This window comes from Bacillus mexicanus, from assembly GCF_050445615.1.
Taxonomy (GTDB): Bacteria; Bacillota; Bacilli; order Bacillales; family Bacillaceae; genus Bacillus; species Bacillus mexicanus.
Genome location: NZ_JBCEYV010000003.1, coordinates 163,576 through 220,750, shown reverse-complemented (window position 1 = coordinate 220,750; position 57,175 = coordinate 163,576). Strand labels below are relative to the sequence as shown.

Annotated in this window: 63 protein-coding genes, 16 tRNA genes and 3 pseudogenes (1 of these 82 cut by a window edge); 62 read left to right on the top strand and 20 right to left on the bottom strand. The window is 32.9% G+C overall.

Going from position 1 to position 57,175, the window contains the following annotated elements; all coding sequences use genetic code 11:
* Nucleotides 1-199, top strand: the 3' end of a protein-coding gene (locus AAGG74_RS15990) for a DUF4262 domain-containing protein (RefSeq protein WP_429676198.1). It extends 221 nt beyond the left edge of the window; only the last 199 of its 420 coding nucleotides appear in the window; its start codon lies beyond the left edge, outside the window; its stop codon occupies nt 197-199.
* 88 nt (nt 200-287) lie between these two features.
* Here the strand turns inward: AAGG74_RS15990 and AAGG74_RS15985 are convergent, their stop codons facing one another.
* Nucleotides 288-710 (bottom strand): carboxymuconolactone decarboxylase family protein, encoded by a 423-nt coding sequence (locus AAGG74_RS15985; RefSeq protein ID WP_429676197.1) that lies wholly within the window; start codon nt 708-710, stop codon nt 288-290.
* A 108-nt stretch (nt 711-818) separates the two neighbouring features.
* Nucleotides 819-1,997 (bottom strand): ATP-dependent DNA helicase, encoded by a 1,179-nt coding sequence (locus AAGG74_RS15980; RefSeq protein WP_429676196.1) that lies wholly within the window; start codon nt 1,995-1,997, stop codon nt 819-821.
* Between the two features lie 276 nt (nt 1,998-2,273).
* Between AAGG74_RS15980 and AAGG74_RS15975 the strand changes: the two genes are divergently transcribed.
* Both AAGG74_RS15975 and AAGG74_RS15970 read left to right on the top strand, forming a co-directional pair.
* Nucleotides 2,274-2,918, top strand: coding sequence for a hypothetical protein (locus tag AAGG74_RS15975; protein WP_429676195.1), 645 nt, complete (start codon nt 2,274-2,276; stop codon nt 2,916-2,918).
* Nucleotides 2,919-3,095: 177 nt separating this feature from the next.
* Entirely contained in the window at nt 3,096-4,508 is a 1,413-nt protein-coding gene (locus AAGG74_RS15970) for an ATP-binding protein (protein ID WP_429676194.1), read from the top strand.
* 556 nt (nt 4,509-5,064) lie between these two features.
* Here AAGG74_RS15970 and AAGG74_RS15965 read toward each other — a convergent pair.
* Nucleotides 5,065-5,316: a hypothetical protein gene (locus AAGG74_RS15965; RefSeq protein ID WP_429676193.1), complete on the bottom strand. Its 252-nt coding sequence runs from the start codon at nt 5,314-5,316 to the stop codon at nt 5,065-5,067.
* 648 nt (nt 5,317-5,964) lie between these two features.
* Between AAGG74_RS15965 and AAGG74_RS15960 the strand changes: the two genes are divergently transcribed.
* From AAGG74_RS15960 to floT, 9 genes and pseudogenes are all read left to right on the top strand, one after another.
* Nucleotides 5,965-6,456, top strand: a complete 492-nt coding sequence (locus AAGG74_RS15960) for a hypothetical protein (protein ID WP_429676192.1) — start codon at nt 5,965-5,967, stop codon at nt 6,454-6,456.
* A gap of 307 nt (nt 6,457-6,763) precedes the next feature.
* Nucleotides 6,764-8,557 (top strand): oligoendopeptidase F, encoded by a 1,794-nt coding sequence (gene pepF, locus AAGG74_RS15955; RefSeq protein ID WP_429676191.1) that lies wholly within the window; start codon nt 6,764-6,766, stop codon nt 8,555-8,557.
* A 64-nt stretch (nt 8,558-8,621) separates the two neighbouring features.
* Nucleotides 8,622-9,041, top strand: coding sequence for an aminoacyl-tRNA hydrolase (locus tag AAGG74_RS15950; RefSeq protein ID WP_429676190.1), 420 nt, complete (start codon nt 8,622-8,624; stop codon nt 9,039-9,041).
* 121 nt (nt 9,042-9,162) lie between these two features.
* Nucleotides 9,163-9,447 carry a hypothetical protein gene (locus tag AAGG74_RS15945; RefSeq protein ID WP_429676189.1) on the top strand — a complete coding sequence of 95 codons (285 nt, stop codon included), beginning with the start codon at nt 9,163-9,165 and terminating at the stop codon, nt 9,445-9,447.
* A 234-nt stretch (nt 9,448-9,681) separates the two neighbouring features.
* A complete protein-coding gene (locus tag AAGG74_RS15940) occupies nt 9,682-10,155 on the top strand; it encodes a CYTH domain-containing protein (RefSeq protein ID WP_429676188.1) in 474 nt (157 codons plus the stop codon).
* Between the two features lie 93 nt (nt 10,156-10,248).
* The gene (locus AAGG74_RS15935) at nt 10,249-10,452 is read left to right on the top strand and encodes a hypothetical protein (protein ID WP_429676187.1); all 204 of its coding nucleotides are present in this window, start codon (nt 10,249-10,251) and stop codon (nt 10,450-10,452) included.
* A 73-nt stretch (nt 10,453-10,525) separates the two neighbouring features.
* Nucleotides 10,526-11,314 (top strand): hypothetical protein, encoded by a 789-nt coding sequence (locus AAGG74_RS15930; protein WP_429676186.1) that lies wholly within the window; start codon nt 10,526-10,528, stop codon nt 11,312-11,314.
* Between the two features lie 201 nt (nt 11,315-11,515).
* A complete protein-coding gene (locus AAGG74_RS15925) occupies nt 11,516-12,040 on the top strand; it encodes an NfeD family membrane protein (protein WP_488167952.1) in 525 nt (174 codons plus the stop codon).
* Between the two features lie 17 nt (nt 12,041-12,057).
* Nucleotides 12,058-13,506 (top strand): annotated as a pseudogene (gene floT, locus AAGG74_RS15920) (flotillin lipid rafts scaffold protein FloT); the annotation flags it as partial.
* Nucleotides 13,507-13,562: 56 nt separating this feature from the next.
* Here floT and AAGG74_RS15915 read toward each other — a convergent pair.
* From AAGG74_RS15915 to AAGG74_RS15900, 4 genes are all read right to left on the bottom strand, one after another.
* On the bottom strand, nt 13,563-14,750 hold the full coding sequence (locus tag AAGG74_RS15915; protein ID WP_429676184.1) for an NAD(P)/FAD-dependent oxidoreductase: 1,188 nt from the start codon (nt 14,748-14,750) through the stop codon (nt 13,563-13,565).
* Nucleotides 14,751-14,871: 121 nt separating this feature from the next.
* Nucleotides 14,872-15,408: a hypothetical protein gene (locus AAGG74_RS15910; protein ID WP_429676183.1), complete on the bottom strand. Its 537-nt coding sequence runs from the start codon at nt 15,406-15,408 to the stop codon at nt 14,872-14,874.
* Between the two features lie 197 nt (nt 15,409-15,605).
* On the bottom strand, nt 15,606-15,851 hold the full coding sequence (locus tag AAGG74_RS15905; protein ID WP_429676182.1) for a hypothetical protein: 246 nt from the start codon (nt 15,849-15,851) through the stop codon (nt 15,606-15,608).
* 343 nt (nt 15,852-16,194) lie between these two features.
* The gene (locus AAGG74_RS15900; protein WP_429676181.1) at nt 16,195-16,848 is read right to left on the bottom strand and encodes an HAD family hydrolase; all 654 of its coding nucleotides are present in this window, start codon (nt 16,846-16,848) and stop codon (nt 16,195-16,197) included.
* Nucleotides 16,849-17,019: 171 nt separating this feature from the next.
* On the opposite strand from AAGG74_RS15900, the gene AAGG74_RS15895 reads away from it, so the two are divergent.
* The 3 genes from AAGG74_RS15895 (at nt 17,020) to AAGG74_RS15885 (ending at nt 19,453) form a co-directional block, all read left to right on the top strand.
* Nucleotides 17,020-17,802, top strand: coding sequence for a sugar phosphate nucleotidyltransferase (locus AAGG74_RS15895; RefSeq protein ID WP_429676180.1), 783 nt, complete (start codon nt 17,020-17,022; stop codon nt 17,800-17,802).
* Between the two features lie 153 nt (nt 17,803-17,955).
* A complete protein-coding gene (locus tag AAGG74_RS15890) occupies nt 17,956-18,234 on the top strand; it encodes a hypothetical protein (RefSeq protein WP_429676179.1) in 279 nt (92 codons plus the stop codon).
* 559 nt (nt 18,235-18,793) lie between these two features.
* Nucleotides 18,794-19,453: a hypothetical protein gene (locus tag AAGG74_RS15885; RefSeq protein ID WP_429676178.1), complete on the top strand. Its 660-nt coding sequence runs from the start codon at nt 18,794-18,796 to the stop codon at nt 19,451-19,453.
* A gap of 120 nt (nt 19,454-19,573) precedes the next feature.
* Here AAGG74_RS15885 and AAGG74_RS15880 read toward each other — a convergent pair whose 3' ends face one another.
* Nucleotides 19,574-20,107 carry a metallophosphoesterase family protein gene (locus AAGG74_RS15880; protein WP_429676177.1) on the bottom strand — a complete coding sequence of 178 codons (534 nt, stop codon included), beginning with the start codon at nt 20,105-20,107 and terminating at the stop codon, nt 19,574-19,576.
* A gap of 128 nt (nt 20,108-20,235) precedes the next feature.
* Here AAGG74_RS15880 and AAGG74_RS15875 point away from each other — a divergent pair, with 128 nt between their 5' ends.
* From AAGG74_RS15875 to AAGG74_RS15845, 7 genes are all read left to right on the top strand, one after another.
* Entirely contained in the window at nt 20,236-20,469 is a 234-nt protein-coding gene (locus tag AAGG74_RS15875; protein ID WP_429676176.1) for a hypothetical protein, read from the top strand.
* Nucleotides 20,470-20,493: 24 nt separating this feature from the next.
* The gene (locus tag AAGG74_RS15870; RefSeq protein ID WP_429676175.1) at nt 20,494-21,318 is read left to right on the top strand and encodes a metallophosphoesterase; all 825 of its coding nucleotides are present in this window, start codon (nt 20,494-20,496) and stop codon (nt 21,316-21,318) included.
* Nucleotides 21,319-21,547: 229 nt separating this feature from the next.
* Nucleotides 21,548-22,600 (top strand): nucleotidyltransferase domain-containing protein, encoded by a 1,053-nt coding sequence (locus AAGG74_RS15865; RefSeq protein ID WP_429676174.1) that lies wholly within the window; start codon nt 21,548-21,550, stop codon nt 22,598-22,600.
* Nucleotides 22,600-24,444, top strand: a complete 1,845-nt coding sequence (locus AAGG74_RS15860) for a ThiF family adenylyltransferase (protein WP_429676173.1) — start codon at nt 22,600-22,602, stop codon at nt 24,442-24,444. The genes AAGG74_RS15865 and AAGG74_RS15860 overlap by 1 nt, the downstream gene beginning before the upstream one ends.
* Entirely contained in the window at nt 24,419-24,973 is a 555-nt protein-coding gene (locus tag AAGG74_RS15855; protein ID WP_429676172.1) for a Mov34/MPN/PAD-1 family protein, read from the top strand. The genes AAGG74_RS15860 and AAGG74_RS15855 overlap by 26 nt, the downstream gene beginning before the upstream one ends.
* Nucleotides 24,924-26,045: an SAVED domain-containing protein gene (locus AAGG74_RS15850; protein WP_429676171.1), complete on the top strand. Its 1,122-nt coding sequence runs from the start codon at nt 24,924-24,926 to the stop codon at nt 26,043-26,045. The genes AAGG74_RS15855 and AAGG74_RS15850 overlap by 50 nt, the downstream gene beginning before the upstream one ends.
* Nucleotides 26,046-26,375: 330 nt before the next feature.
* On the top strand, nt 26,376-26,777 hold the full coding sequence (locus AAGG74_RS15845; RefSeq protein WP_429676170.1) for a YopX family protein: 402 nt from the start codon (nt 26,376-26,378) through the stop codon (nt 26,775-26,777).
* A 626-nt stretch (nt 26,778-27,403) separates the two neighbouring features.
* On the opposite strand, the gene tnpB is transcribed toward AAGG74_RS15845, so the two are convergent.
* Complete coding sequence (gene tnpB, locus AAGG74_RS15840; RefSeq protein ID WP_429676169.1) at nt 27,404-28,564, bottom strand: IS200/IS605 family element RNA-guided endonuclease TnpB; 1,161 nt, start codon at nt 28,562-28,564, stop codon at nt 27,404-27,406.
* A gap of 349 nt (nt 28,565-28,913) precedes the next feature.
* Nucleotides 28,914-29,414: a hypothetical protein gene (locus tag AAGG74_RS15835; RefSeq protein ID WP_429676168.1), complete on the bottom strand. Its 501-nt coding sequence runs from the start codon at nt 29,412-29,414 to the stop codon at nt 28,914-28,916.
* Nucleotides 29,415-30,060: 646 nt separating this feature from the next.
* Here AAGG74_RS15835 and AAGG74_RS15830 point away from each other — a divergent pair.
* On the top strand, nt 30,061-31,140 hold the full coding sequence (locus AAGG74_RS15830) for a hypothetical protein (RefSeq protein WP_429676167.1): 1,080 nt from the start codon (nt 30,061-30,063) through the stop codon (nt 31,138-31,140).
* Nucleotides 31,141-31,276: 136 nt separating this feature from the next.
* Nucleotides 31,277-31,588 (top strand): hypothetical protein, encoded by a 312-nt coding sequence (locus tag AAGG74_RS15825; RefSeq protein WP_429676166.1) that lies wholly within the window; start codon nt 31,277-31,279, stop codon nt 31,586-31,588.
* Nucleotides 31,589-31,802: 214 nt separating this feature from the next.
* Here AAGG74_RS15825 and AAGG74_RS15820 read toward each other — a convergent pair whose 3' ends face one another.
* Nucleotides 31,803-32,216, bottom strand: a complete 414-nt coding sequence (locus AAGG74_RS15820; RefSeq protein ID WP_429676165.1) for a helix-turn-helix domain-containing protein — start codon at nt 32,214-32,216, stop codon at nt 31,803-31,805.
* A 356-nt stretch (nt 32,217-32,572) separates the two neighbouring features.
* Here AAGG74_RS15820 and AAGG74_RS15815 point away from each other — a divergent pair, with 356 nt between their 5' ends.
* From AAGG74_RS15815 to AAGG74_RS15805, 3 genes and pseudogenes are all read left to right on the top strand, one after another.
* Nucleotides 32,573-32,866, top strand: coding sequence for a hypothetical protein (locus AAGG74_RS15815; protein WP_429676164.1), 294 nt, complete (start codon nt 32,573-32,575; stop codon nt 32,864-32,866).
* Between the two features lie 219 nt (nt 32,867-33,085).
* Complete coding sequence (locus tag AAGG74_RS15810) at nt 33,086-33,385, top strand: hypothetical protein (RefSeq protein ID WP_429676163.1); 300 nt, start codon at nt 33,086-33,088, stop codon at nt 33,383-33,385.
* A gap of 142 nt (nt 33,386-33,527) precedes the next feature.
* Nucleotides 33,528-33,656 (top strand): annotated as a pseudogene (locus AAGG74_RS15805) (IS1595 family transposase); the annotation flags it as partial.
* Between the two features lie 124 nt (nt 33,657-33,780).
* On the opposite strand, the gene AAGG74_RS15800 reads toward AAGG74_RS15805, so the two are convergent.
* Entirely contained in the window at nt 33,781-34,002 is a 222-nt protein-coding gene (locus AAGG74_RS15800; RefSeq protein ID WP_429676162.1) for a helix-turn-helix transcriptional regulator, read from the bottom strand.
* On the bottom strand, nt 34,003-34,305 hold the full coding sequence (locus AAGG74_RS15795) for a hypothetical protein (RefSeq protein WP_429676161.1): 303 nt from the start codon (nt 34,303-34,305) through the stop codon (nt 34,003-34,005).
* A gap of 609 nt (nt 34,306-34,914) precedes the next feature.
* Between AAGG74_RS15795 and AAGG74_RS15790 the strand changes: the two genes are divergently transcribed.
* Nucleotides 34,915-35,151: a hypothetical protein gene (locus AAGG74_RS15790; protein ID WP_429676160.1), complete on the top strand. Its 237-nt coding sequence runs from the start codon at nt 34,915-34,917 to the stop codon at nt 35,149-35,151.
* Between the two features lie 139 nt (nt 35,152-35,290).
* Here the strand turns inward: AAGG74_RS15790 and AAGG74_RS15785 are convergent, their stop codons facing one another.
* Nucleotides 35,291-36,457, bottom strand: a complete 1,167-nt coding sequence (locus AAGG74_RS15785; RefSeq protein WP_429676159.1) for a homing endonuclease associated repeat-containing protein — start codon at nt 36,455-36,457, stop codon at nt 35,291-35,293.
* A gap of 183 nt (nt 36,458-36,640) precedes the next feature.
* On the opposite strand from AAGG74_RS15785, the gene AAGG74_RS15780 reads away from it, so the two are divergent.
* The 9 genes from AAGG74_RS15780 (at nt 36,641) to AAGG74_RS15740 (ending at nt 42,120) form a co-directional block, all read left to right on the top strand.
* The gene (locus tag AAGG74_RS15780; RefSeq protein ID WP_429676158.1) at nt 36,641-37,213 is read left to right on the top strand and encodes a hypothetical protein; all 573 of its coding nucleotides are present in this window, start codon (nt 36,641-36,643) and stop codon (nt 37,211-37,213) included.
* A 72-nt stretch (nt 37,214-37,285) separates the two neighbouring features.
* Nucleotides 37,286-37,879, top strand: coding sequence for a hypothetical protein (locus AAGG74_RS15775; protein WP_429676157.1), 594 nt, complete (start codon nt 37,286-37,288; stop codon nt 37,877-37,879).
* Nucleotides 37,880-37,985: 106 nt separating this feature from the next.
* Nucleotides 37,986-38,522 (top strand): hypothetical protein, encoded by a 537-nt coding sequence (locus tag AAGG74_RS15770; protein ID WP_429676156.1) that lies wholly within the window; start codon nt 37,986-37,988, stop codon nt 38,520-38,522.
* Between the two features lie 54 nt (nt 38,523-38,576).
* Nucleotides 38,577-39,146, top strand: coding sequence for a DUF6434 domain-containing protein (locus AAGG74_RS15765; protein WP_429676852.1), 570 nt, complete (start codon nt 38,577-38,579; stop codon nt 39,144-39,146).
* A gap of 120 nt (nt 39,147-39,266) precedes the next feature.
* Complete coding sequence (locus AAGG74_RS15760) at nt 39,267-39,848, top strand: hypothetical protein (protein ID WP_429676155.1); 582 nt, start codon at nt 39,267-39,269, stop codon at nt 39,846-39,848.
* A 47-nt stretch (nt 39,849-39,895) separates the two neighbouring features.
* On the top strand, nt 39,896-40,537 hold the full coding sequence (locus AAGG74_RS15755; protein WP_429676154.1) for a hypothetical protein: 642 nt from the start codon (nt 39,896-39,898) through the stop codon (nt 40,535-40,537).
* Between the two features lie 87 nt (nt 40,538-40,624).
* Nucleotides 40,625-41,197, top strand: a complete 573-nt coding sequence (locus AAGG74_RS15750) for a hypothetical protein (RefSeq protein WP_429676153.1) — start codon at nt 40,625-40,627, stop codon at nt 41,195-41,197.
* Between the two features lie 90 nt (nt 41,198-41,287).
* Nucleotides 41,288-41,881 (top strand): hypothetical protein, encoded by a 594-nt coding sequence (locus AAGG74_RS15745; RefSeq protein WP_429676152.1) that lies wholly within the window; start codon nt 41,288-41,290, stop codon nt 41,879-41,881.
* A gap of 47 nt (nt 41,882-41,928) precedes the next feature.
* Nucleotides 41,929-42,120, top strand: coding sequence for a hypothetical protein (locus AAGG74_RS15740; RefSeq protein ID WP_429676151.1), 192 nt, complete (start codon nt 41,929-41,931; stop codon nt 42,118-42,120).
* Between the two features lie 35 nt (nt 42,121-42,155).
* On the opposite strand, the gene AAGG74_RS15735 is transcribed toward AAGG74_RS15740, so the two are convergent.
* Nucleotides 42,156-42,581 carry a hypothetical protein gene (locus AAGG74_RS15735; protein WP_429676150.1) on the bottom strand — a complete coding sequence of 142 codons (426 nt, stop codon included), beginning with the start codon at nt 42,579-42,581 and terminating at the stop codon, nt 42,156-42,158.
* Nucleotides 42,582-42,585: 4 nt separating this feature from the next.
* On the bottom strand, nt 42,586-42,975 hold the full coding sequence (locus tag AAGG74_RS15730) for a hypothetical protein (protein WP_429676149.1): 390 nt from the start codon (nt 42,973-42,975) through the stop codon (nt 42,586-42,588).
* A gap of 241 nt (nt 42,976-43,216) precedes the next feature.
* On the opposite strand from AAGG74_RS15730, the gene AAGG74_RS15725 reads away from it, so the two are divergent.
* Nucleotides 43,217-43,636, top strand: coding sequence for a hypothetical protein (locus tag AAGG74_RS15725; protein ID WP_429676148.1), 420 nt, complete (start codon nt 43,217-43,219; stop codon nt 43,634-43,636).
* A gap of 266 nt (nt 43,637-43,902) precedes the next feature.
* Here AAGG74_RS15725 and AAGG74_RS15720 read toward each other — a convergent pair whose 3' ends face one another.
* The 3 genes from AAGG74_RS15720 to AAGG74_RS15710 form a co-directional block, all read right to left on the bottom strand.
* Nucleotides 43,903-44,970, bottom strand: a complete 1,068-nt coding sequence (locus tag AAGG74_RS15720; protein ID WP_429676147.1) for a phosphoadenosine phosphosulfate reductase domain-containing protein — start codon at nt 44,968-44,970, stop codon at nt 43,903-43,905.
* A 288-nt stretch (nt 44,971-45,258) separates the two neighbouring features.
* Entirely contained in the window at nt 45,259-45,708 is a 450-nt protein-coding gene (locus tag AAGG74_RS15715) for an anti-sigma factor domain-containing protein (protein WP_429676146.1), read from the bottom strand.
* Between the two features lie 2 nt (nt 45,709-45,710).
* The gene (locus AAGG74_RS15710) at nt 45,711-46,118 is read right to left on the bottom strand and encodes a hypothetical protein (protein WP_429676145.1); all 408 of its coding nucleotides are present in this window, start codon (nt 46,116-46,118) and stop codon (nt 45,711-45,713) included.
* A 363-nt stretch (nt 46,119-46,481) separates the two neighbouring features.
* Between AAGG74_RS15710 and AAGG74_RS15705 the strand changes: the two genes are divergently transcribed.
* From AAGG74_RS15705 to AAGG74_RS15695, 3 genes and pseudogenes are all read left to right on the top strand, one after another.
* Nucleotides 46,482-46,766 (top strand): hypothetical protein, encoded by a 285-nt coding sequence (locus AAGG74_RS15705; RefSeq protein WP_429676144.1) that lies wholly within the window; start codon nt 46,482-46,484, stop codon nt 46,764-46,766.
* A gap of 416 nt (nt 46,767-47,182) precedes the next feature.
* A complete protein-coding gene (locus tag AAGG74_RS15700; RefSeq protein ID WP_429676143.1) occupies nt 47,183-48,880 on the top strand; it encodes a DUF3981 domain-containing protein in 1,698 nt (565 codons plus the stop codon).
* Nucleotides 48,881-49,074: 194 nt separating this feature from the next.
* Nucleotides 49,075-49,850: pseudogene (locus tag AAGG74_RS15695) on the top strand (RNA-guided endonuclease TnpB family protein).
* Between the two features lie 162 nt (nt 49,851-50,012).
* On the opposite strand, the gene AAGG74_RS15690 reads toward AAGG74_RS15695, so the two are convergent.
* Nucleotides 50,013-51,011 (bottom strand): ParB/RepB/Spo0J family partition protein, encoded by a 999-nt coding sequence (locus AAGG74_RS15690; protein ID WP_429676142.1) that lies wholly within the window; start codon nt 51,009-51,011, stop codon nt 50,013-50,015.
* Nucleotides 51,012-51,491: 480 nt separating this feature from the next.
* Between AAGG74_RS15690 and AAGG74_RS15685 the strand changes: the two genes are divergently transcribed.
* From AAGG74_RS15685 to AAGG74_RS15585, 21 genes are all read left to right on the top strand, one after another.
* Nucleotides 51,492-51,568: transfer RNA gene (locus AAGG74_RS15685), tRNA-Ile, on the top strand.
* A 72-nt stretch (nt 51,569-51,640) separates the two neighbouring features.
* Nucleotides 51,641-51,726 (top strand) — tRNA-Leu (locus tag AAGG74_RS15680).
* Nucleotides 51,727-51,788: 62 nt separating this feature from the next.
* Nucleotides 51,789-51,865: transfer RNA gene (locus AAGG74_RS15675), tRNA-Ile, on the top strand.
* A gap of 7 nt (nt 51,866-51,872) precedes the next feature.
* Nucleotides 51,873-51,967 (top strand) — tRNA-OTHER (locus AAGG74_RS15670).
* Nucleotides 51,968-52,012: 45 nt separating this feature from the next.
* Nucleotides 52,013-52,088 (top strand) — tRNA-Thr (locus AAGG74_RS15665).
* A 10-nt stretch (nt 52,089-52,098) separates the two neighbouring features.
* Nucleotides 52,099-52,172: transfer RNA gene (locus tag AAGG74_RS15660), tRNA-Gly, on the top strand.
* Nucleotides 52,173-52,268: 96 nt separating this feature from the next.
* Nucleotides 52,269-52,358 (top strand) — tRNA-Ser (locus AAGG74_RS15655).
* Between the two features lie 253 nt (nt 52,359-52,611).
* Nucleotides 52,612-52,703, top strand: a tRNA-Ser gene (locus tag AAGG74_RS15650).
* Between the two features lie 67 nt (nt 52,704-52,770).
* Nucleotides 52,771-52,842, top strand: a tRNA-Glu gene (locus tag AAGG74_RS15645).
* 266 nt (nt 52,843-53,108) lie between these two features.
* Nucleotides 53,109-53,183 (top strand) — tRNA-Asn (locus AAGG74_RS15640).
* Between the two features lie 3 nt (nt 53,184-53,186).
* A tRNA-Asp gene (locus AAGG74_RS15635) sits at nt 53,187-53,262 on the top strand.
* Between the two features lie 10 nt (nt 53,263-53,272).
* Nucleotides 53,273-53,347 (top strand) — tRNA-Trp (locus tag AAGG74_RS15630).
* Between the two features lie 4 nt (nt 53,348-53,351).
* Nucleotides 53,352-53,423: transfer RNA gene (locus AAGG74_RS15625), tRNA-Asn, on the top strand.
* A gap of 170 nt (nt 53,424-53,593) precedes the next feature.
* Nucleotides 53,594-54,115 carry a hypothetical protein gene (locus AAGG74_RS15620; protein WP_429676141.1) on the top strand — a complete coding sequence of 174 codons (522 nt, stop codon included), beginning with the start codon at nt 53,594-53,596 and terminating at the stop codon, nt 54,113-54,115.
* 597 nt (nt 54,116-54,712) lie between these two features.
* Nucleotides 54,713-54,788 (top strand) — tRNA-Arg (locus AAGG74_RS15615).
* Nucleotides 54,789-55,025: 237 nt separating this feature from the next.
* Nucleotides 55,026-55,100: transfer RNA gene (locus AAGG74_RS15610), tRNA-Met, on the top strand.
* A gap of 226 nt (nt 55,101-55,326) precedes the next feature.
* Nucleotides 55,327-55,399, top strand: a tRNA-Arg gene (locus AAGG74_RS15605).
* A gap of 187 nt (nt 55,400-55,586) precedes the next feature.
* Nucleotides 55,587-55,805: a hypothetical protein gene (locus tag AAGG74_RS15600; RefSeq protein WP_429676140.1), complete on the top strand. Its 219-nt coding sequence runs from the start codon at nt 55,587-55,589 to the stop codon at nt 55,803-55,805.
* Nucleotides 55,806-55,853: 48 nt separating this feature from the next.
* Nucleotides 55,854-56,090, top strand: a complete 237-nt coding sequence (locus AAGG74_RS15595) for a hypothetical protein (protein WP_429676139.1) — start codon at nt 55,854-55,856, stop codon at nt 56,088-56,090.
* 124 nt (nt 56,091-56,214) lie between these two features.
* Nucleotides 56,215-56,424 (top strand): hypothetical protein, encoded by a 210-nt coding sequence (locus tag AAGG74_RS15590; protein ID WP_429676138.1) that lies wholly within the window; start codon nt 56,215-56,217, stop codon nt 56,422-56,424.
* Nucleotides 56,425-56,494: 70 nt separating this feature from the next.
* Complete coding sequence (locus AAGG74_RS15585; protein ID WP_429676137.1) at nt 56,495-56,860, top strand: hypothetical protein; 366 nt, start codon at nt 56,495-56,497, stop codon at nt 56,858-56,860.
* Nucleotides 56,861-57,175 lie beyond the last annotated feature (315 nt).

Below are 57,175 nucleotides of genomic sequence, written 5' to 3'. Positions count from 1 at the left end.
TAAAAATGGAGAACAGATTGTCACTGAAAAGCGTTATGATGACATAATTGAGAATTTTGATGTTTATTTTGTTAAACAAAAGGAAGGTAATCGATCTGTTCTGAGAATGATACTTCCGGATGATCAAGGTAAATTTCCTGATGAAAAAAATTGTAAACCTTATTATGATAAACAGTTGATTTGGGATACTATATATTAATAAAAATAAAGACCTTATCTATAAACTAGGATAAGGTCTTCTTTTATGTTTTGTTAATTAGCAATAAATAAAATTGAAGAGGAGATATTTATTCATTACTAACAGCAGGTTTTAATTCCATTAACGCTCCGAAATATTGCGAAGCTGTAGTAAATGTTATAAAGGCGCATAATTCACTGATTTCAGCTTCAGTCAGACTATCCTTTAAAATATTGAATTGAGCATCTGAAATATTTCCTTTTTGAGTTAAAAATGCTTCTGCGAAGCCTACAGATATAGATGTTTTCTCATCAAATAAATTAGGATCAGGTTTTCCTTTAGCTCTGCAATATTCGCAGCCATTTTTTTGAGCCAAAGTTCTACGCACTTGTTCTTTTAAACGAGCGCTAAGGTATCCGTCTTTTTCTAATGCATCACCCAGTTGATTCCATCCGGTTAGTATGTCCCTGTTATGGCCCAAAAGCTTCTGAAAGGGTGTATCTCCAAATTTGGATTCTTTTATTCTTGTCAAAGCAGTCACTCCTTATAGTTTATTTACTTTTAATCAAGTGAAAATAAGGAAAACCTTCTTGGTGTTTTAAAAAGAAAAAGCAAGATATAAATATCTCGCTTTGTTTTTTTACGCTATTAATTTAGAAGGGAAAAGATCTAAGATTAAATTGATTTCAGCTCTTGTGATTGCTGTATAAAGCCATTGATTGTGTGTCTTGCTGTCCAAAATCTCATTACGAACAAACAGATTTGGATACTGGCTGCCTTGGCTCTTGTGTGTGGTGATGCAATAACCATAATCCGCTCTCTCATATAAGCTAAATTCCTCTCTTGATAGTTTGAGCGGATCCTTTGAAGTGAAATCGGATTTGGGAATAATCAATCCTCTGAAAGATTGGTCTTCTAAGAAGTCAGGCATAAAATCAAGTTTAATAGAATCAATATTAATATCCTTTTCGTTTACTTCGTAACTTACCTTTTCGACAAACCCTGTCATTCCATTTATTAAAGGGAAACCATCAATAACATTATCCCAACTATTTTTCAAAGTGATGAGTTTATCACCAATTTGCGGAAGTGGGTTTGAATATCCTTTTAATTCTCTAACCCGATCATTAATTTTTTTTCTAGAAGAATTATACCCACAAAGGATTTGATCAGAGCGTAAGTACAATTTATCGATCAATTCTTTTTTCGCTTCTCCTCGTCCTAAAACATATACATTTTTTCCGTACTTACCAGGGTTTATTGTTTTTCCTTCTCTGGCTAACATAGATAGCCAGATTATTGGATTCCCTTCAGCTTGTCTATGGATTTGAGTAAGTCTAAAGTTTGGGTTTTCTAAAACATTGAATATTTCGCTACCGATAGGAGGGAGCTGACCTTCATCGCCAATAAATAGGATTTGAATGCCTAGCGATATTAAATCTTCAAATATATTTTTGGGAACCATAGAAGCTTCATCAACAATTATAAGTTTCAATTTTTTTAAAGTGTTATGGTCTTTGTTTTTCGAAACAAAGACGGGGCCATTAGGACCTTCTTCTGTGTCATATATAAGCCGATGAATAGTTGAACAATTGTATTTTTTATTGCGAGTTTTTAAGACTAAAGAGGCTTTTCCCGTAAAAGCGGCAAATGCGACCTCGTTTGGTTTGAGATTGCTTTCTTGAATAATGTAGTTCACTAGAAATGTTTTACCTGTTCCGGCATAGCCTACAAGTTTGCAGTATTGCTGGTCCGCTTTCTTAATCCATTCATTTATGCCTTTTGAGGCAAAACTTTGTTCCTGGGATAAGAGTGTCATAGTTGCTCCTTTTAATAAGTATTTATGTGAATAGCAAATTACCAAAAAATAAATCTTTTCACTTTAGTTATTTTAAAATAAAATAAGTTGCATTAGAAAAAAATATAGATATTATTTTTTAAAAAAAAGAGAAAATATAAAAGATCAAAGGAATAAAATAGAAAACGAAAACTAACCCCATTTAATTTATCTTGAATTCGAAGTATATGGAGTTGTATGCAATGTTTTTTCGCCAAGTGGTTCTGATTTGAAAAAACAGTTAAGGAATGATTACTTTTGAGGCAAATACCACACGCAATTTTTTATAGCAGCTTTAGTGTTAAAGAACGGGATGAGTATTTGGAGTATATAGAGAAAAAAATTAAAAGAGATAAAAAGAAAAGGCCTCTTTTTTTTAAAATGTATGAAATTGTGAAAGAATTTGTTAAAGCAGATAAAGAAGATTTTTATTTACACGATTATAATCGGTTGACCATAGAAACAGAAGGATCAAGAAAGTTTATTTGGGTGGTCAAAGATACTGGAACATATATGATAAGTCTTGATAATAACTTCCTTGATGGAATGGAAGAAGAATTTATGTTATTTAAAAACATAAGAAAACAAAGCTATTTCGGGAAAAAAACTTGGAGAATATTCGTCGTAAACCTTGATAACAACTCATTGAAACAAATTGATTTTAATGATGTCCATAAAGATATGTTTAGCAACAAATACGGATCGATCACTGAGTATTTCGAAAAACGCACAAAAGGAATGAACAATGAAAGGTATTTAAAAACAAAATACTTGTTTCAACTCTTGATGGAGAAATACAGAAATCACGTTCCTAAAAGAATGGTTGATTCACTCATATCTAATCCGCCAAAACGCGTATTTGAATTTTACGTTGATACTGGTTCGCAGCGTAGCTTTATTTAAAAAATAAAAAGGCACTTAAGAATAAAAGTGTCTTTTTTAATAAAATGTGTCTTGAAAAAATATATTGATTTTTAAATTCTGTTTTTATATACTTAGTTCAATATTTGAAGAAAATTAAATTTATCGAAAAACATATCTTTTCAAAATGGTAACATACATAAAGGAGATACAATACATATGAACAGTGAGTATAGAAATAATTTAGTAGACATTACTCCGGATGTAAGACTTTTACGCGTATTGAGAAATTCCGGATTTAATATGCAGACGGCAATGGGAGAACTATTAGATAATTCAGTAGATGCCGGTGCAAGGGATATTGAAGTATATACATATATCAATAATCTCCAAAAGAAAAATATTTTGGTTATTGATAACGGTAAGGGTATGAGTGAAAGTACCTTGCACCATTCATTGACTTTGGCCAAAGAATTAAAAGTTGGAATCGATCAATTAGGCAAATATGGAATGGGGATGAAAACTGCTGCACTCTGTATTACCCCTCAATTTGAAATCTTAACAAAAACAATATCCGGAGATATTTTATTCGGAGAATTTAATATCAATAAAATGGAGAGTTTAGGGGAGTTTAAAACAAACGTTAGGAAAGCTAATGATGAAGAAGTTATCTTTTTCAAAAGTAAACTAGGGAAAAGAACACGCTCTGGGACAATTTTGATTTTAAAAAACTGTGATAACTATGATATTTCTTTTACGACATTCGTTAAACAAATGGAACAGTTTATCGGACTAACTTACAAAAATTTTATTTCAAAAGGTATCTCTTTTTCTGTTAATGATATGCCGGTTAAAGGAAAGATAATTGAAGGAATAGATCCTTTGATGCTAGATTTAGAGGAAACTTATGTTGTAGCTCAAAGAGAAGCGGTTCCTGTTGAATACCAAGATGCCGCTGGACACAAAAAAACAACTTTTATTGAAGTCTCAGCTTCTGTTGTTCCAAAGCCTGACCCTAATGGGAAAGGGAAAATATTCAACGGAAAAAACTTGAAGTTGCCAATTAACCAAACAAATCAAGGTGTGTACTTTTATCGAGAAGGACGGATGGTTGGAAAAGCGCTGACTTGGAATGATGTTTATGGAGAACGTCACAATGCTAAAAATAGATTCAGAATTGAAATCAATTGCAAAAGTGATTTAGATAATGAAATCAGAATGAATTTTCAAAAAGGTAACGTTGCGCCAACAAAGTTTTTAAAAAGTCAGATCTCTGAAATTATTCAACCTATGATGGTAGAAATGAGAAATAGATTGAAACTTGAAGGCGGGATTCCTGTTTTTGAAGAAAGAAAAAAAGCAACGAAAAACAGAAAAACTGATAAAGCTAACATAAACCAAGTGAAGCCTAAAACATATAAAATGATTGTTAACAATAAACATCGGAAATTGGCTAGATTGAATGAAATTCAGCAACAGGTGAGTCATACTGGATTTAATATGAATGAACTGTTGTCTGCTGCTTTTACAATAAATAAACTTTTGCAAGACAGCTCAGTTCCGGAAGAAGTAAAAGAAAGATTGCAGGAAGCTTTAGGATTCGAAAAGGAAGCTTTAATTGCATCGATATAAATAGAGAAAGTGCAAAGGTTATGCTTTGCACTTTTTTGTTTTCTGAATTCATCAATGAGTATAGAATAATTAAAACTATCTTCGATGGATGAAATTGATGCTGCGATAAAAACGAGAAGATGGGAGTGCGTGATGTTCAGATAGGGTTAGGTTGTTAACCTTCTAATTTTTCTTATCAGTTTATAAAGAAGATCACTAATGAGCCTGAATATCGCCTCTGTTTTTGTATTTGTCTATTACTCTTGAGCAAAACCTCATTAGATTCTGTGAATAAATTTAATTATGTTTTTTAAAATAATGTGAGCTGTTATCAAGTATTTGAAGCAAAGGGTTCATTTAACACCCTTCGGGTTCTTTTGTATGAAAAAATTATAATTCATCTAAAAAGGACGCAAGGGGTGTCGATAGTTCATAAATAGGCTAAAAACACGGAAGTAAAGATAAAAAAAGACAAAAGTAAGCAATTATAAGATTATTTCTTACATTAAGCATTTGGTCTGCAATTAAAAAAAGACTCCGAACGCCGCTAGGGGAGTCTTTTTTTTGAATTTTCAACTTATATAAGTGAATTATATGTAAAACGATTTTCGGGAAACTTTAAATATTTTTCTTCTCCTAAATCTAGAAGAATCTCTGTTAGTGGTAGGAGAAATTTACTCAATATCCATTCATATTTCAACTTTTCAATGTTAGATAAATGTTGTCCTGATTCCTCTTTTTTCCGAAGTGGCAAAAACCAGTCTAAAGCTCGTTCGTAATCCATCTTAAAATCCTTTGTTGGTGTATTGTTGTCGAAGTATAAGTCCATTCTTGCGCCTCCATATCTCTAATTCATTTCTATTATATATTCTTTGTTTAAAAGCTAGGAAAAACACGGAAAAATTAAGGGTTTAGAATGATGATTAAACACCTCATTAATGTAGCAAAAGGGAAGCAGCAGAAAGGTGTAGGGGAAAATTTTTTCTTATCGGTTCGAGAGTTTGAGTATGTGGTGTGTCCGAGGAGATTTTGCAGAAGTGTGCTGTTTAAATATATTTTGTTTGCTTGTGTTCCCCTGCGTTGAACTGTTTGGGTGTCTCCTGTTTGCTTGTCCCACTAACGAAAACCGCTACTCTCAAAAAAACGAAACGAATTGCGTAGATGTTTTTTCGTTATTTGAAATTCTAGAATATAAGAAACAAAAACAACCTCTAACATTTGGGTGAGTTCGAAAAATAAGAGGGATTCCTAGGTATATCGTGTTTTCTTTTTCAGATCAATGTAAATTGGACTTGAATTACCGATATGAAGCCAATATGCGATTTTAACTTTAGGAAAAGACTAAAACAATTGCAAATAGCAGATGATTTTGTTGCGAAAATAAAAGTTACGGAAACGTTTGTAGTAATAAACAAGTTTTTTCTCTGTTGTTTGAATTACGTGCTATAATTTCTAAAAGTTTTAAGGGGGAAATGAAATGGCAATGACACTAGAAGAGAAAGTAGAGAAAAAAGCAAAAGGTATTGAAAAATTAAATTATAAGAAAGGTGTAGCTTGTTTATTATTAGCAATTAATGAACGTTCTTCAGAATATGATTGCGAAACTAAATACAAAGTTCGTTTACATTTTAAAAGTAAGGCGGCAATCAAACGAGTAGGGGAATTATTGAGGTTGAACAGAAAGAATATGTTGAATCGATTCGAAAGGGAGATAAAATCAATCGAATTAACTTTGAATTCTTACGAGATGTTTAAGCTTGAAGCTGGAAGAAATATCAACAAAGAAGTTACCTACAAATATCGCAATGATTATACAGGTGTTAGCTATGAAGTCATACTAAATCCTACAAAAGATACTAATTATGATGGATATCATACTGGATCTGTTGCTGATGGTGAACCTCTGTCAGCTTATTTTCAATTACTTAAGGAAGCAATCGTCACAGGGGAAGAGACATATATTTGTTAATCTCTTATAAGAAAAAGTTCAAATAAAATTATAAAGCCCTCATTCTAATTGAGGGTTTTTTAGGAGGAGATCAGGATTAAAATTAAAGTTATTAATAAAGTGTTTGAAAAGATGGGGTTGTTAACAAAGGAGCAACGAGATAAGTTCTCTTTTGACTTCTTTAAAGTTGAAAAGGAACAAAAGAAAAAATACATACCAATAAAATTAAGTCATAATACAAAAAATAAGGGCAACTCTTGGTAAAACTTATTTTTATACAATATAATCAGTTTATAAATTTAAAAATTAAGTCATCGGAGGAATTACTTTGTCTAAAGTACTAAAAAGAGAAGAAATTGATGATATACACAAATGGAAATTAGAACATATTTATCAAAATGAGAAAGATTGGATAAATGCTCAACAAGAAGCACAGTCTATTTTAAAAGAAATGGAAACTAAAATTGAGAGTTCTGTAAAATCAGCGAAAAATTTATTAGAGTTCATTGAACTTTCAAATCGATTGGATTTTATTATAGAAAAAGTCTTTGTTTATGCTTATTTAAAAGGCGATGAAGACACCAAAGATCCAAAACGTCAAGAGCTAAGTCAAAGGCTAACTTCTCTTGAATTATTTGTTTCCAAAATAGAGTCAGCTTTCCATAGTGAGTTTTTAACGTTAAATGAAAAAACTTTGGAAAATTTCTATGATGAAGAACCACAACTTCTTTTTTATAAAAAATCTTTTGAAAAAACATTGAGATATAAACCGCATACCCTTACAAAAGACCAAGAGTATATTATGTCGCAAACTTCCTTATTAAATTCTTCGTCTCAAATTTTCAAAAAATTAAACAACGCTGATCTTACTTTCTCTAAGATCATTGATGAAAAAGGTGAAGAAGTCGAGTTAACACAAAGCAATTTCATTCAATATATGGAGAGTAAAGACCGTTCAGTCAGGAAACAAGCTTTTAAAGCAATTTATGCAAAGTTTAAAGAATTCAAAAATACGTTCGCAGAGACTCTATATGGATCTCATCAGGCTAAACTTTTTTATTCTAAAATGAGAAAACATTCTTCATCGTTAGAAGCATCACTGTTTAGTGATAATGTCTCGTTGGATGTATACGACAACCTTATCGATACTGTTCATTCGAATATTAAGCCGATGGAGGATTACTTAAATCTAAGAAAAAAAATGTTAAACGTCGATGAACTACATATGTATGATTTGTTTGCGCCTCTGGTTAAAGACTTAGATGTAAAAATCACATATGAAGAAGCATACGATACAATGAAACGAGCGTTGTCTGTTTTAGGAGAAGAATATATAGATAAACTTAACGAAGCATATGATGGCGGTTGGATAGATGTATATGAGAACGAAGGGAAAAGAAGTGGCGCGTATCAATCGGGTCCTTATGGAGTTCACCCGTATGTCCTTCTTAACCATAAAGATAATTTGAACTCGATGTTTACCCTAGTGCACGAAATGGGGCACGCTATGCATAGTTATTTCAGTGACAAGCATAATTCTCAAACTTACGCTGGGTATACAATCTTTGTGGCAGAAGTTGCTTCTACGGTTAACGAAGTGTTACTGATGAAACATCTATTAAAAAACACTGATGATAAAAAAATGAAGATTTATTTAATCAATTATTTCCTTGATCAATTCCGTACTACATTATACCGACAAACGATGTTTGCTGAGTTTGAAAAAATTACACATCAACGTGTCGCTGATAACGAACCGCTTACAGCTGAAGTGTTATCAAACATTTATTATGATCTTAATAAGAAATACTATGGAACAGGAATTGTTCTGGACAAAGAAATTGCAATGGAGTGGGCACGAATTCCACACTTCTATACTGCGTTTTATGTTTACAAATATGCTACTGGTTTCTCTGCTGCAATTTCATTAGCCGCGCAAATTTTAGAAGAAGGGGAGCCAGCAGTAAAACGTTATTTAGATTTTCTTAAAAGTGGGGGAACAGATTATCCGATCGAGTTGTTAAAAAGAGCGGGTGTTGATATGTCTACTCCGAAGCCAATTCAAGATGCTCTTACAGTTTTTCAAGAGTTGGTTAAAGAATTAGAAGAACTAACAAAATAAATTAGAATAAAACTGGATGTTGGGTGTTGCTCAACTCCAGTTTTGCATATAGGGAGAAGATGTTATGGCTAAACAAGTACTAGTAATGAGAAAAGATCTAAAAATGAGGGGTAAAGCAATTGCTCAAGGGAGTCACGGTTCACTCGGAGTATTTTTGAAAATGATGAATGATGGCAATTCTTTAAAAGAATCAACGCCAGAAATCAAAAACGGAAAATATACGCTTTCTTTAGATGTTGAAGTGGGATCACCTATAGATGAATGGTTAAGAGGTATCCATAGAAAGATTGCAGTGTCTGTTAATTCTGAAGATGAATTGATGGATGTTTATCAGAAAGCTTTAGATAAAGGGATACCGGCCCATCTGGTAATTGATTCGGGTCTAACTCGTTTCAATGGTGTGCCTACAAAGACTTGTGTTGCACTAGGTCCTTGTGATGACGATCAATTTCAAGGGTTAACAGACCATTTAAGTTTGTATTAAGAAGATTGTGCTCAGTTATACTGGGCTTTTTTTTAGGAATTTCAACTTTTTAAACGAAAAATACCTATAATTAAATATAAATAATCAGTTAAATAAATATCTGCAAGAAAGGATTTTAAAGATGGAAATAAAAAAAGATGAACTACTTGAAGATTTAAAATTAGGATCATATTTGTTACTTTTTAATTCGATAGGTGACAACTATTATTTTGTGAATTTTAATACTACTTCAGAACTACGCCGATTCATTCAAAAGAAAGGAATATTGAATTTATATAATGAATGGTTAGATTTTATATGCTCTGACTACATTGCTGAAGAAGTTGAGGGTTATATTATTGGAAAAGTTATAAGTTTAGAAGAAAACCGCTACAAGATTGAAATAATTGAAGAAAAAGGTTATTAATGTTAAAAACGTTAAAGGTATTATTATAACTTCTGAAAAATAAAAAAGATCAGAAAGAAAATTTTACATCATTATAAAAGAGGCCACTAGGTCTCTTTTTCACTAATATAAAAATCTAAAAAAGCTTTTAATATAAATTGGTTTTTGTTTTTTTCAAATTTGTTTATTTTCATTTTATAATTAAAACGTAAAAAATAGAAATGGTTCATTTAATAAGTAATTGGGGGCATTTTAATGTTGAAACAAGAAATAGAGAGAAAATTTATTATTAATGAAATTCCAAATGGTTTAATCCCTTACGAAGAGAAAATGATACATCAAAACTACTTATCAGTTGTTAAAGATGAAGAAATTCGTCTAAGAATGGAAGTTCAAGATGGCATAAAAACTTATGATATTACATATAAAAAGGGTACAGGGTTAGTGAGAGATGAATTTCAATTTTCTATTCAAGAAGATCTTTATGAAGATCTCTTGGCTAAAATAAAAGAAAAACCAATCAAGAAATTCCGTCAATTTTATTGGTTGGGTGACCACGAACTAATGATAGACAAGTATTCAGAAATGAAGGATGATCTAGTTGTAGCAGAAATTGAGTTCGTTTCTGAAGAAGCAGCAAACTTTTTTGAGGTTCCGGAATGGTTTGGAAAAGAGATCACATATGATAAAAACTTTAAAAATAAAAACTTATGGAAAAAGATCCAGTAAAGGATCTTTTCTTTTTTTTTATTCAAAAATTTTTTTTTGGAGGTATAAGAAATAAAGATAAAAACAAAAATGATCAAGGAGTTGGGATGTAATATGATTACTTCAATGATTGATTCTTTAGGACATATTTTATTATCACTGTTTACACTTTATCTAGTCGTTATGGTGGTAATCAGCCATCTTATCAAATTGTTGTTAGATGGAGCTATCAAACTTATCAAATTGTTTGTTAGAAAAACAACAATTCTCCTCACTACTAAGGGTGGAGAGTACATAAAAACTAAAAAAGCTTATTAATAAATAAGCTTTTTTTCAATGCATAAAGTATTACTCGTATAATTAAGAAAATGGTTAAGGAGTTGTTGAAAGTTTGTTTCAAGAACAGAAAAACGAAAAAAGTCGGTTTGATTCTAACACCTTTGTTAGGGCTGCTTTTGCTGGAATAGAAGAGTTAAAAAAGATGATTGAATTTATAGAACAACTTCAGGAGAACCCACGGTTACTTATTTCTTCTTTCTCTGATCAAATAAAAGAAGATATCAAATTCATTTACTCTCCTGTATTGAAGAGGTATGCAGAAGACAAGGAAAAACTCAAAGGGGATGAATTCCCTAAATTTTTAGCTGAAAAAATCAATCAGGGTTTTAAAGAAATATTAAATGATGAAGGGATAAAAGAGAATTTTGAATTGAAATTAAGTTCATATTCAACTTTTCCAACAAAATATCAAATAATATGTAATGGAAAAGATATAGGTAGGGTTAATATATATGATAAGTTATTCGGAGGATTCCCCAAGTCCAGAAAAAAATACCTTCAGGAAGAATTAAAACGAATTGGAGAATACATAACCCAAATAAATAAACAGATTGAGATGTGCGAAGAAATCTTAAAAAAACCTTACACTAAAATCAAAACACCTTTAGATATATTTATATTAATCTTTAAAAGAAAAAAACTTACTTTAGCCTTGAATGAAAAACTTAAGTATCTAAACGAGAACTTAGCTATAGAAGAAAAAAGGCGCTTAGGGTTAAAAAAAGAACTTGATGAAGTTGATGTATATGACTCTAAATTGTTAAACTTTGTTTCAATTATTGAAACTGTATTTAAGAAATTCGGATATTGTTATACAGACGAGACTTCTCGTCTATATTAAAAATGTCAAACTTAATAACGAATATTTTAGTGAATATATCAGTTAGTTTTCACTGAAGGAATAAAAAAATATAACCGCTCTTGAGCGGTTTTTTTCTTTTGAATTATATAGTGAGAAATAATTGTTTTTAAATTTAAGGAAGTTATGTAAGAAAATATAAATAAAATTATGTATAATGATTTTCAGCATTGAGAGGGGGCGATAACCATTACAATCTTAGGTATTCCTATAATTACAATTTATGTGTACACCCTTTATGGAGCTTTTGTTTTGACGCTATTGTATATATTGTTTGGAGACGTTCTGGAGGGGGCAGGAGACGTTTTAATTAATCCTGTATTAATATTAGCCTTTTTAACGTTTTTAGCGACTGGTGGTCTATTATTAGAAAAATACACGGAATTAAATAGTTGGATTATACTTGCGATTTCAGCAAGCATCGCTTTGATAATTGACATATTGCTGAATATCTTTGTATTAGTGCCATTTAAAAACACGGAACATTCTTTAACTGTCAAAAAAGAATCACTCGTTGGAAGAACAGCGACAGTTATCACCGCTATTCCAGTTGATGGCTTTGGAGAAGTCATCATTCAAAGCAAGACAGGGAAGATCGCAAAAGCAGCAAAAAGCGAGAATGGAGAAATAATAACTAATGGAACTTCTGTTACTATTACAAACACCGAAAATAGTGGTTATGTAGTTGTCGTTCCCTCTAAAGATTAAATTTTAGGGGGAATAAAATGACAACGATGATTTTAATAGGGATTTCAGTATTTATTGTAATTGCAATCTTAGCTGTATTCATTTCAAAGTATCGAACTGTTGGTCCGGACGAAGCATTGATCGTCAGCGGTAGCTATTTAGGCGGAAAGAACGTACACACAGATGAAAGCGGAAATAAAATAAAGATCATACGCGGGGGAGGTACATTTGTCGTTCCTGTATTCCAACAGGCGGAGCCTTTAAGTCTACTGTCAAGTAAACTCGAAGTTAAGACATCTGATGAAGTATACACTGCTAGTGGTGTTCCTGTATTAGTAGATGGTGTAGCCATCACAAAAATTGGAGGAACTATCGAACAAATTGCTACGGCAGCTGAGCAATTTCTAGGGAAGTCTAAGGAAATAAGAGAGAATGAAGTACGAGAGGTGCTAGAAGGTCATTTAAGAGGTATCTTAGGCGGAATGGAAGTAGAGGATATTTATAAGAATCGTCAGCAGTTCTCTAATAAAGTACTTGAAATTGCAGAACAAGATCTTGATAAAATGGGATTAACGATTGTTTCCTTCACAATTAAAGATGTTAAAGATAAAAACGGATATTTAGACTCTCTTGGAAAACCCCGAATTGCTCAAGTAAAAAGAGATGCGGACATAGCAACTGCTGTGGCTGAAAAGGAAACAAGGATTAAACAAGCCGAAGCTGTTAAAGAAGCAAAGAGAGCGGAATTAGAACGAGCAACTGAAATAGCTGAAGCCGAAAAACAAAATCAATTAAAAGTGGCCGAGTATAAGCGTGAACAGGATACAGCTAAAGCTAGAGCGGATAAAGCATATGATTTAGAAGCTGCAAGGGCACAACAAGATGTTAAAGAGCAACAAATGCAAGTGGAAATTATCGAGAGACAAAAACAAATTGAACTTGAAGAAAAAGAAATTTCCCGTCGTGAGAAGCAATATGATGCAGAGGTTAAGAAGAAAGCTGACGCAGATAGATACTCAGTAGAGCAAAAAGCAGCAGCTGAAAAAGCAAAAATGATAGCTGAATCTGACGCCTTGAAATATAAAATCGAAGCGCAAGCTAAGGCTGAAGCAGAGCAAGTTCGTTTAGAAGGTACAGCTAAAGCTGAATCTGACAAAGCCCAAGGGGAAGCGGCTGCGGAAATTATTAGACTGAAAGGTCTTGCCGAAGCAGAAGCGAAAGAAAAAGTAGCAGAAGCGTTCGAGAAATTCGGACAAGCTGCCATTATGGATATGTTTATTAAAATGATGCCAGAATACGCTAAAGAAGTTGCGGCTCCATTGAGTAATATCGATAAAATAACTGTTGTTGATACAGGTAGTGGAAAGAACGGTGGAGCGGGTAAAATTACAGGTTATGCAACCGATCTAATGGCTGGTCTACAAGAAAGTTTAAAAGAGTCATCAGGAATTGATGTTAAAGAAATTATTGAAAACTTTTCAAAGAAATAAAACAAATAAAAAGAGCGAAGAATAAGATCTTCACTCTTTTTGCTGTGGGAGTTTTAAAATCTTCCTTTTTTAAAAACCATTTTGATTCCGCCCACAATGAAGAGATAGCGCATATCAATTACTTTTTTCATAGTAACAGCGGTAAAGCCTTTTATCTTTTTGCCGAAAACTAAACCGACAGCATATTTTCTTCCAAGGGAAGCGACAGTACCTTTAATAGATGGTTTGAACTCTTTTTCTTCATTGCTTTTTCTGATGTATGAAACAATGTTTTCTGCTAGAGTTTTGCCCATTTGCATAGCAATTTGTGCCGTTGGTGGATATGGTCTATTTGTGTCTTCGTTGATAAACACTGCACAGTCTCCAATTATAAAAACATTTTCGTAACCAGGTGCTTTTAAATGCTTATCAACTGTAATTCTTCCTCGGCCTGTTTCAAATCCAGAATTATCCAAGACAGAATTTCCTCTTACTCCCGCTGCCCATATCACTGTTCGAGATTCGATCGTTTGACCGTTACTTAATACAACACCGTTTTCTTTGCATTCGGTAACTCCTGTGTTGTTATGGAGTTCTACGCCTTTAGAACTTAAATAATTTTGAGCACTATCAACTAAAACCGGATCGAATCCAGGAAGAACAGTTGGATTTGGGTCTATAAGATGAAGTTTAACATTGGAGTGATCTACATCATATAATTTGCAGAGAGTAGGGATTGAGTAAGCTAATTCACTGATAAATTCGATCCCCGTGAATCCACCGCCACTAACAACAAATGTTAAGTCTTCAGGTTTGTTTGATTCTTTATAAATTTTGAATTGATTGTTTATGTGCTCATTTAATCTTAGGACTTCATCAATATTCCATTTGCTAAAAGTATGTTCTTCAATTCCGGGAACGCCAAAGCTCTCAGGTTCTGCTCCTAATCCCACCACTAAATAATCATAATCCAAAGTGCTATTCTTCAATTGTACTTTTTGATTTTCAGTATCGATCTTTACAACTTCATCTTGAACAAAATTGAATTTATTTAAATCGAGTATTTCTTTGAGGAAAATACGCGTTTTTTGATAAGGGAAAGTTCCGGCAGCGGGTTGATGGAGTTCAGTTGTTAGGTAGTGATAGTCGTTTTTATTTACTAAAGTGATTTCCGCTTCATCTTTTCTTAACTTCTTCAATAAATTTTGAACAGTCAGTATGCCACCATAGCCAGCTCCTAAAATAAGAATTTTGGGTTTCATAAATATTTTTCACCTTCTTTAATAAAAATTCAATTTCTTTGTAATCACTTCAAATTAATTGTCAATTATATGTGTTAAAAAAATAAAAAAGAGAGCAGGATTGGCCTGTTCTCTTTTTGTTTTATTCATCGGGTGATAAATAGATCTTATTATTTACGATTTGATTAATTGGATATGTAGATACACCATATTCATCTGCCAAATCTTTTTGCGATACTCCGGTGCTATATTTTTTTCGTATGTTTTGGGCTTGGCTGTAAGATAAGCATCGTTTACCTTTTTTGTATTGCGACATATTTTTTTGAACTCTGGTATAGTATTGTTCTAATTCTTTAAATAATTGATCACTAATAGGACAAAAAGGATTTTTGTAGAACTCCCTGGCACTAATGCGAGGGAAGGTGGGCTCAGAAGTCTTAAGGTGATCAAATCTTTTTCTAATATTAATAGGTTGTAATGAAACAATCTCTTTATTATAGTCTTTTCTAAACCTCCGATCTATTCTGGCATTAGTTAGACAGCCATTTTTGTCTAGTGCTTCAATTTCTTCGTAGGTTAGAGCTTTTTGTGAACTGTCGTTTTCACTTCTGACAATTACTCCAGCCTTTAAGTTTGTTCCAAAAAACAAAACGTTAGTTACCAAAAATTTTTCCGTCAAAGCAAACACTCCATATCTAATAAGGTATTTTAAATATTTTAGTGTAGAAATCTTACTTTGCGAAAAAAAACTTTTTTTTCATTTTAAGCAAAAAACTCACCAATCAAAATGGTAGTATCTCCTGTAAGTAAAGCCTAAAAAGGTATGTTTCAATAAATCTGCGAGTTTCTTTCCAAAGTAACACTGTTTATTTTAAATTAAGCTAGCTTATTGTTAAAGTAGGGTAACTCTTTTGATTCAATTAAATCATCGAAGTAAATCCAATTACTATTGCATTGGAAATCAATAAATTCAAATTTATTATTTTGATAGTCGATGAAATTAACATAACCCGGAATGATCTCTATATCATCGTCCAAGAAAAAAGCAATTTCTAAATATGTAATTGTTCCTTGATTGTTAAAAATTTTCTCTTCAAGAATTTCTATAGCTGGTTTAAACATCTTTATATCCACTCCTCAAGAAAAATATTACACCGAACATACGTTCCTTTGCAACTTCGATTTTAAAAATAATATAAAAAATTAATTCTTTAGAATGATACTGAGAGATAAATTCAATAATTTAGAGATATTCTTCACCAATTGTATTATTTTTAAAATTGATCTTAGATAATCTGAGAAAATTGAAGAATTTTTTCAGAAACCCCTATGTTTCGGAGGAATGGAAAGAAAAAGTAACACAATAACAACACAATTTTAATAAAAAAATAATAAATTTAACAACTTTTGAAATTAAAAAAACCTACTAAGAATTTTTAGTAGGAAAAATAAGAAACTTGATGGGTTATAATGTTAAACTACTAAGCAGATCCTCCGGTGAAATATTCCCCATAGAGTAAATAATGTGGGTGCCCAAAGGGAAATCTGCATATTTAGTCAGAGCATTTGGAACGACTATTGTCTTTATGTTTGCTTTTGTGGCTGCTGTAAATCCGTTAAGGGAATCTTCGAAAGCAACGACTTCATTTGAAAGCACACCTAAAGATTTTAAAGACTCTATGTATACAGTTGGATCCGGTTTCTTCGTGCCGACAATATCAGAGGTTTTTATCGAATCAAAGAAATGAAATATATTAAACTTTTTTAAATAATATTCTACCCAATCATAAGTAGAGCTTGTGGCGAGCCCTATCTTTAGATTTTTTTCTTTTGCATATTCCAAATAATCAACTACGCCATCTCTCGGTTTAATATTTAGAATTTGTTCGTCAAATTTTTCTTTTGCTTTAGAAGAAAACTCTGTTCGGTTCATCTCTCTTCCTAATTGCTTTTCAATTAAATCTAGATAAGAATCTTCTGAAGTACCCACGGCCAATGCAAATTCTTTTATGTTAATTTTTATATCAAAAGATTCTTTTGCGACTTTATAAAAGGCGTCAAACCAGACGCTTTCTGTATCCATAATAAGACCATCGAAATCAAATATTATCGCTTTCAAATCAATCTCCTCCAACTTTTAACCATCTGAATACATTTTAATTTAAACAAAAGAAGAATAACGAGACTATAAAAGCGAAATTTGATTAATGGTGAAAGTTTTTACAAAAAAAGAAGGGTATAATATCTTCTCGAAAAAAAATCATACGATAAACGTTAGGAGAGATTTGTTATGAAAAATGTAAATAAAACGAGCGCGATTATTCTTGCTGCTGGCAAGGGAACAAGAATGAAATCAGAACTTCCAAAAGTTCTTCACGAAGTCTGTGGTAAACCGATGATTATGCACATTATAGACACATTAAAAATGGTTGGGATTTCAGACATTATTGTGGTTGTCGGACATAAAGCTGAAATGGTGAGAAATGTAGTTGGAGATGGCGTGAAATATGCTCTTCAAGCCGAGCAAAAGGGGACTGGACACGCAGTGATGCAAACAACTAGCTTTTTAAATGAAAAAGGGAATACGCTTATTGTTGCAGGTGATACACCGCTTATCGAGCAAAATACATTGTTTGCTTTGATTGATAATCACATAAGAAGCGGAAACAAAGGAACTGTTCTGAGTGCAGAATTTAATAATCCATTTGGTTATGGAAGAATTATTAGAGATTATGAGAATAACGTTTCTGAGATCATCGAGGAAAAAGATGCCACTGAATTACAGAGAGAAATTAGAGAAGTTAACACAGGTATATTTTGTTTTGATAATGAATCATTATTGAAAGGACTATCATTGATTGAAAATAACAATGCTCAAAACGAGTATTATTTGACTGATATGGTTTGTATCCTAAACAAATTAAATCAGAAATTCGGGTCATATTTACTGAGCGATAATGAACAAGTATTAGGAATAAATGATAGAGAACAACTTACTAAAGCAGAATACATAATGACAAAGAAAAGAAAATTAACCTATAATGAGGGTCTTTTCGAAAATAAAGAAGCTTAATTTTTAAAGGACACGAGTCAATCGTGTCCTTTTGTTTTTTCGGATATTTCTTTACTTTTAACCATATATTTATATATATAAAAGTAATGAACTAGAACATTTGAAAGTATATACAGATATTATTTCATATTTGGTGAAAAGGGAGGGTGTGTTATGATGTTCAAAGCAAGAATTAAAATTAATTTGAGTCTACTTAAGAAATTTTCCAAAGAAAAAAGCGGGAGTGGAATATTAGAATTCTTGGTTATTCTTTGTATTTTTGCTGTTGTTGCAGCTCTAGTTAGTCCGGTAGTTAAAGATCAACTAGCAAATATGTTTAATAATCAATCCCATAATATGACCTTTGACGGGCAGAGGGGAGATGTGTTAACTACAAACACGCCCCAGAGTAACCCTGCTCCTGAAGTAGATGAAAGCGCAAATACAAATTAAACATAGATACTTGAATGGTTTAAGGAACAATGGAAAGATATCTCTTTAGAAACAACTAAAAGGTATCTTTTTTTACATAGAGATATGATAGGGAAGATTAGAGAATTAATCAAAAATCTTCTTTGAAATAATATGGAATAAGACAAAAAGAATGAAAAACAATATGAACAAACATATCAAAATGATTTGTGAGTTTTTAAATGAAATGAGGAGGGAAGAAAACGCAACAGAAAAATAAGAAAATAGAGACGATAATAGCACGAGTTTTAGGCTAAAAGGAACACGACGAACTGATTCTTTTCTTCGGAGATTTTTTATTTGTTTGTCTAATTTGTTTGGAGAACTTATATTAGTAAGATTATTATTTGGTTCGTTAACATATCTATATATCTTGGCCAAAAAATCAACTCCTGTTTTCTTTGTGCTGAATGATGGTGATGTAATTATATACCTCTATCTTTTGAGAAAATCAAAAGTTATAATAATATTTTGTGTTCAATAAAAAAATAGATTATCCTATTTTACTCTACGGAGTTATTAATAGAGAGGAAGAAACACGTTGGAAGGATTTAAATTTAAGTTACATACGAATGAACTAAAATTTGAACTTGAAATAGATAAGATTGAATTGGAAAAAGAAAAATCGTTCGTTAAAGAAATTCTTAAAATGATAGATAGAAAATCTGCCACAATGGTGGAAAAGATGAATAAGGAAGACATAAAAGATAACATAAAAGACCTTGCAAAAGGATATAAATTACACGAAAACCTTCAGCACGGTATGAATTTTATGGATGAATTTCTTATTGAAGAAGCAGAAGAAGAGATGGGAGATGAAGAAAAAGAAAAAACGAATACAAATACAAGTGTAGATGAACAAAAGGAAGATATCGAACAAGAAACTGACAATAAAAATTCAACAACAGAAAATAATGTTAGTAAAGAAGAGGAATACAGAAAAAAGGATCTTTCAATTAGGATGGGTTCTGGTAATGAAAAATTGTATCAAACTTTTTATATTTGTCCGAAGTGTAAGGATAAAAACAAAAAATATATTCCTAGATATGCTTTTGAAGTAGAATGCAGGAATTGTTTTAATACAATGAGGAAAAGAAATGCCTCATTGAAAGGATTTCCTAACAAGGATAAATACGGAAATATTTTCGTTGCAGGGAGTTTTGAAGTTAACGAAGATACTCAGATAAATGAAGAAAACTAAGAAGGTAGCTAGTTTATCTTCTTTTTTGTTTGGGTGAAGGGAATAGCAAAGATAAGAAAATGATGCAGAAAATTGCAATGAGAAAACCCAAAAAGACTACGATTCTTTATCGTAGTCTTTTTAAATGTTCAATTCAAGGAAAGGGTACACACTGTAAATTTTAGTTTTTCCTACATCCAAAGTAAATGGATTGTGAATGTGGCCGTGCAAGAAAAAATTAGGTTGTTTTTCTTTTATATAGCTGTTGAATGAACTGAATCCTCTGTGTGGGTCCCAATCGGGAAGTGTTAAATCGTAGATTGGATTGCTATGAGAGAGGAAAACGTCTACCTTGTCTAAATTGGACATAAATTCACGGCATTGGGAATCGGTGAATTGATTAGGTTTGCTATTATATTTAGGGCATCCACCAAAGCCCGAAAATGTAACTTCGCAATATTCATAAATTTCTTCGTGGATAACCTTTATTGAAGTTTCCGACCATTCTTCTTGAGAATCGTGATTTCCGTATACACCTATTTTAGGACAATTATATTTTTGGTCCAATTCGAGTGCGTCACGGTAATAGATATCTCCTAACAAAATGACTAAATCGGGGTTTCCATTAGGTACAATTTTTTCTCCTTGGAAATCACTGAACACGTAAATTTGCATATAAGCACCTCCGATAGTAAAAACAATTATCTTTATAACTAAGAGTGGAAAAAAGTGAAATATTATATTGGAATTTCTTCGGAATCATAATAAAATTTTAAAAACTAAATGATAGAGGAGTTAATTAAATGGACAGAACTATTAGATTTGCAGAAGAAATAGAAAAATACTTTAACGAAAATCAAGGGAAATTAAATGTAGATGATTTAAATATTCTAAAGAGAGTTGCTAAAAAATTAAAAAGTGGAGAGCTAACTTTAAGGGATGTTACAAAAATTAAAGCCGCTTCAGTTTTTAATGAAAATGTGGATTTGTTGCTCATAGAAGCATATAACAAGGCGGTAACTAAATTTACAAAATAAGATTGAGAGAGAAGGATAAAGAAGTTGAGGATTGCAATCTTAAATGATCTTCATTTAGATTTAAACTCTATAGAGATGAAATACAATTTAGTTCCTGAATTAATCGAAGGATTAAAAAGCAAAAACCCTGATTTAATTATTATTGCTGGAGATATCGCAAACTACGCTTCGGATAGCGTTAGAGTAATAGACAAGATTCAAGAAAAACTTGCAAAACAAGTTCTTTTCATCCCAGGAAATCACGATATATGGACTTCGAAAGAAGTGGCAATAAAGGGTATTGATTCTTGGGAGAATTATAATTTCTTCTCTAAACATTCATCAAGTTTGATTGACAAACCATATCACATAAACGACGAATACGTTGTTATAGGGGATATGGGCTGGTATGATTATTCTTTTGCTCCGGAAACAATACCAATCTATACAATGAAATCTAGAAAGAAGTCTTTATGGAGTGATGGGAAATACGCCATATGGAATATGGACGATCAAAAACTAATGAAAAGAATGTTAGACAAGTTTCAAAAGATGTTCGAAGAGCACAAAAACAAAAAAGTTATATTTGTTAATCACTTTGTTCCCTATAAAGAATTCATTACATATAGTCACAATAATAATCAATGGAATTTAACAAATGGATTCTTAGGATCTGAAAACTTAGGCTGGCTTATTGATCAATACCCTAATATAAAATATGTGATATTTGGCCATACACATAAACGTTATGGCAAGGTGAACAGAAAAAATAAAACTGTTATATGCAATCCGCTAGGATATGTAGGAGAATGGACTACAAATAACTTTTTAAAAGAATTAGAAAAAGCAATCACGATAATTGAAGTTTAATAACAAAGATGAAGAGTAATTAACAGGATTGTAAGAGATAATATTGAAGATTGAATTTTATATCTATACATTGGTGAAAAGACCTTTTAATGGGGTCTTTTTTTTGTAGGGATGATTTACAAAAAACCAATAGAAGTGTAAAAACTTAATCTATAAGGGTTAGAACGTACATTCGTTTCTGGAATATGGTATAATTTATGTAAGAAATAAAAAAATTGGGGGAATGAATGTGGCCAGTTGCAGATCGCAATTCAATGAATTTCACGAAAAAATTAAATTAAAAGAAGAAAATGCGGACCTGAAAGAAAAAAGAGACATAATCATAAATAAACTTAAAAAGAATTTAAAAGACGAAACAGATTATAACTTTGAACCTTTTAACCAAGGATCGTATGCTATGAATACTGGGATTAAACCTCTTGATGGCGATTATGATATCGATGTAGGTCTATATTTCAATATGTCTAAAGATGATGTAGATCCTATAGAGGCTAAAAAATGGGTTTTTAAGGTTCTTGAAGACCAACTTGAAGATCAAACCTCGGATGTAAGTATTAAAAAACCGTGTATAACAGCAACATACGAAGAAGGTTACCACGTTGATGTAACGGTTTATGCTACGGAAAACAACGACGGTAAAGTATACCTGGCTAAGGGAAAACCAACTAGTAAGGCTGAAGATAAATTTTGGGATGAATCTAATCCGAAAGATTTAATCAAAGAAATTAGAGATCACTTATCAGACAAAGATGATAGAAGGCAATTTAGAAGAATTGTTCGTTATCTAAAAAGATGGAAAGATATAAAATTCGATTCAGTGAATGGAAAGCCTACCGGAATAGCATTGACTTCCTGTGTATATCACTGGCTAGAAATTCAAAAAGATGTTGATCAGTTCTCTGGAAAAACTACATACAACGATCTTGAAGCGCTAATCAATATTGTTTCAAAAATGCTGTCCAGATTCGAACTGTACTGGGTTGAGGTGGACGGAGAATACAAATTTATGCCGAGATTAAAGGTGCATCTGCCTGTAGAGCCAAAACCCGAGTTATTTGAAAAAATGACTGATAAACAGATGTCTACATTCAAAGAAAAACTTGAAACATTACTCAAAGCTCTAGAGGAGGCTAAAGAAAAAACAGATCCTACAGACGCTGCGCAAGTACTGAAAGGTCAATTTGGAGATGATTTCCCTGTTCCGGAAAGACCAGATACAGCTAAAAAGTCAGCAGCGAGAGCTGTCATTCCTAGTTCCGAATCTGCGAGTGATAGAAGATAATGTCAGTTAACTTAGAAAGTCTAAAATTAGAACTATCAAAGTTGGATCAAACATTAATAAAATCGTTTAACATATTAGAAGAGAAAAATTCAAAGGATGATGAAACAAAATTAGCGGAAATAAGAATCAATGTTTGCGGGAGACCAGTTGAATTAACAGTTGGTTTCCCTAAACATTTTCCGAATGAATTGCCTTTATTTTTCGACAATAAACATTTTTTCGGACGTATTCCTCACAAAATGCCGTCTAAAGGTTTTATTTGTTACACAAGAAGCGAATCACTTTTGATTGATACAAGGTATCCCGCTTCAATTCTCTTAAACTGCTTGGAAAAGGTTATTTCAATATTGGAGGCAGGAGCAAGAGGAGAAAATAAAGATGATTTCATAAATGAGTTTGAGTCATATTGGCAATTAAAAAAAGGGTCTTTGGATGTATATGCTCATATCGATACAAGCAAAACAAACGTAAGAGAATTAAATCTCTGGAGCAATAAAGTAAGTAATTCTAAGGAAATCCATAAATCTATGTTATTTGTAAGTACAGAGAAAAAGCGTTCGATCAAAGAAATAGCTGAACGCTTTTTTCATATAAATTTAAATAATGTGATCAAATATAGGTGTTTATATATTCCATTGAAAGAAGGCGCGTCGATATTCCCTCCTGTGGATAGAAATTGGGGATTTAATGATTTAAAAAATAAGATATTCTCTAACCTAACTCGTGAAAATCAAATGGAATTCAAACGTCTAGCATCAAAAAGAGTTAAAGGTGTAGATCCAAAATTTGAATTTATTATCGTTGGTCTACCAACACCGAATGGGAATGTTTCATTGTTCGGATGCTTGTTGGAAGGTGCAAGGGCGTCTAAGAATATAAACAAGAGTAAGTTGCAAATTCATCCGTTTGTTCAGAAGGATGGAAATGATATTTTCAGTAGATTGATCATTAAACGTTGGCATCCTAATTATCTTTTAAATCGAACAGGTGGGAATACAGAATTGATGAATAAGCATATTTTAATCGCAGGAGTAGGTTCTGTAGGAAGTGAAATTGCTGTGCGTTTAGCTAAAGCAGGGGTCAAAAAAATTACTTTAATTGATAAAGACAAGATTGAAGTCGAAAATATCCATAGACACGCTCTGGGAAGCGATCAGGTCTTTTCCATTGACGAAGAAAATGGTCTAACAAATAAATATAAAGTAATTGGAATCAAAGAAGAGATAAACAGGAAATACCCTTTTACCGAAGTTAAAACTTACTGTGAAGATGTTTTTAAGGTTTTAGATAAAATTGATATCAGCAAAGATGATATAGATTTATTTGTTGTTGCAATTGGCTCACCCAATATAGAAATGATGATTAATCAGAAGCTATTAAGTCTTCCGAAGCCGCCCCCTACGATCTATACTTGGGTTGAGCCGCTTGGAATAGGGGGACATACTTTGGTAACTCTGAATGGAGAAAAGAAAGGTTGTTATCAATGTCTTTTCAAACCAGATGAAGAGGGGCCTATTTATAATCGTTCTTCTTTTGCAATACCTTTTCAAGATTTCTCTAAAGATCTCACTGGTTGCGGATCCGCATTCACACCATATAACTTTTTAGACAGTGAACGATCAGCTATGCTTACAGTCGAAGCGGGGATAAAGGTTATGATGGGTAAACTATTGGACAATCCTTTGCTTTCCTGGAAAGGGGAAGATGAGCTATTTAAAGAAAGTGGTTATAAAACCACTCCAAGGTATTCTTTCTCAAACGAGCGACTAAATGAGACGAAGTTGTTATATAAAGACGATAGCTGCCCTATTTGTTCCAATGAAGGAAGGGATATTCATCAATAATATAGAAGAGGTTTACTTACTGCCGGACAACAAGTCTTTAACAATACGGCCAGAAGCTATAGAAAAAATGTTTAAATACAAGCAAATAAAAACAAGAGACAAAGAAGCTGGAGGTATCCTTATTGGGAGGGTCTTAATCGAGGATGAGAATTTTATAATCGATGATGTATCTGAGCCAATGCCAAGTGACAAGAGAACGAGATATCGTTTTTTTAGGAAAAAGGAAGAGCATCAAGAGTATTTTAACAAGGTGTGGGAAAGAGAAAAAGAAAGCTGCTTATACCTCGGGGAATGGCATACACATCCGGAGAGAATACCTAATCCCTCTGGTATTGATATTAAAGATTGGAAACGACTGATAAAAATAGGCTTCGAACAAAAATGTTTGTTTTTTGTTATAGTTGGGATAGATGATTTGAAAGTTTGGTATGGATATGGTGATGAGCCGACCATTATTGAACTTAAAAGGAGGAGTAATCTTGACTCAAGGCGCGGAAGTAACAAAAAGAAGGCCGCTCAGGAAAGTTGAGGAGGCCCATTTGTGGGTAGCGTGTGGTGGTATTTGTTCCTTTGAAGGTTGTAACAAACGATTGATTGAAACTTCATCGGGAGACCTAACGAACGTCGGGATAAAAGCTCATATAATTGGTCACGCCAAAAATTCTCCTAGACACGAATATATGGAGGAATACGGGTATACCCAAGAAACATTGGAAGATGTCTCGAACCTAATGTTAATGTGTCACTACCATTCTAAACTAATAGATGATGATCACACTAAAGATCGATTTCCTCCTGATAGATTATTTAAAATGAAAAAAGATCACGAAGAAAGAGTTGCCTCTTGGTCAGAGTCTAATAAAAAGAAAAGTATTGCATTGATTCATAAAAGATTGGGCGGACCATTAACTGACATTGAATTTGATGGTGATGCTCCATATATTCTGATCGATGCTGTAGAAGATCAAACTTTATTTAATGAATTTACGAGGGAAGGATGGGAAGAGGCTAAAAAAAGAAACGAGGAGCTGTATGAAAGGTTCCTAGCAAAAATGAAAGAGAAAAATGCAAACGTTGGTGAAGTTTTCCCTTTATCTCCAATTCCTCTTCTCATTCATCTAGGGTCATTATTAACGGATACTGTTCCTTATTCTATTTATCAGTATAATAGGGAAACAGGCCTTTGGGTTTCAGACAATCCTACTCAAGAGAAGGGTGTCACATTAACAACATTTACAGATATAAAACAAAATGAAGAACTTGCTGTTCTTGTATCTGTTAGTGGAGTAGTTAAAAGAAAGTCAGTTGAAGAAACGCTTAAAAGAGAGACTGATTTTATATCCTTTGGAGTTGATGACCCTAACTTGAAAAGGATCTTGTATAGAGAAGACGTTGTTAATATCCAATCTAAAATAAAAGGCGATATCGAAAAATTGTTGCAGCAACACGATTACGAAAAAATACACCTTTTTTATGACGGACCGGCTGGACTTGCTATTGAGATTGGAAGAGGAATAAATCCTTCGATTTGGAGCGAAGTGTGCTTGTATCAATACAACGGTAGAATGAAACCTAAATATCAATATGCTTTAACAATTTAAAATAATCCCCTCTTAAGTGAGGGGATTATTTTATTTTTTCTCAATTTGAAAATTATTACGCTACAATATGAAAAATATAAGAAACCTTGAAAGGAAGATTAGATGCTAAACATACATAATCAGGCGGAGATTTTAATAAAGTATTGAATCAAACAGAAAAGTTATAGGGGAAGAGATAACGCAGTAAACATACCCTAACCGTTGTCAGCACTCCGAAACGGAATCTATAAACCTTAATCTAGCGGTTGTATTTTTGAAAGTAATAGCTTGATCTCCAAAAAGATGAATTATATGCATATATCACTAAATTACAGAGAGTTGGAAAAATAAATGAGTAGAGAATATAAAGTTATGGCTTGGAATGGCGAGAAAATGTCTAAACCTATAAATCCGTATAATGATAATTCGTTTTGGTTTTCTGAAGATGAGGAAGACGATGCGATCTTCGTGAGTGATTCCGATCTTAGTGGGTTAGAAAGGTTCGAGTATATTGGAGAGAAGGACTTTAGAGGTAAAGAAATATATGAAGGTCACATTCTACAACGATTAAGTGAAAAGGGGAAATTTTATGTTGTAGTTTGGAGAGACTTTGGATTTAAACTTGAATATAAGTTTATCAGAAAGTATGAGGAAGATACCTTGGAGGAGAGTACCTTTCTTCCTATCTATCCTGATTCGTATGAAGTAATAGGACATATAAAAGAAAATCCCGATATTTCATTAGTAAATTAAAAACTAAAAATAGTTTTACAATAAAACAACATAAAAGGAGTAAAAGGTTTTGAATATGTTATATTTATTTATAACAGGATTATTCGTCTTTTTTCGATGGCTTTATTAGTAGAGATCGTGTTATATACTAAATCCTATAAAGAAAGCAAGAGAATAAGTAAAGAATGGGACGAAATATTAGATGAATTAAAAGATCCAGAGTTAATAGCATTTTATAATGAACTAAAATCAACTAAATCAAAATAAAAATGTAATAAACACAGTATTTTATATGCTGTGTTTATTTTTTTAGACTCTTTTCGCATATATTGTTGCTTTTAGAATAAAAAAATAAAGACCTAGTGTATAGGTCTTTAACGTTTTTACTCTTATTTTGGTCGTACTATTCATTAGTATGATTGATGCTTATTAAATTGTTTTTCTTAGCGTATTCTAAAATGAAATTATACTGTGTTGGAGCAATGATTTTTCTTGAAAATGAAAAAAGACCAAATCAAATGATGAGAATTGCTGAAAGATTACAGATGTATGATTTTGAACTACTCGGCACTAAAGTACCGAGATTCCTGAGAACACCAGACTTAGCCAATCGGTTTTCCTTTTGGCCATAGGTTTTAGTTATTTTATCAGGCTACACCGTTGATTCCACCGGCAATAAGTCTTAAACCTTCGTTTTTTATATTCATTGCAGCGTTGATATCACGGTCGTGAGCACAGCCACAATTATTACAAGTCCAGGTCCTGATGTGAAGTGGTTTCGGTCCATCTTGATGGCCACAGTAGTTACAAATCTGGCTAGAAGGAAACCATCTGTCAATTTTGATGATTGTTTTCCCGTACCAGTCAGCTTTATAGGTAATCATTGAGACAAACTCACTCCAAGAGACATCAGAAATAGATTTAGACAACTTTCGGTTCTTTAACATACCTTCGGTATGTAAATCTTCGATCACAATCACGTCGTGGTTTTTGACGAGATCAGTAGATAATTTATGTAAGAAGTCTTGGCGTTGGTTTTTCACTTTCTCGTGAAGACGAGCCACTTTAATCTTTTGTTTTTGATAATTCTTAGCATCGATTAACTTGATGTTATTCTTCTTAGCTAATAGGGCTCGACGAGATAGCTTACGCTGTTCGCGTTTAAGTTTCTTCTCCATTCTTTTTGTAAAGCGATGGTTATTTACCTTTTTGCCAGTTGAAAGAATAGCGAAGTCAGTAATACCCAAATCAATACCTACGGTATTGTTGGTCTTTGGTTTTGCACTGATCATTTCTTCACACACAACAGAGATGAAGAACTTGCCAGCTGCATTTTTTCTGACGGTGACGGATAGAATCCGTCCGTTCACATTGCGACTATTTGCAAACTTCACCCAACCTAGCTTCGGTAGTTTAATTTTATTGTCTTGAATCGTGAGATGAGCGTTCTGCGCTTTACCTTGAATCACCGTTTTATACGATTGAACGTCATCACCTTTTCGCTTGAATCGTGGTGCTCGATTCTGCTTTTTAAAGAAGCGAGTAAAACTATCACTTAAAAAACGAACAGAGCTCTGAAGCGCGGTAGAATCAATTTCCTTTAACCAAATGTATGTATTTTTTAATTTTGGTAATTCTTTAGCGCAAGCATTATAAGAAAGTCCTTTCCCGGTTTTCTCATACGTTTGATTCCACTCGTGCAGAAAATGGTTAAAGAGAAAACGGCAAGAACCGAAGGTTTTATGTATTAAGATCTGTTGTTCTTTTGTAGGGTAGATTCGAAATTTGTAAGCAAGGTGTCTGAGCAAGTTCTTCACCTCCATTCATTTGTTTTTTAGAAACATACGTTCTGATTATAGCAAACGTTATTTCCTTTTCAAAGCAAAAGACCGTTCGGCATTCATCCCACAACTGAAGTCACGGGTGTTCTGCCGAACTATGATAAAAAATTAAATATGAATGTTGATATTATAGAGAACGAGGATTACTAAAGGTGAAATTCAATTGATTTAATACACAAAAAAGGTATTACGCTAATAGGGCCGCTCTTCAAACGGAGAAGTAATATAATAAATCTCTTGTGAAATCTCAGAGACTTTCGAACAAAAAACATTAAATACAAAAAAATAGCAGATGGATAAATCCACCGGCTATTTTTTATTTGGTATTAAAACCTACAGGAGCCCAGGCAGAGATTTCATCATTAGGAGCTGAAACTACAAGCCAAGTATCGTTATCAAATTGGACTCCCGCTTGCCAACATTCATATTCATCGTGAGAACCATTCACGAAAATCGTATACCCATTTTCTAATGTTATAAATAGATGCGGCGTTTCTTCTCCTAACTTTACATTTACAACTTTTTGTCTTCTAACTTTGAAAATTCTACTGTATTGTTCATCCTCGGAGTAATCTTCGATTTGATCCTCATTCGATGGGTATGTTTCAGGTGGATTATCGAATAAACACCATTTTGATTCAATGTTGAGATATAATTGCCCGCCGTAGTCATCCGAACCGCACGACATATCAAAATTCGTAAAATAAATCTTTATTGTTGCTGGAGATATCCCAAATTGCATTCCGTCAACTTGCGTACCTATGAAAAGATGTTTTAAAACCTTTTCTGCATAATTTCTGTGCTCTCTGTCCAGCATACAAACCTTCCTCCTCATAACCCTTCTGTTATCCCCATAGTTGGGGCTGGAGTATATTCTCTTACCAAAACACTGTACTGTATAGTTTAGATGACCATTAGTTGATCTTTATATTTTTGTTTTGTTCTCTCTTCTAGAGCTTTTTTTATTTCAAGAAATCTGATGTCGTCAAACTTATAAGTGTTTGATTTGTTTTTTAACAGTCTTTTGTATTCCATTAGCAATATTAAGTTAGACATTTGATGCGGTCTTAAATTACTCAAAATATCACCTTCGTTAATTTTATAGGTGTTTATTATAAGATATAAAATTGAACAAACAAACAATAGAATGTTTAAAAATCCATTAAGAGGAGATGATGTATTATGGGGAGAGTAAAATCACCTACTCTTTAAAACCTGTCTTCGACAAATAAGTCTTATAAGACAGGTTTTTTGTGTTTCGTGTTTTTTCATTCTAAAAATATCTATAATTAGGGCGGATTATATAGATAGGGAAGAAAAAAGTTGTTTGCGCTACGAGAGGAACCTTTTCATTAGCGGTAAGTTTTAAGAGTAAAGTTAAAAAACACGCAAAATTTCTGTTATTAAGTTACAATAAAATTGTGTGACCGCTCTCGCATAATTAAATAAAAAGGTGATGCATAATGTTCTTTACGATCAACAGAACGAATGATGATTTAAATATTATTGATCAAACAGATTTTAAGTCCTTAAATATCTATGAGAGAAGTGATATCGAAAAATGGGTTATAGAAAAACCTGAGATATTAGGTGAAGATCTTTACATCATTACGAATGAATACGATAAGTTCGATAAAACTTCTGAAAGATTAGATATCCTGGCTTTAGACAAACAGGGTAACTTAGTGGTGGTGGAGCTGAAGCGTGATGATAGCGGTAAAACAGTTGAACTTCAAGCTATTAAATACGCAGCATATTGTGCGACTTTGACTTTAGAAGATGTTATAGAAATACATAAAGATTATCTTTTTAAAAAGGGCGAGATTTTATCGGAAGATGAAGTAAAACAAAGACTAGAGGAATTCGTCGAGGATGAACTTGATTCCATATCAGACAAACCAAGAATTATTATAACTTCTGGTGATTTCAGACCTGAAGTAACAGCAACGGTTCTTTGGTTAAGAAAATTTGGCATTGATATTAGTTGTGTTAAATTTTCCGCTTATAGCTTGAGTAACAATGATATTGCTGTAACTACATCAGTGATTATTCCACTGACAGAGGCTGAGGAGTATATTATTAGAGCAGAAAGAAAAGAGAGTAATGAAACTGGGACAATTGAAAAAAACGAAAAGAGATACAAATTTCTTGCTGGATTAAAAAATCGAGTTTCTCAAGAAATGAATATTGAGGACAATCTTTTAAAATTAAACCATAAGTATAAATACCTTCAGATCAAAACAGAATGTCCTAATACACACTTTGAATTTTGTTTTAGAAGAAGAGGAGCTCTTGAAGTGGGGCTGCACTTTGAAAAAAACAATGATAAGAAAAACAAAGAAAAGGTTGAACAAATAAAAAACAAGTTCGGTTCAATTCTCAAATCTGAACTTAATGAAAACCTAACTTTTCAAACAGAATGGAACAGTCGTAAATGGGCAAGAATTTTTGTGATAAGTGACCCTGTAGAGCCAAAATTAGAAAATTGGGCCATAGAAAAGATGAAAGTGTTATACAAGGTATTAATAAACGAGATCGGATGATTATTGATTCTGTCCATTGGTGCAGTGGCAAATTACCATAATGAAATTTTTGAGATTATAATATTTGTATATAGAATATACATAGCTTGAATAATCTGTGAAACAAGAAGGTTAAGGAACAGAGAGGGTGTAGACAATGAGTTTAGACATTTGGTTAACGAAAGAAGAAAAAAGCATTACTGAAAAAAACATTACAAACAACCTTGTACCTATGTGGGGAGTAGCAGGGGTATATGAAGCTCTATATCATTCACAAGGAAAAAAAGCAGAAGAAATTTTGCCTTTATTAGAAAACGGGCTAAATAAGATGGTTTCTGAACCTGATAAATTCAAAAAACTTAATTCACTTAACAGTTGGGGGACCTATAAACAGGCTGTTCCTTGGTTGGAAGAACTTATTTTAGAATTTAAAAGACATCCGGATGCAATAATCGGGATATCATACTAAATTAAATGAAAAGACTCTTTAAGGGGGTCTTTTTTGTATGTAAAAAAGAATTATGGAAAACAATTCTGTAACACGGTATAGATTTGGACTTTTTTTACAGATTGGTCTTAGCTATTGTTATTATTCTATTGATCTTTTAAATGTAATATTGAAAGAGCTTGTTTTATAGATGAGGAACTATAATAGAGATTTTAGGATTATATTAAAGTTTATATTAATGAGATTTGCTTTTTGGATCCACAACCCTGTTTATTTTTGGGGTTTGCCGCTTTAAATGTTCAAATGACTCAATAAGGTAATCAGCTGCTTCCAAACTGATAGGCTCACCTAAAAAGAAGAATTTATCTGGATGTTTTAGATCTGTTATTAATTCGTTTATGCGATTTGCAATATCTTTCTCTTTATAATCATCCGGAACTTCTTTGTTTGTATTCTCTACAACGAGTATATCTGCAACCTGAACGCCAAGCGCACCCGCAATAGACTCTAGTGTGGATAAACTAGGATTGTATCTATTTCTTTCAATGTCAGCTAGATAAGATCGAGAAAGGTTTGCTTTAGCGGCCAGCTGCGATTGTGTTAGTTTATGTTCTTTCCTAAGTGACTTTATTTTAAGACCTACTGTCATTATGAAAAATCTCCTTTACAAAACACTTAATGTATAACTGTGTTGCTAACCAATTATAGTACTCGAGTGGCGGGAATACAATTGAGAAGATGTAGGATATGAGTTACTTAACGCTATATCACTACATATAAGAATAGCGATATTTAATTATAAAGTGTTTATAAAATTTAAAGGACTTGAAAGGTCTTTTTTTTACAATGACATTTATTTAATCATATAATTTTATTAAATAAGTGAGATTGATTATAGATTGAAAGAGATGTAATCAAAAATGTGGTAAGAAAGAATAGCTTTTATTTTATTGATTTTAAAGATAAAGGAAAACAATTAATGAATGATGTTAAGGGGGATTACATATGGGATGGAGTGTCACAATTACGTCCAATAAGGAAATTTCTATAGAAGAAGCAAAAGATATTTTTTCATCTTTACCTGTTGGATTAAAAGGACCTTGGGATGAATTGGGTATAGAACCGGAAGGAACAGATAAATGGCACGCCGCTTGTGACATATACTTCCCTAAAGGAAAAGAGTGGTTGATAGGTGGATATTATAAGATAAGCGGACATATTGCAGAAGAAATGGTTGAACATCTAAAAAACGAACTAATTAAGAATGAACATACTATCTCTGTGAATCATAGGTGGTAAAAATGAGAGGTTAATCGCAAATGGAAAAAGTTCTGAAGGTGTTAGACGATGAAGGTTTATGTTTATCTATTGAATCGAAAAATTTAAATTTAATAAGACTATTATTTGAAAATGATCCAGAAATAACGAACAGATATGTTCTACATTGTCTGTGTTTAACTGGGGTAATCCGCTTCAAAAAATTGGGAGGGATTGGATTGTCGTAAAAGAGATGTCTTATTGAAGTATTTAAAATCATTAGAGATTAATTTATATGGAGAAACATTGAGATGTAGAATGGTTGCTGAAAGGTTGTTATCCCACTGTGATTCGCTTGAGATTGATAAAGAAGTTGTGGGCTATTTCTATCCTGGATGGGAAATTGCTTCTCTTTTTATGAATGAGACAGAGAAAAAGAGAAAACAACTTATTATTCTTGAGGAAGCGGTAGATAAATGCCTGGAAGAAAGAAGAATTTCAAAAAAATTATTAGATGCTATAGATCTTGAATTAGAAGGAATGGATCAATCTAAACTTTAAACACAACTCTGAACAAAAGTTGGGGAACTCTTTATCTTAGGTGTGCGCAAGCATTTTGCCTGAATCTAATTATAAAACCAAGGTTGATAAGAACCTTGGTTTTTTATCTTAAGATATTTTCTTATAGATTGTTGTTTTTTGTACGGTTAATGAGCGAAAAAACAACGTGTGAATAAAGGGGTTTTTCATATGCAAAACGTTAACAACTTTCATAACCGTTTAAAAAGTAGGATGGAGCGATACCAAGATCTAGAACAACTACCTATATTGGTTACCTTGACTCGAATTAAGCAAAAATGTGTATTTGAAAAGCGAGTAGAACAAAAATCATTTATGTGTCTCATTATCTAATTATACAACAGTAGAGTTATTAAGAAGTGCATAATAAAAGACCTCTATATGAGGTCGATTTTATCATTTCTAGTAGACTCGTTTATGAAAAGATCGTCTACTGTGGTATCTAGCACAAAGGCTATATCAAAAGCTAGTTGTAAAGTGGGGTCATATTTATCGTTTTCAATAGCATTTATCGTTTGTCTTGTTACATTACAAAGTTTAGCCAGTTCTTCCTGAGATAGTTTTACCGATTTTCTTAATTCCTTAATGTGATTTTTCATTTAACCGCCGTATTTCTTCTTAGACAATAGTAGTGAGATTAAATATATAACCGAAATCACAACTAGAAAAACAAATGGATTCATACCTTTATAAGAACTGTCTGTCCAGGTTGTTAAATATATAGATTCGATAATTTCTAATAACACAACACCAATTACAACTGTAAACGTGTACGATTGTGCTTTCATTTTAATGTAATTTGTCCTTTCATCACCTAATTTAGGTAATGACGCAAGAATTGTCACAATTAAAAAGATGCATATTGCTAAAATAATTAGAAATAAACCAACTATCCAATCCATAATTCAATCCCCTCTCACGTAAATGTAAAAAGTATTTTACATTTATTATTGTATCATTTGTTTCAGGGGTGTCAAATTGTTTTTACATTTCTGATTATTTATTGATAATGACCAATAACAACAGGATCTCTAAAAGAGACTTGTTTTAAAAAATAGTCCTTTTTATTAATCCAAAGCTAGCCTCTTCTAGTGCCTTTTTTTCACTTCCGAATTTATTAACCAGTGTTGAATAGGATGGGTTTCAAATGATTTTTTTGATAAACCTTGCTTGTTTTCGGGCCATCAGTGATGTTAAGCCATTCTTTGATTGATAAATTAATATTCTTGTGGAAGCGGAAGAGGAACACCTGAAAGAAAGATGAAATTCGAAAAAAATATTGGAGCTATAAATTTTGAATTAGAAGAAATAAACCCAATTCAAACTTCAAACATAACTCTGAAACGAAAGTTGAGGAAGTCTATATCTTAGATATGCACAAACATTTTATCTGTATCTAATTATTTCAGGCTGTTTCCAGAAAGTTTATTGTTTTTAACTATTCTTAAATTAAAGCTTTATAATATTTAGGAAATACTCAAAAGAGAATATTATGACAAAGGATGATAGCAGTGGAATACACAATTGAAGAGGTACGGAATTACATCGAATCGCTTGGTCATTATAAAAAGGTTACTTTTGTAGAAGAACAAAAGGGAGATTGTATATACTTTGATGCGATTAACACCGACGGAGTAGATGTTTCTATTAGGGCTGATGTCGAAGATGAAGTGAGTATGAAGGAATGGAGTTTTTACGAATGTTGTGACAAGTATGATTGGAATAATGTAAGGGAAATTTATCAATAAAATCTCAACTTTGTTAACTTATCAAAAGAAACGAACATTATGAAGCTCGGTAAAATTAATTTTTATTTTTTGTTTACTACGGGTACAAAGGACATCTTAAAAATAAAGACCTTGGTTATACAAGGTCCTTTTTTTATGTTCAAAGTAACAATATCTGCAAAAGGGGCTTTATTTTGAAACATAGTTCTCTTATTGACCAAATCAGCGCTTTTAAATCCTTCTTCCAACTTCCAAATTTATTTACCAGTGTTGAATAGGATGGGTTTCTAATATTTTTTTGATAAACTTTGCTTGTTTTCGGACCATCAGTGGTGTTAAACCATTCTTTGATTGATAAAATGATTTGTTCATCTGATATAAAGGTATAAATTTGTTCTGGATTATTTCTAATTTCAGCCTTGTTTAAGGCTATATTCCCAGCAGAAGACTTTAGTTTGGACATTTTGTAGGCTTGCACAGTATAAGGACCTCCATAATTCTGTTTCCATCTTACTAAAGTGTTTATTGTTTCTTCTTCTGTATAGTTATTTGTCGAATTATAATAAAGCTCTTTTAGGCCAGCTGATTCCATAGCATTTTCCCAACTATCAAAATAATAATGCATTGTACCTAATGAAGGTGAGAGATTTTGTTTTGAATATTCAATTGAAGTAAGTGGACCATTATATGATTCTGCCCATTTCTTCAAAGAATCAAGAATACTGTCCTTTGTAAATTTATAGGTTCTAACATTTTCGGTGATTAAACCCGCTTTTTTCAGCGCATTTATCCAAGAACCAAAATGGTAATAATAAAGGCTAGAACTGGGGGATAATCCTTGTTTTCGATATTCGATTGTACTGTAAGGTCCACAAAATGACTTTGCCCACTCTCTTAAATTGTCTAATAGAAATTTTTCGTCGTAACGTTGATAAAGCTGTTTTATAGATTCTTCTACTTTTTTTTGGATTTTTGCGCTTTCGATAGCTTTTGTCCAGGAACCGAAGACTTTGACATAATTATGAATGCTGGGGTGTTTTCTTGATAATCTGTATTTTTCTTTTGTATACGGTCCGTCTTCATATTCGACCCAATTCCGCAAGTTTTCTAATAGCTTTTCTTTGGTATGCTTCTGAGCGTCAGTTTGATGTAATGCTTTTGTCCAAGAACCGAAGTATTTAATCACTGTACTATAAGAAGGCTTTAAACCTTGTGCTCGATATTCTTTTATCGTATAGGGACCATCAAAACTTTCAACCCACGAAGAGAGGACTTTTAATAATTCTTTTTTCTTTTCTTGTTGTTTTGCATTATCTGCGTTATTCAATTTAATTCGCTCTTTGAGGTTGTTCTTTAAACGTTTTTTTGTTCACCTAAAAATAAGCATACAAATTTTTTTAGAAGGAAGAAAAAAATAAGCAATGAAGACACAAACAAAAAAGAATGTCATTTCGGGTTTTTCAACTTCTAAAAAAACTAATGTAATATATAAAAATAGGAGTGAATGATATTGAAAAAAGTATGGACTGTTATAAAAGATGAGGGAATTGGAATGGGAGCGGATAAGAATGAGGTGCAGAAAATTCTCAATGAACTTGGGAATATGTCTCGCTCGATAAATAAAGAGAAAGCATTAGAATTATTTAATTTCGAAGTAAAAGGTTTTCATCTGAATAAGATTGATGGAATAGGAGAAAATTTAAAAACAGAAAAACAAGAGATGCTTTCAAAGTATATCAGTGCAGTAGAGATCAACTATTATGGAAAAGGTGAAGAGTTAGAATGTATAGTCGATTTCGAGTTGATTAGACAATACTTTGGAAAAGAAAAAATACATCATATAGATGAGGATATTTTAAATGCTGTATATCCTCAGTGGGAGTTTGTCTCTATTTTTATTGAAGAGTCACAACGAAACAGAATGCAATCCAAAATTCTCGTAAGAGCTGTCGAGAAGCAACTTAAAGATAGGAATACCTTTGGTAAATTGTTGGCTGCTTTCGAATATGAGATCAAGAAAAGAAAAATGTTATCTGATTACAAGTTTCGCTTAGAAGATATAACTTATAAAGTTCATAAATAAACCTTTTCTTTCAAAAGGGAAGTAAAGAAAAATGACATTTATACCGGTGTTCAATTATAGAGGAGAGAATGAATGTTAAAGACAGTAAAGCTTTTAGAGAATATGGGATTGAAGTGGAAAATAAAGAGTCAAACAATCATTTATTTTGAAAGATTATTTAAATTATGTAGGAAGATTAACAAGGAGGATGAAATCACTGTCGATGAAATAAAAAATTTTATTAGTCAAACGAAAATAGTTCCTAAGGGGATGCCGGTTTCTTCACTTGGGTTTTGTTTAAGTGTAGAGGATGAAGAACACTTAAATAGATATTTAAGTTACATACACCTTACTTGGGATGATTCAAGATGTAATTTAATACCCGAGATCACTACATTTAAAACATTAAGAATACAGGATGATAAAATTTTATCTGTTCTTAAACCAGGTTGGGAAATACAATCGTTGTTTCTTAATTCCGAAGAAAAAGTTAAAAAACAAATATCAATACTTTGCGGTGTGGTAGAAATGCTTTTAGAAAGAGAGAATTTCACTGAGAAGTTGTTACAATGTATCAAAGAGGACATAATAACGGAGCCAAATGAGTTTCAAAAAGAACTGTTTAAACGATTTAAAATGAATAAAGAATTCTTAGATATAAAACGTCTTGTTACAAAAGAAGAATAAGCACTATGGAAAAAGTGTCTATGCCATATACAATGGAATACTATATCTCTCTTCAAAAATAAGGTTCTAAAACAAAAAATGATCGTAGAAACAAGGTGGGAATTTAATGTGGAAAACTAAAGAGTTGCTTATAAATGAAGGGCTCGTCCCCGGCGTTCCTATGGATGAGTTAGATAAAATTATCCCAGACAACGCAGATATATATAGATTAGATAGTAAACCAATTATGTTAATTGACTTTTTTGGAGATATTCAGGATGTTCGTTTGGTTCATTTGGGTGAGTTCGGGGATCATTTAACACTTGAAAAGCGAGAAGAACTGTTAAAACATCTTAATAGATTTTACATAGAGACTGATGGAGAAGAAATTGATAGTTATTTAAGTGTGCGTGATATAGAAGCGTATAAAGATAAAGAAGAGGGTTATGTCATAAGTGATAAACTTATAGTTGCATTAGAAGGAGAAGTGTGGGAAATAGCTTCATATTTTATGAGCGAGCAAAAAAAGTTTTGGGAAAAGATCAAAGTTCTTAAGAAAACAATTAGAAAAATAACAGAAGAAAAAGAATTACTTAAACGCTTAGTTGATTGTTTATATCAAGACATAGAGCAAGTTCTGAAAAATGAGAATTTGTCAGCTTAACCAACATAAAAGAAATAAGGGCGCATTGTAGGAATAGATAGGAAGTGATTTGTGTTGAGACCAACATTAGATAAAAATGTTAATATTGAGAAATTCAAAGATTATTATTGGCTAAAAGAAGAATTACAAACCTTTTGCCGGCAACACGGTATAAGCGCATCTGGATCAAAAGAAGAGATCACCGATAGGATCGTTGTTTTTTTAGAAACTGGAGAAATAAAAAAGCCGCTCAGGAAAACTTCTACTTACAAAAAAACAGATGACCATCCTTTAAGTTTAGATACCGTTATTCAGGAAGGCCATAAATGCAGCCAAAAAGCGAGAGAGTTTTTCAAATCGGTGATTGGCCCTTCATTTCATTTCTCTACATACATACAAAACTTCTTTAAACAAAATGTAGGAAAAACATATAAAGATGCAGTAGAAGCTTGGTATGAAGAAGAAAAGCGAAAAAAGGAGCCTGGATACAAAAAAGAAATAGGAACACAATTCGAATATAATCAATTCACTAGAGATTTCTTTTCAGATCCCGCAAACAAAGGGAAGAATAGAGCGGATGCTATAGCAGCTTGGAAAGAAATTAAAAGGTTGCCTGGAGATAATATATATCGGCACAATAATTAATTGGTATGTTAAGGCTGTCCGAACGGATAGTCTTTTTTGTTTTTTCTTATATAGCGGCGAATAGATAGTAAAATTGAGATTCAGACAAGAACAAGCACCTAAATGGAAAGAAGGGAATATATGAAGAATAAGGGGAATGACAAAGACGGAAAAATTGAAGATTTTGTAGTTTTAAAAAATATTTTAGTATTCTTTGAAAATGAGGGGATAACTCCTGATATTGATCTTGAGAGGGGATTGACCAAAAATCAAATGAGAGGTTTACAAAAGGAATTTATAAATGGATCAATAGAGAAGGGGATAGAAAACATTTTTGATGTCATCGATTTTATATCTTTAGATCCTGAAATATTTCTGCCACTCGAAAATATAAAAACAGAAATTAGGTGGAAATTCCATAAATTTTTAGAAGGTGCAAAAATTTATTTTAGCAGCAATGGTTCCTTTGACATTTTGTTTAACTTTTACACAGAAAGTTTATTTATTGATTATCCGTTAACTGAAGAAATGAAAGAAATCTTATGTTCTATTTCGCCAGGATGGGAAATTAAAGTGTTATTCTTAAATGGAGATAAAATTAAAAAGCAGTTTAAAAAAGAAATGAAGAAACTAGTACTGGGATCTTTAGAACAAAAAAGTTTATTGGAGCGATTAATTAAAAGCATTAATGATTCTGTGTATGCATTAAAGTTGCAGAGTTAAGTAACGTTGTATTCGTAAAATCAAATGGAAAGAAGGCGAACTTTTCGGTGAATTTTGATAAAAGTGTAGAACTAATTAATGATTTTCCAATATTGAAGAACATTTTTCAGTTTTTTGAAAAAGAAGGTTTCTTCATTAAATTAAAAAGAGATTTAGAAATATCTGAAAATCAATTGAACAAAATTCAAGACATCTTTATTAATGATTCTGTTGAAAGAGGTTTAGAGAGTTATTTTGAATGTGTGGTTCAATCTATATCTATTCACATTACTAGTGCTGAATTATTTTTTGATCTTTGTAGATTAAAGAAAGATACATATATAACATTTATAAGATTATTGAATAGTGTCTATATTGGTTTTTCTAAAAATAGATTTCTTTTCGGTTTCAGTTGGCTTAATTATTGTAACGTAAAAAAATTCTTAACAATTACAAAGGATATCAATCTATTACGTGTTCGTGGTAATGAAATCGAAGTGTTTAAAGAAATTCTTTGTTTCATAGCACCTGAATGGGAAATAAAGCAACTATTTTATGATATCGATAAAGACATAGGAGCTCTGTTAGTAAATGAAGTCACAAAAACTGTGAAGGATAGATTAGAAAAAAAGAAATTATTAGATGATCTAATGTGTAGCATAAAACAATCAATAGATGATTATAAAAAGACCTTTGCTCAAGCTGAGTAAGGTTTTTTTCTTTGTTTTCTAGTTTAGAAATCAAAAATGGTAGTATCTAAAAAACAAGGAACTGATAAAAACAAAAAGGAGATTATTATGAAAAAAGACAAAGGATTAGAAAAAAGAATTAATGATGATTTTAGGATGAATAAAGGGATCTCTAGAATTCTAAAGGTTTTCTTAGATAATGGTTTTTATTTTGTCGATGAGGATGAAATTCTTAGTTTTTTAAATCAGTTTCAAGATTGGGATGTCTCTGATTTTCGAGATAAGGAGCTAAAAGATATATTGGCATATATGTTTCATCAAAGTTGGATAGGATTTGATGCAAACAAATTTAAGTTATCTAGACGAGATGGGCAAACTGTAAAAACATATGAATCTATTATACATTGTATGGATTATGTGAAAGTATCGAGATTCGTTTCGAGACTAGAATGTTTTTGTTGTTCCTTTGAAAACTTAAAGCCTGATATGCCATTTAAAATAAAAATAGAGGTCTTAACATATTTTTCTCCTAAGTGGGAGATTCTTTCGTTATTTTCAGACACAGAAAAAATAAATTCAGTGTTATCTCACTTTCTAGAAGATTACTTTTTTAAGGAAGTCAACAATTTAAATTTGCTTGAACAAATAAAGAAGGCTATAGCAATAGAAGCAAAATCGTAAATCAAAAATGAGTCTTATCCTTTCCTTGAGAATGGATGAGGCTTTTTTATTTCAAAAGAATAGCAGCAAGAAAAAAGGAGTGTATTAGCTTTGGTTAAATTGATTGATTTGGACGCCGAAATAATCGCAGTTAAGCAATGTCCCGCTCTATATGAGATTTTCAACTATCTAAAATACAGGGGGTTGGGGATATTAGAAAGAGACTGCGAAATTGAAGACTACAAAAAGAATTTATCTTATATTTCTAAATCGCTTAAGGAAAATAAAATAGGTAAGGCGCTAGACAAAATATTTTTAAAAGATAACCGAATCTTAATAGTTGCGAACAGACAAAAATTTATTTATACATCACAAATAAGTGCTGATAAGGTGAGAGGATACAATGAATTTGTGGATGTATGTAGTGAACTTGAATTTATCCATACGAGCGGGCTTTTTTTCTTCAATCCGTTTTATGGTTTAGATAATCATAATAATGAAGATGAACATCTAATTGCTTGCCAATCGATGGAAATGGATATAAAGGTGCTGTTTATGAGAAAGGAAGAAATAGAGTGGTTCGCTAACTCTATCTTTGTAAAGTTTATGGTTTTAGAATCAGAAATGATAAATAAACACATTAAAGAGATAGTAGCGAAGCATACTGTTGAAAATAATGATTCTTGGCATTGGCCGTATGGATGATGTGCTTTTGTTATATTGGAACGCTTTCTGGAAAGGGAAGAGGTTGAGTGAATAAACTTTCTGATTGGAACAAAGAGATTAGAGCGGTTAGGAATTATCCCGCTCTAATCTCTATTTTTAAATATTTTAGAAATAGGGAAATAAGATTGGTCGAAACTGAAGGAACGATTTTAGATTATAAAAGAGATAAACAATCGATTGATTATTGTTTTAGAGAACAAGAGATTGTAATTACATAGAGCATTTTAAAAGAGAAGAGTAAAATCTTCTCTTTTTAGACTTTAATGTTCTCTTCGGTCAAAGTTCTTCCCTTTATCAAGGAATAAATATCTAAAGGATGTTTTGGCAACACCTTTATTCTCTTCCCGATAGCAAAATACAGAATTTCCTTTCTCTCTTCATAAACATTGAAAATGATGCGAAAATCTGCTTTCACTGATTCCCATCCTCTTTTTTCTTTTATATGAGGAGGAATAGATTGTAAGTAACGCTTTCTATAACCGTATGTAGATAAGGGAGGAAAATTAGTTTTTCTACTCTCGCTTTTCCAATTTCTATCTAGGTTTTTCATTTCTTTGTTAATCTGCTCAGTAAAAAGACCCCAATCATTGGGGTCAACTAACTTTTCTTGTTTGATCAACTCTATATCTTCTAAAAATGATTCCGTGATTATCGGTTGATACTTCGGCTCCTTCTTCAAAAGTTTACCCCCTGTTTTCTAGCAACTTCATAATGTCGTTTGCATCATTGACTTTATAGGTCTTCGTTCTTCCTTCTTCAACATCCAATACGCGCTGTTCGAGATCTTTTGCTAAAGAAAGATCTTCGAGCATACTTTCGTAGCGTTCGATTTGTTTTTGTTGTTCTTCGACTAGTTTTTGTTTTTCTTCAACTAAGTCTATTATGGATTCATACTTTCCCCAATCCATCAATACTAGCGAAAGATCATTGTTAGAGAAAATACCTAACTTTTCAACCTGTTTTGCCTTTTCGATTAACGATTTTTGAGAAATAGTCCGGAAGTTGTTAGCTGGAAAAATTTCTTCTTTTGTCAGCTCTTTTGTAGGCATAATTTTTTCTCCTTTCTTTTTCATTACTTACACCTCCCATTATACTCATTATTTTATTCAAAAACGTTAAAAGTGTAAATATTGTGCACATAAATTTGCACATAAATTTGTGCTTTTTTTTGTTTATATTTTATTAAAAATATCCCCGTTTATTCCTTTTTTTATTCAGTAATAGGTGTTATCATCAATAAACAAACGCTGCTAGACACGTTTGGGATTTTATCTGAGGGGATTCATTTATATTAAGAAAAGGGGGGGTTACTCAATGAAGCACTTAGAAACACCTAAGAATAGGGAAGTATCTCAGTTGGCAGACGAGGAATTGGCGGAAGCTGAAAAACTTAGTCGTGAAGAATGCGAGGAACATTTAAAACAACTGGATGAGCAGAACGAGGATAAGCCTTATTATACTATGATGGATACTATTAGAAGCCAAGGGGAAATATTTTGGCGATTCGAGATTTACAAAGAATACGAATTCGAAGAAGCGGGCCTAAAGCTTTCCGATCTATTGGAAAAAGGCTTATGTCAACTGTTCGAAAAAGATGAAAGTGAAGAAGATGAAGACTCTGAATTGTCACTTCGATATGGAGACCGAGGAGAGTTGCTCGAATCAGAATGGGAAGAGAGACCTGAAGGGTTAACTGTTGGCAAATGGTTTAGACAAAAAAGAAGCGAGAGTTAATTATAAATGACAAGAAAGAATTTCTGCCCGAGAGTTGGAAGAAGCTAAAAGTAAAAGGATGCAGAGGATGCACGGAAATTTGCTTATATAGAAGGGTTTATAATGGGTTTGGAGGTAGGTTATAAAGAAAACGGTAAACCAATCGTAGCCAATCTCCAGACAAAAGGAGAAGCTAATTAATAATCACTATTAATGAGTTGCAGTTTTAATATATTTTTATATATAAAAAGCAGAATAACATCTGCTTTTTTCGTTATATATTTAAATTAAACCGGACCTCCGGAACACCCCCTAAACGCACCTCTTGGCAGTGTCCAGTTGTCAGTTACAATATCATCAACAGTAAAGTTTTTGTTTAGCGCTTTTTCTTTCCAAAACTTTAATTCTTCTCCAGTCGGTAGCAAATCAAGAGTTCCTTTATCGGCTTTTTCGGGTAGTGTCATTCCATTGTGGATTGTATGATTGATCTCTGTTTCTTTAGCTGCCAGTTTATTGAACCGCTCATCTGAAATATGTCGCATCATCGCCCAATGGTCTGGGGAGGAGAAAATACATCCAAAGCAGCTAGTTCTACTCCAACCTAACATATATGCAGGGTGAGGCTGAATATTCCACCGTTTTATAATGTCCCAAACTTGTTCCTCTGACCAATCGATAATAGGTCTCCAAGAATGAACAAGTTTTTTTCCGCTATTACAGGTATGAAATTCGGCTTCAGCGTATTTAGATCGGTTAGAACTTTCTTCTCGGCGCTCACCAGTTATAACTAAGACCTTTTTATTCAAATACTTAGGATCATTATTAAGCGTTCTTCGATAAGGATCGATTTTAGCAGAGCTGCTACACCATCTGGATTGAAGACTAGCTGACATAGCGGGGAATTTTAATCGAGTAGATTTTTTACCTCTGGTTGTTTCTAAACGTATAATTCTTTTTTCGCCTTTTTCATTTGCAACTTCAAAACACACGTCATTAGTCAAAGAATCTTTTCTCATTAATTCGCCAAGTATTCCTCCTTCTCTCCACTGATGAAAAATGGGAATGTTAAAGTATTCAGCTAATGCTTCACAATAAGACTCTGTAACTGGCCAATCCATAAATTCTTCATCTGTGGGGCCACCGTCAATTTTTTGATGGACAATTTCTATCTTTCTCTTGTCCACTCCTAATTCTAAAAGGTGCAACAAGCAAGCAACAGAGTCTTTCCCGCCAGATAAGGAAACTGAATAAATGTCATATTGATTTAATGTTAGTAGGCTAATACTTTCTTTAATTGAGGTATTATTTTTTTTGAATTTGTCCGTATCAAAAATCTGTAAGCTTAATTGTTCCATTGAATGTCCTCCTAGAGATTTTTCAAATTATATCATTTGAAAAAGTATGATTAGAGAAAAAACAAAAAATATCAAGTGGTCAAGATTTGAGAAAAAAGAATGATGGAGTAAAAAACGAGTCAAGAGGAACATAAACATAAAAAAACAACCTCAGAATTAGAAGGTTGTTTTAAATAATATGAAAGAAGGGGAGTAATTGTCTTAGATGTGATTTTTTATTTTCAAATGATTTTAACCTTGATTAAGGAACTATACGTTAAGGAAAAAAGTATCAGATTACAGTTATCATTAACGATTAATTCTTTCTTTATAAAAAGAATGAGATTTTTTGATCGTATGACAAACATCTCGTAAAAATTCGGAATCCTGGTGGAAGCAACATTCTTTTTGATCTGACTTTTTGCTTTCGTTTATTGCAGATATAGACTGTTTCGAATGACTATGAAAATCACCATTCAGCTTCTTTGGATCGCCCGTTAAAAAGAAGGTAATAAGACCAGAAAAAACAAAAAGCACAATGATAAAAGAAATAGCAAAAGTGTGAAGGGCTAATTGTTGAATGTTATTCTTATTCAATAATCTTTTTATCCCAGATAAGATAATATCTCTTTCACAAAACCATATTTCTTCGCCAATCGTACACACAAGAGGGTCTTTTTTGATTTTAAGAAAGTCTCTGTTGGGTGTCATTACTGCTACGTGGTCATTGTATTTATCTAAGACAATACCTCTTCTCATATTTACTGAATCGCCTCCAAAAAGTATGTTTTCAGCTCTTTATATGGGCCATTTAATAAAATAGCGACAGCTATTATGTATGATCTGTGTTTGAGAAGATATCTTTTTGAAACACGAAACTGTCTTTTTAGTGTCTCTATGGGGAATAGCTTATCTTCTATGAAGATGGGAATAACAGCCACAAATTTAGCGATTTCTAATAAATTTTCCTTTATCTTTTGGCTTTTTGGTATAAGCTTGAGAGTGGAGCAGTTAATATTATGCCGCCTCAATTCATTACAGAATTTTTTAATCTCATTTCCCCTATTATTCTCCGGGTTTGATGTTGTATTTCTTTGAGTTTCATTCCTGAACTCAACAAAGTTATAATCGCTTGAACTAGCAAACATCGTAGCATCTTTATTACGCAATAGTCTTTCTCCTTAAATCAAACATCAGATACAATTTATCCAATATATGTTTTGATAACCAATTTAAAAAATCTGTGAGTTAAAGTATAACATCTCATTTTTAGAAGTTAATAGGCGAATGTGCCTAGTTGTTGATTTTTTGAAACTTTTTTGACAAGATTGTAATGTTTTTGTTTTATTCATTAGGTAATTGAGAGTGTGAATAAACGTCTATATACCAATATTAACAGTTATGGTTGTAAAGAAGAGTTTAGTTAATTATTTCATACAAAAAACGAAAGATATGAAAAAATATACAACTCCACTTTATTAATGAAATAATCTATAATAACACTATGACGATTTGATAAAGGCGGAGAAAATATGAGCGAAAAAATAAATGCAAAGAATGGTACGATCGTTCTAAATAAGTTAAAGAATTATCCGGACATAGATTTAAAAACCTTTGTAATAGGAGAAGAAGTTGTGAATATAATGTTTGGGAACAGGTCGATTGCGGTTAACTATAAAGGAGATGGCGCTTTTGATATAAACGTCTTTGATAAAGCGGTGAAGGGGAGACCTGTAGTTTCTCAGAAAGCTAGTGATATTGAGAGTTTATTTTTTGCGTTACAAATCATCATAGATCTTCTTAATTCTCTAAAATAAAAAAATCAACATAATGATTTAGCACGCGTTAAGAGATGGCGTGTTTTTTTGTTTGTGTTTTCCAAAAGGATGTTTTCGTAAATTTTGTTGTTGTTTAATAACACTATGAAAAATTATAATGAACTCAGTAAGTGCAAAAAATAGAAATAGTAACATAAAGGGAAATAACTTCTCGGCGATGAATTAACAAGATTTAATCAACTCAAATGGGCAATCGAAGATAAATAATTTACACTTCAGATTTCCCTTAAATGCACAGAAATAAATCAAAGGCCTGAATTTAATTCGGGTCTTATTTTTTGGTTGGAGACAACATTAAGAAAATAATGTTTTAATTTATCTATTTTTTCTCCACTATATATATAAAATGTTTTAAACTAATCAAGAAAAAATAATAGAAAGAGAGTGAAGGAAATTTGAAGTTTATCGTTTTATTGATTTTATCTTTATTAATGTTGCCATTAAGCAAGAAAAGTTATGTAAGTGAAAGATCAGATGGATTCACATTTAAAATATTTTCGTTGGTTCCGATTATCGTATTTTGGATTTTGACCGGAATAATTGAATACTTCTTCCTGTTGGATAACAATATTAGTGGCGTGTTGGTTGGATATGCATTATTGTCTGCAATATTTATTGTCATTTCCTTGTACTTTGCAGAAGGAGAGTCTCGAACAATTAAAATTGGAAAACTAACAGCTAGTTTACTTCTGTTTTTATCATTTGTTTATTTTGGATTTATCAACGATATGGTAGTGGCTGAGAAAAAGTATGAATCAGTTAATAGCGAAACAAAAGAAATTTCAGAACCTTTTACGGAAAAGGACACTCCGTTTTCTGTTCCTCCTAAAACAGCTAAAAACAAAATGAAAAAAGTTTTTGGAGATATTCCTAAAGTTTCTTATTACGAACTAGGGGAGTTGACTCCGCAAAATATTAATGGGGAACTGGTTTATGTAGCGCCTATTGAAATTTCGGGATACTTTAAAGCGAGAAAAGCAGAATATTCACCAGGGTATGTCACAATGTCTGGGACGGATCCTGATGCAGAAGCAAAGTTGCATTTAAAACATAAAATGAAATACATTCCTAGTATGTATTTTGGTGATAACTTGGATCGTGTTATTCGTAATGCCGAGCCTAACTTGATATTTAAAGGTGACGAAAAGTTAGAAGTAGATGACGAAGGAAAGCCTTTCTATACCAGAACCTACGGTGACTTTGTTAGTGGCCGTTCGGGATTTGTTCCAAAAGGTGTGGTTGTAGTAGATCCGGAAAATGGCGATGTAAAGAAATACGAAATGAAAGATGCTCCAAAATTTTTGGATGCAACGATCAACTATGAAACGGCTGGATATTTAAATGATACGTTCGGAACGTTAATTCACGGCATCTGGAATAGTTGGTTTTCTAAAACCGATGTGAAGTTACCAACTGATTGGGGAACAAAAGAAGGCGTGACTCCTATCTTCGATAAGAATGGGAAAATGTTATTCTTCTCTGACTTTACTTCACCAAAAGAAGGTGTCGATTCAGCATTAGGATATTCTTTGGTGGATGCTGAAACAGGCAAATTGACTTATTATGATGGTGATAAGGTCAAAGGAATTATGGATGGATCCGCAGCTCAAGAGGTAGTCGATAACACATTTAAGAAAGAAAAATGGAAAGGTACTATGCCGGTTCTTTATAATATTTATGGGGAAGCAACCTGGATGGTACCAGTTGTAGATGATGGGGGACTTGTCCGTTCTTATAGTTTGATCGCTGCTTCGAACGCTAAAACGTTTGCTAGTGGTAATACACAAAAAGAGGCGTTTAAGAAATATAAAAATGCATTAAGCAGAAAATCAGGTGCTGGAAAAGCGTCTTCTACAGGGAAAAATATGAAAGTGGAAGGGCAGGTGGTTCGTACTTATAAAGAAAGTACGGATGACGGCATTGTGGTTTATTTATTGTTGAAAAACAATGATCAAATCTTTATGGTATCGTCAGCTGACTTCCCATATGCTTTATTTACAGAAGTGGGAGATAAAGTGAAGGTCGAATACAAAGACACAGGTGACTTGAATATGTCTGTATCCGATTTCTCTAATAACAATTTTAAAAAATAAAAGCGAGAGGGGATTTTCCCTCCCGCTTTTTTTAATGTCTAGTTATAAAAACATTTTTTATGATAGTTCGGCAGAACACCCGTGACTTCAGTCGTGGGATGAATGCCGAACGGTCTTTTGCTTTGAAAAGGAAATAACGTTTGCTATAATCAGAACATCTGTTTCTAAAAAACAAATGAATGGAGGTGAAGAACTTGCTCAGACACCGTGCTTACAAATTTCGAATCTACCCCACAAAAGAACAAAAGATCTTAATACATAAAACCTTCGGTTCTTGCCGTTTTCTCTTTAACCATTTTCTGCACAAGTAGAATCAAACGTATGAGAAAACGGAAAAGGACTTTCTTATAAAGCTTGCGCGAATCAATTGCCTCAGTTGAAAAATACATACATTTGGTTAAAGGAAATTGATTCTACCGCGCTTCAGAGCTCTGTTCGTTTTTTAAGTGATAGTTTTACTCGCTTCTTTAAAAAGCAGAATCGAGCACTATTAGCTAAGAAGAAGAACATCAAGTTAATCGATGCTAAGAATTATCAGAAGCAAAAGATAAAAGTAGCTCGTCTTCACGAGAAAGTGAAAAACCAACGCCAAGACTTCTTACATAAATTATCTACTGATCTCGTCAAAAACCACGACGTGATCGTGATCGAAGATTTACATACCGAAGGTATGTTAAAGAACCGAAAGTTGTCTAAAGCTATTTCTGATGTCTCTTGGAGGGAGTTTGTCTCAATGCTGACATACAAAGCTGAATGGTACGGGAAAAGCCTCGTCAAAATTGATAGATGGTTTCCTTCTAGTCAGATTTGCAGCAACTGTGGCCATCAAGATGGACCGAAACCACTTAACATCAGGACCTGGACTTGTAATAATTGTGGCTGTGCTCACGATCGTGATGTCAACGCTGCAATGAATATAAAAAACGAAGGTTTAAGACTTATTGCCGGCGGAAACAACGGTGTAGCCTGATAAAATAACTAAGACCTATGGCCAAAGGAAAACCGATTGGCTAAGTCTGGTGTTCTCAGGAATCTCGGTACTTTAGTTCCGAGTAGTTTAATCTAAAAGATTAGAAAGACAAACAAAAACACCAGACCCATTTCTGGTGTTTTTAATAAGCGGATATAAGAGTTATTGATCCATTTTAAGTTCTTTGATCCGTTTAGAAACAAGTTGATTTAATTCTTCCAATGCATTGATGGCTTGTTCACGCTGATGATCATTTTTCGGAGTGATTTCCGGAATTCTTTTCTTATACATTCCGATGCTGATTAAATGTCCTTTGAAGTTGTTAAATTTCTTGTTTAAACCCAGATAAGTTAATTGAGTCGATAGCAAAGCATTTTTATCAATCAAGAAATTTTGAATATCTTCTTCTTTTGCTAATTCGGTATATTGGAAATCTGTTAATTCTTCACGAGTAACCTTTTTACTAACAAGTTTTTCTAACATTATTTTTCGGATAAGTTCTTCACCCATAGAAGATACGAACTCTGGTTTATGTTTAGATAATTCTTTTATCCATCTTACAAGTGCGCTTAATGATGACATACTAAGAGCTCCGGTTTGCAAATCGACTTCAATTTCTGTTCTAGGGAAATAATCCAATACATTAATGTATTGTTTTACCGCTTGCGGACCTAAGTTGATTTGTTTAGCAAATTTGTTAATAGGTGGCTTACCCCAAGCAACCCAACGATCATAAGTTGACTTTGCCCACTCAAAAGGAGTCCAATTCACACGACCACTTTGTAAACTTATAAGTCTTTCCTTCTCTTCTAGATCGTTAAGGGGCTTATCTTTAATGTAAACAGGAATTTTTTTTATTCCACCGACTTGTTTTGCAGCATAAAGCCTTCTGTGACCTGAAAGTAAGACATACATTTTTCCGTTTTGATAAACAGTTAATGGTTCTTCCCAGCCTCTTGTGCGGATAATATTCTGCATTTCTTCTGTTCTTATAGAATCATCTTTTCGAGGATTCAAAGGATTTGGGATCACTAAATTGATAGGTACCCAATCTAATCTCCCGTGTTCGGAATCATTTTCTTGAGTGAAAGCCTGTTGATTAACAATCACTTCTTTGATTTCATTTTCTACAATTACTTGCTTTTCTTTCTGGGTAATCATTATGTTCTCCTTTTTGCTATGTAATTTAATATTCATTTATGTTTAGAATCATTTTATATTTTTAAAAAAAGAAGGTCAATATAAATTTTATTGAAAATAATTTTTTTGGAAAAATATATTTTTTTAAAAGCGCCTTTGTGAATTCTTTTAAATAAAGATCCATAATATCTGATAGGTTTGAAAGGATTATGAAGAGTTGAAAAATAACTATATAGAAACTCTTGATCGTAATGAAAACGTCTAAACATAAGTGTTTCGGGGAAATATCTATATAATCTAACAGGTAAAGGAGAATTGCAAATGAAAAATTACTAAGAAGAAAGGAACCAGTTTTTGATCATTTTGAATAAAATCTTAAAACGAATTTTCGGATAAAAATTAAATCGAAAAAATCATTTTTTTATAAAAAATATTTATTTTTTTAAAAAAAGGTTGAAATTTAAAAATAAATAATATTATAATTCAAATATCAAAACAAACGGGCCCTTAGCTCAGCTGGTTAGAGCAGACGGCTCATAACCGTCCGGTCGTAGGTTCGAGTCCTACAGGGCCCACCATTTTTATTTTTTGAAAAAATAAAAGGGATTAGAAAAATTAACTTTAATACATATAATCCATCTTATTATTACGCGGGTGTGGCGGAATCGGCAGACGCACAGGACTTAAAATCCTGCGGGGGGTATCTCCCGTACCAGTTCAAGTCTGGTCACCTGCACTTAAATTTAAAATAAGAGAAATGTTCAACAAAAGAACAATGAATATTGATCTTATCTAATTGGACCCTTAGCTCAGCTGGTTAGAGTAGACGGCTCATAACCGTCCGGTCGTAGGTTCGAGTCCTACAGGGTCCACCAATTATATGTCGCTGTAGTTTAGTGGGAAAACGCCGTAATCCTGAATGACTTGGCAAAGTCTGGAACAGTTGGTAAACCTAGGTTCGATTCCTAGTGGCGGCAAAGGCGAATTGAAAATACTAGTCAAGTAGATTCGCTATATATTATGCCAGTTTAGCTCAGTAGGTAGAGCAACTGACTTGTAATCAGTGGGTCGCGAGTTCAATTCTTGCAGCTGGCACCATATATAACGAGCGGGCGTAGTTTAACGGTAGAACATCAGCCTTCCAAGCTGTTGGTGTGGGTTCGATTCCCATCGCTCGCTCCATAATGCGGAATAGTTCAATGAAGAATACCTTTTGGATAGTGTACATATGCCATTAGGAGGGTCGGTTCAACTCCGGCAATCCGCTTCATATAACGTGGAGGAATACCCAAGTCTGGCTGAAGGGATCGGTCTTGAAAACCGACAGGGGTGTCAAAGCTCGCGGGGGTTCGAATCCCTCTTCCTCCGTTAGAAGTTTGGCATCAAGATCTATTATTAGTGTTTTGAAATGGATAGTGCCTCAAATGTTCGTTTCAAGGGGATATGGTGAGACGAGGAGATGTTATTTAAGATGGATAACATAGCCGTGTGAAGCAATAAGTATTGAGGTGTTTTGCTTACTAAGCTCACGATTTGATACGGTGGGGGATCAAATCAATAAAACATAATTGATTTTTAGTTATTTACATATTACAAGAAGATTTGAAATTGCTTTTAAATTGGGGAAGTACTCAAGTGGCTAAAGAGGACGGTTTGCTAAACCGTTAGATCGGAGTTTCCGGTGCGCGGGTTCGAATCCCGCCTTCTCCGCCATATATTATATTCGAGGGTTGGCAATTGTCCCTGTCGAATCAAAAATTGAAAAAGTTTATTTGTATAAGGCCCATTGGTCAAGTGGTTAAGACACTGCCCTTTCACGGCAGTAACACGGGTTCGAGTCCCGTATGGGTCATTATTATTTTCATTAGGGAGCAGCCAAGTTCCATAATACTTAATCATTTCTTTTCTCTAGGTAAGAGGTCATTAGGCCTTTGCCTAATGGAAATAATTAGAAATATATATTTCAGTTATTATAAAAGCTATGTCCATTAGGGAGTGGTTGATACCATTCTAGAAAATAAATTGCACTGACTGGCATTCATTTTCTAAAAATACTACTGACTGGCCTACATTTGACGGCAAGGGGTTAACCTTTGCCTAATGGATATAGCTTATCATTCCTCCTTAGCTCAGTGGTAGAGCAATCGGCTGTTAACCGATTTGTCGTAGGTTCGAATCCTACAGGAGGAGCCATATGGTCCTGTGGTGTAGCGGTTAACACGCCCGCCTGTCACGCGGGAGATCGCGAGTTCGATTCTCGTCAGGACCGCCATTTTTCTCATAGGAGTTTAGTGTAATGGTAACACAGAAGTCTCCAAAACTTCCGATGATGGGTTCGATTCCCTCAACTCCTGCCAATTTTCCTCCTTAGCTCAGTGGTAGAGCAATCGGCTGTTAACCGATTTGTCGTAGGTTCGAATCCTACAGGAGGAGTATCTAAACATTAAGAAGCGAGACTATCAAAAAGATATAGTTCTTGTTTTTTTATGGAAGAAGATCATTATTTTTCGTCAGAGTATTGAAAATTTTTTTGAAAAAGAAATATAATGATCCAACACAATTTAATTAGAGAATATTACATAAAAAAAAGGGGATATACACATATGTCAAAAATCGCATTGTTCGAAGCTCTACCTTTAAAAAACACAATTTCCCGACGCATCCAAGAACTTCTTCAAGAACGAGATAATGTTGCATACGTTGAATGGGAAAAAGATCAACAAGGAGAAACTGATGTACCGACAAAAACAGTTGATCAAGTGACAGATGAACTTGATACTGCACGATTTGACTACCGTACCCTTAATACCTTAGTGGTGGAAGCTAATCTAAACGCAAAAGTTGTATGGGATGAAAAAGAACTTTCTATCACAGAAGCACTTGAACTTGCTCAACAACTTAGAGGTGAAGCTAATAAACTTAAGATTTATGGTAGATCCAAAAAACAAGAGCGTGTAAACAATTATTCTGACACGCCAACTTATCGAAAAGCAAATTTCGATCCGGAAATAATGCAAAAAAATGCATTGAAAATGGAACGTATGGCTAACCGTCTTTCTAACGCTATTGAGAAGGCTAACCATAATCACGAAATTGAATTCGCAGCAGCAGATAAGTATCTGTAAGATGGCTAGGTTTTACCTAGCTATGAGGATAAAAGTAATTTTATCTTGATAGCTGGTGTAAAAATCAGCAAAAACAGTAGGGAAGTAGAGAACCGCTTTAATTTGGAGCGTATCCAAATTGTTCTATTTTATTGTACAGGACAGACATTAGATGATATGGCGCTAAACGGATAACGATTTACAACTAACGGTTTACGAGATTTACGATTATCCGGACGCTTTGGTAAAGAGAGGGATCAATTTTTGATCAAAAACTATTTACTCTGTTCTCTACTGTTTTTTAAAACTGAATAATATTTTTATCTGGCTATGAGGATAAAATTTATTTTATCTTGATAGCCGGAGTAAAAACCGGCTGAGCAAAAGCGTATTAGAGAGCCGCGCGATAAGAGCGTATCTTATCATTCGCTTACTTCAAAAAGCTAAAATACATAACGTTAGGTACTGGAAAAACGGATCACGTTTAAACGATTTACGGGTCACGTTATTTACGAATTGCCGGACGCTTTGATATAAAGGTAAACATAACTTTTACTAAAAAATAAATTACTCTGTGCGCTTTTGCTCTTACTCTTAACATCATAGCTTAATTATTTTTCCGCAGTAGCTCAGTGGATAGAGCAATCGCCTTCTAAGCGATCGGTCGTAGGTTCGAATCCTACCTGTGGAGCCAATATGTTAATTAGCCATTGGAGCCTCTATTTACATAGAGTAGTAGAGAAAGGTTCAAGTCCTTTGGTTGACTTTGGTCCTGGTGCCGTTTAGTGCTTTATAAGGTGACTAGGTGTTATTATCCTCTAACAAATTCCTATCGGTTTATTGTTATCTGATGATACTCCGAAATATTGTAAGGTGTAATGCCGACGCACGTTAAATAGGGAAAACGTGTCACATCCAGGATCTTTAACATCACAGAGTGGAGCAGTCTGGTCAGCTCGTCGGACTCATTATCCGAAGGTCGGGGGTTCAAATCCCTCCTCTGTAATAATCAAACCGTTCGAAATACCTTGTATTGTGCAAATGAACGTGATGGTTGGATTTGAGTATAAAAAGGGTTAAGGATTTATAGGGTGTTATTTTCAATAAAATAAGGCTAATTGGATCTGAATCTTCAATTAGCGTTTACATAGATTTTTTAAAAAAGATATGTGAGACTATTGAAACAGAAAATGAAAGTAAATATAATTCCAATGTAAAATTCATTTTAACGTGCGGTTGTAGCTCAGTGGATAGAGCAATCGCCTTCTAAGCGATCGGTCGGGGGTTCGAATCCCTTCAGCCGCGTTTATATAAATGGTTATTGCGGAAACAGTAACATTTATATATCAAAGAAACTTCTTTTCTATTTTTATTTCCTGAAAAACGATCGGTATATTCCGGTCGTTTTTTGGTTCTATGAAGGTTTTCGTAATAAACCGAATAAGTGTAAATAGGGAGTTAATTTCCAAATGAAAATCAGGAGGGTGATATCTTGAACGAATGCTGCAAAGATAATCTGTTACCAGTAGTAGGGACAGTGAAGCACTTTGTAAAAGGGGCCGAGATATTAATACATAATATTCCCCACTACAAGTGCAATGTATGCGAGTATTTAGAGTACGATATTAAAGAAGTAAAGCCTATTGAGTATTTAAAATATGCTTTGTCTAACGATTTAAAAGAGATCGAATATGGGAGTGAAATTTCTTAAATAGCAAAAGGGAATTCAGTATCTTTTTTTCATATTAGAGGTGATTCTTTGAAGAAAATTAAAAGTTTACGAAGATATTTTAAACAGCATAGAAAACTTAGTTTTTTTATTGATATGGTAATGGCGGTAACTCTTATATCATTAGGTATTTTTCTAACAGGAAGAACACCTGGAGCATTTATTGGATTTTTTGTTTATGTGCTGATTAGCAACTTTTTCGGCACAAACCTATCAATAAATAATCCAGAACTTCTAGGGAGCAATGAAGAAGAGAATATGAAGTAAATTAAGATTTGTACTATTGCGAAACTGTGAGGATTCTCTTAAAACAATGTTGAAATTTTCTTTCCTAGCAATTTAAAAAACGATAATGGGATCATAACAATTTAAAAGTGAAGCAGGTGAGAATGTGTTTTCAGAAGGAATTAAAAAAAAGAAAAAAAGCTTGCGTAAATATTTTAAAAAACATCGGAAATTAAATTTTGTTATTGATATGGCAATGGCTGTAACGCTTATATCATTTGGGGTTTTATTGATAGGAAGTGCTCCAGGATTTTTCGTTGGGCTTATAGCTTATTTCCCGATAAGCATCTTATGGAATAGATTTGTTAATGAATAAACCACGGATTATTTAGGATAAGGAAAGAAAAATATAAAAAGATAGCTGAGTTAGGAGAGAGTAAAAGAAAATGATAAAAGAGTTATCTATAGAGAATTTTCGAGATATCAAAGAAAAGGGATTTTTTATAGAAGAAGGTTGTGGCTGCGCTGAATTTATCTATCAAGGTAATCAAAATATATGGCTAGTAATAGATAGAAGCTGTAGGAGCTCAGGAAACACTTCAGACGAAAAATTATGGGAAATCCACAGACCAAGGTTCTTTGATCAAATAACATTTAGCTATTATGTATTAAAAGGTGAGATGAAAGTAGACTGCATCGAAGAATACGGAAATGAACTTAGCCAGATAAAGTTACAAAAGGAATTAGAAAAGAGATTATATGATTACTTAAGAGAAAAGACAATATCGAAATGGGGCTCAGAATACCGCTAAGTAATATTGAAACTTATATAAAAGTACTGATAGATGATAGGAGGAGAATAACACTGAGTAGCCTTGTAGCGTTTTGGATATGGAATACAGGAATGTTCTTTATTTTGTTCATTATAATGCTTAAGTGGGTTAATAAAAGAAAGATTGGTACACGTTTTTTGTTACTTTGTCTTTCGTGGGCTATTCTCATTCCTGGGATAAAAATGGTGATACATAACTTTTACTCTTAAACGAGAGTGTAAAATACAAAGTAATCTTTTATTGTTGGTGATAAAGGAGTAATGATATAAAAAACGAACAGATTGTTAGATAAGT

Excerpts from the sequence above, each read along its gene's own strand:
- AAGG74_RS15935 (WP_429676187.1), top strand. The coding sequence starts at position 10,249 with ATGATTACTTCAATGATTGATTCTTTAGGACATATTTTATTATCACTG.
- AAGG74_RS15950 (WP_429676190.1), top strand. The coding sequence starts at position 8,622 with ATGGCTAAACAAGTACTAGTAATGAGAAAAGATCTAAAAATGAGGGGT.
- AAGG74_RS15905 (WP_429676182.1), bottom strand. The coding sequence starts at position 15,851 with ATGTTTAAACCAGCTATAGAAATTCTTGAAGAGAAAATTTTTAACAAT.
- AAGG74_RS15795 (WP_429676161.1), bottom strand. The coding sequence starts at position 34,305 with ATGGATTGGATAGTTGGTTTATTTCTAATTATTTTAGCAATATGCATC.
- AAGG74_RS15620 (WP_429676141.1), top strand. The coding sequence starts at position 53,594 with ATGTCAAAAATCGCATTGTTCGAAGCTCTACCTTTAAAAAACACAATT.
- AAGG74_RS15860 (WP_429676173.1), top strand. The coding sequence starts at position 22,600 with ATGTCAGTTAACTTAGAAAGTCTAAAATTAGAACTATCAAAGTTGGAT.
- AAGG74_RS15855 (WP_429676172.1), top strand. The coding sequence starts at position 24,419 with ATGAAGGAAGGGATATTCATCAATAATATAGAAGAGGTTTACTTACTG.
- AAGG74_RS15970 (WP_429676194.1), top strand. The coding sequence starts at position 3,096 with ATGAACAGTGAGTATAGAAATAATTTAGTAGACATTACTCCGGATGTA.
- AAGG74_RS15775 (WP_429676157.1), top strand. The coding sequence starts at position 37,286 with ATGTTAAAGACAGTAAAGCTTTTAGAGAATATGGGATTGAAGTGGAAA.
- AAGG74_RS15725 (WP_429676148.1), top strand. The coding sequence starts at position 43,217 with ATGAAGCACTTAGAAACACCTAAGAATAGGGAAGTATCTCAGTTGGCA.
- AAGG74_RS15750 (WP_429676153.1), top strand. The coding sequence starts at position 40,625 with ATGAAAAAAGACAAAGGATTAGAAAAAAGAATTAATGATGATTTTAGG.
- AAGG74_RS15690 (WP_429676142.1), bottom strand. The coding sequence starts at position 51,011 with ATGATTACCCAGAAAGAAAAGCAAGTAATTGTAGAAAATGAAATCAAA.
- AAGG74_RS15760 (WP_429676155.1), top strand. The coding sequence starts at position 39,267 with ATGAAGAATAAGGGGAATGACAAAGACGGAAAAATTGAAGATTTTGTA.
- AAGG74_RS15960 (WP_429676192.1), top strand. The coding sequence starts at position 5,965 with ATGGCAATGACACTAGAAGAGAAAGTAGAGAAAAAAGCAAAAGGTATT.
- AAGG74_RS15875 (WP_429676176.1), top strand. The coding sequence starts at position 20,236 with ATGGACAGAACTATTAGATTTGCAGAAGAAATAGAAAAATACTTTAAC.
- AAGG74_RS15835 (WP_429676168.1), bottom strand. The coding sequence starts at position 29,414 with ATGCTGGACAGAGAGCACAGAAATTATGCAGAAAAGGTTTTAAAACAT.
- AAGG74_RS15945 (WP_429676189.1), top strand. The coding sequence starts at position 9,163 with ATGGAAATAAAAAAAGATGAACTACTTGAAGATTTAAAATTAGGATCA.
- AAGG74_RS15980 (WP_429676196.1), bottom strand. The coding sequence starts at position 1,997 with ATGACACTCTTATCCCAGGAACAAAGTTTTGCCTCAAAAGGCATAAAT.
- AAGG74_RS15890 (WP_429676179.1), top strand. The coding sequence starts at position 17,956 with ATGATGTTCAAAGCAAGAATTAAAATTAATTTGAGTCTACTTAAGAAA.
- AAGG74_RS15720 (WP_429676147.1), bottom strand. The coding sequence starts at position 44,970 with ATGGAACAATTAAGCTTACAGATTTTTGATACGGACAAATTCAAAAAA.
- AAGG74_RS15825 (WP_429676166.1), top strand. The coding sequence starts at position 31,277 with ATGAGTTTAGACATTTGGTTAACGAAAGAAGAAAAAAGCATTACTGAA.
- AAGG74_RS15730 (WP_429676149.1), bottom strand. The coding sequence starts at position 42,975 with ATGAAAAAGAAAGGAGAAAAAATTATGCCTACAAAAGAGCTGACAAAA.
- AAGG74_RS15965 (WP_429676193.1), bottom strand. The coding sequence starts at position 5,316 with ATGGACTTATACTTCGACAACAATACACCAACAAAGGATTTTAAGATG.
- AAGG74_RS15895 (WP_429676180.1), top strand. The coding sequence starts at position 17,020 with ATGAAAAATGTAAATAAAACGAGCGCGATTATTCTTGCTGCTGGCAAG.
- AAGG74_RS15585 (WP_429676137.1), top strand. The coding sequence starts at position 56,495 with ATGATAAAAGAGTTATCTATAGAGAATTTTCGAGATATCAAAGAAAAG.
- AAGG74_RS15770 (WP_429676156.1), top strand. The coding sequence starts at position 37,986 with ATGTGGAAAACTAAAGAGTTGCTTATAAATGAAGGGCTCGTCCCCGGC.
- AAGG74_RS15845 (WP_429676170.1), top strand. The coding sequence starts at position 26,376 with ATGAGTAGAGAATATAAAGTTATGGCTTGGAATGGCGAGAAAATGTCT.
- AAGG74_RS15940 (WP_429676188.1), top strand. The coding sequence starts at position 9,682 with ATGTTGAAACAAGAAATAGAGAGAAAATTTATTATTAATGAAATTCCA.
- AAGG74_RS15880 (WP_429676177.1), bottom strand. The coding sequence starts at position 20,107 with ATGCAAATTTACGTGTTCAGTGATTTCCAAGGAGAAAAAATTGTACCT.
- AAGG74_RS15915 (WP_429676184.1), bottom strand. The coding sequence starts at position 14,750 with ATGAAACCCAAAATTCTTATTTTAGGAGCTGGCTATGGTGGCATACTG.
- AAGG74_RS15830 (WP_429676167.1), top strand. The coding sequence starts at position 30,061 with ATGTTCTTTACGATCAACAGAACGAATGATGATTTAAATATTATTGAT.
- AAGG74_RS15815 (WP_429676164.1), top strand. The coding sequence starts at position 32,573 with ATGGGATGGAGTGTCACAATTACGTCCAATAAGGAAATTTCTATAGAA.
- AAGG74_RS15820 (WP_429676165.1), bottom strand. The coding sequence starts at position 32,216 with ATGACAGTAGGTCTTAAAATAAAGTCACTTAGGAAAGAACATAAACTA.
- AAGG74_RS15715 (WP_429676146.1), bottom strand. The coding sequence starts at position 45,708 with ATGAGAAGAGGTATTGTCTTAGATAAATACAATGACCACGTAGCAGTA.
- AAGG74_RS15705 (WP_429676144.1), top strand. The coding sequence starts at position 46,482 with ATGAGCGAAAAAATAAATGCAAAGAATGGTACGATCGTTCTAAATAAG.
- AAGG74_RS15800 (WP_429676162.1), bottom strand. The coding sequence starts at position 34,002 with ATGAAAAATCACATTAAGGAATTAAGAAAATCGGTAAAACTATCTCAG.